Origin of the sequence: Bacillus sp. THAF10, from assembly GCF_009363695.1 — a bacterium.
GTDB lineage: Bacteria > Bacillota > Bacilli > Bacillales > Bacillaceae_I > Sutcliffiella_A.
In genome coordinates this window covers 780,954-838,624 of the sequence record NZ_CP045403.1, presented here as the reverse complement: position 1 = coordinate 838,624, position 57,671 = coordinate 780,954, and the positions used below count along the sequence as shown (strand labels likewise).

The following is a 57,671-nucleotide window of genomic DNA, read 5'->3' as shown; positions in this document are numbered from 1 at the left end:
TTTATGGCAGCTTTCATGTATGAAAAGGTGTCATAAGCTGTAACCATAATAAATTTTATCTTAGGATTTGCGTTACTTATTTTTTCTACTGCTTCAAGCCCATTCATCCCTGGCATCTTTATGTCCATTAATATTAGATCGGGAACAAATTCCGCTGCCAATTCCACTGCCATTTTACCGTTTTTTGCTTGTTGAAATTGAATATTTGAGAAGCTTTTTTCCAGGATTGCTTGCATTCCCCTTCGTTCAATTTGTTCATCATCCACTATGAGGAGTTTTATCAAGGTCACCGACTCCTTTTTTACATCCTTGGTTCATTATTTTATCGTTGTAAACAAGCAATTTTCTCGCTATTATTTAAGCACTTTCTACTTTGTTAAAACGTGGTTGTTCTTTAATCGATAGGATGATTTTTGTCCCCTTATCTTGCTTACTTTCTATTTCAAAAACCTCTTCATAGCCATAGAATAAACGCAATCTCTTCACAACATTACTGAAACCAATTCCTGTAGAATGACCTTCAGTGGTAGGTAAAGCTTCTTCTTTCAAAATCTGCACAATCTTTTCTTCCGGCATCCCCAAGCCATCATCTTCTATTTCAATGATAATAAAGTTTTCTTTCTTTTTTACGCGAAACCAAATGGTCCCGCCCTCCTCTTTCGGCTCCACTGCATGAATCACAGCATTCTCGATGATTGGCTGTAAAGTAAGCGCTGGAATCTTTAAGTCTAGGCAGGATTCGTCAATTTCAGAAACCAACGTAAGTCTATCCGTAAACCTAGCTTTTTGAATATCCATATATTGTTGAAGGACAATAATTTCATCCTGAAGGGTAACAGAACGATTCTGCCGCTTCAGGTTGTATCGTAAAATACCAGCTACACTCACAAGGAGATCACTCGTTTCCTCTGATCCTTCAAGATAGGCTTTTTTAGAAAGTGTATTAAGCGTATTAAAAAGAAAATGTGGGTTTATTTGACTCTGAAGACTACGAAACTGACTTTCTTGTAAAAGCAGCCTGCTTTCTTGAAGTTCTCTTTCTAGTGCAGCTTTACTTTTTATTTCAGAAATTAAGTTATTAATGTTAATGCGCATTCGATCAAATGTTTTTGCTAAAAAGGCGATTTCATCGTTCGTCTCGACTTTTACCTGTGCATCGAAATCCCCTTTTGATAAAGCATTAGCGGCTCTAGTTAGTTGAAAGATTGGTCTTGTAATACTTAGGGAAAACCAGTAGGAACCAACTAATAATAAACCCGTAATTAACAATAGGACCCAGATTCCTAGTTTAATAACCTCTGCAGATTGCTCAATAATTCCCCTGTAAAAACGATTATAGGTGTTAAGTTCCATGTCTATTAAGGTGAGGGTTGTCTCTGAAATATAGGTGGATATTCTGTTTGCCTCTGAGAATTCTTGAGTAGATAAATCGGTATCCTGATTTTCTTGAAATAATATAAGGCGGTCTGTTGTTTCTATGAGGCTATCAACCAAGTTTAGATAATTTGTTAGAGTAAAATCATTCTCTGTATTTCGAAGATGATAAACGTTGTATTTAGCTTGTAAAACCTTTTCCTTGCTTTCCTCAAGTTCGGCTAGGCTAGTTGGGGTTGGCTCGATCATATAGTTATTCAAGTCGGTGATTACCTGTTGACTTGCTTTTGTTACTTCATTCATACTCAGATATCGTTGAAGAATCTCATTGTATTGTTTATGAGTTTTATAGTTGTAGTATGTGAGCGCTAACCATATTGCCGACATAATAACTAAAACGACAGTAGTTAAGGTTAGGATTTTTTTTTGAATATTTGTCATGGACCTTTTGCCACTTTCCTAATGTTTATGTCGGTTAAATAGCCATCCTTATCTAGTGGAACGGTTTTGCCTTTAAGCCAATCAATCATTAACTGAACACTTAGCCTTCCCATCTCTTCAGGAGACTGTTCAATGACCCCATCCAGTTTTCCTTGTTCAAGCAACGTTAATGACTCCGGACCATCATCAAATGTATAAATATAGTATGGTTCAACTTGAGAGCGCTTACTTATTTCCCCAAGCATAGCCCCTGCCATATTCGCATTAACTGCAATAAAAGCATCTGTATCAGGATGGCGGTTAAAGACATCCTGTGTAGCCAACATTACCTGTTCTCGTGTATCCTGCGTTTCCACCTCAATAATTTGAAGATTATTGTAGTATTTAATGAGATCTTCCATTCCTTGTCTTCTCTGTCGTTGGTAGTATTCTTGGCTACTGTCATACATAAGTACAACTTTTCCATCCTGTCCCAAATCCTTTAGAAGCTCACGAGCAATCATTTTACCTGCTTCATACTGATTAGAACCAACATAGGTCCTCCTTAGACTTTCCTCCATTGGTACGTCATTTGCTACGGTAATGACTGGAATTCCATAAAAGGATGCCTTTACCTTCGTAAGTTCTTTGAACTCTGGTGAGTCTAAGCCTTGGATAATGATGCCATCTACCTTTGATTGAATGGCAAGTTCTATATTTTTTAGAAAATCTTCCTTGTTACTATTATAGCTCCCCCAAACCTCGAGGCTTACGTCTTCATTTTGGGCTGCGGCCATCGCACCCTGAGAAACTTTATCCCAAAAAGGAGTTTCCATATCCTGTGTAATCAGTACCAGCCGATACTGGTCTTGCCCAGCACCAAGTGCCTTCGGAAGCTGACCCTCTGCATCAATAATTTTCTTCGCTGATACAAACGTTAAATAACACAACACAACAAAAACAATACATACCCCCAAAACCCCTGCCTTGCGCAAACAACCTCCCCCTCCAAAACCATCAATCTATTCTCATCATAGCATAGTAAAGAAGCATGGGGACGTTTCTTCTGCTTCCATCTTTTGTATTTCAAATCCTTTATTGCTGCTTTACGAAAGGCCAGACTCCGAGGAATCTGGCCAACTTTCTTATCTTTTTTTACGGGTCATCACATCAAAGATTACTGCTCCAGCCAACACTCCGCCACGAATCATGTATTGATAGGAAATTCCCACTCCAAGAAGGTTCATCCCGTTACTTAAAGATGCCATAACGATGGCTCCAATGATGGCACCAGTTACTTTCCCTACTCCCCCTGCAGAAGATACCCCTCCAACGTAGGCAGCAGCAATAGCATCCAATTCAAATAGCGTTCCTGCTGTTGTAGTAGCTGATTGTAAACGTGCAGTGAACAAAATTCCAGAAAGCGCAGCAAGCATACCCATCGAACCAAAGACGATATAGGTAATTTTCTTTACATTAATGCCGCTTAAATGCGCTGCCTCAGGATTACTTCCCACCGCATAAATATGGCGGCCAAGAACGGTTCTCGTAGTAAGGAAATGATAAACAATAACCACTAGTAAAATAACGATAACTGTCCAAGAAAAGCCGTTATAGCCTGCTAAAATCCAGGTAACATATGCGATAATCGCAGAAACAAATGCAAGCTTCAGGATAAAAATCGGTTTGGATACGACTTCAAACTCATACTTAATCTTGTTATTTCTCGTAGAAATTTCACTATAGATATATAATAATATACCAACTAGCCCAACAAGCAAGGAAAGCAAGTGTAGACCATTTACCTCTACAAGAGACGGAATATAGCCATTCCCGATGGCGTTGAATTTATCATCCTGAATAATAATGGTGCCTGTTTTCTCTGTAACCTGAAGCAAGGCCCCGCGGAAAATCAACATACCTGCGAGCGTTGCGACAAAAGACGGAATGCCAATTTGCGCAATCAACACTCCATTGAAAAGCCCAACCACCGCTCCAAGAACGAGAATAATCGGAATGGTCAGCCATACTGATAAACCCGCTTGGGTAAGTAAAATGGCAGCTATTGCTCCAAGAAATCCAGCAGCATATCCAACAGATAAATCGATATGACGAATGACGATAACGAGTGTCATTCCGACAGCTAAAACGGCGATATATCCTGCAGAATCTAATAGATTACTAATATTTCTTGAAGACATAAATAAACCATTTGTCATAAATGTAAAGGTAAGAATAATAACAAATAAAGCAATATACATTCCGTAATCACGGATATTCTCATGAATTAATGACCTAGCTTCCTGTATAACATTCATGCCCCTAACCCCCTATTGCGTGGCAAGCTCCATAATTTTTTCCTGGTTTGCTGCTTCTATGTCCAGCTCTCCTTTTATTTCTCCTTGAGCCATCACATACACCCGATCGCTCATCCCAAGAACCTCTCCCAATTCAGAAGAAATCATGATAATGCTGAGACCAGCTTCGATTAATTTATTCATCACCGTGTAAATTTCGAATTTCGCACCTACATCAATCCCACGGGTCGGTTCATCCAAAATCAGCAACTTAGGTCCAACAAAGAGCCACTTTCCTATAGAGACCTTCTGTTGGTTTCCTCCACTAAGGTTACCTACAAGCTGCTCGAGAGAAGAAGCTTTTATATGAAGAGATTCTTTATACTGTTCCGCCATTTTTATCTCTTCATTTTCATTGATAACTCCTTTGTTAGAAATCCCTTTCAAATTCGCCGCTGAAATATTGCTTTTTATATCCTGTAAAAGAAACAAGCCGTCATCTTTACGGTCTTCCGTGACATAGGCAATACCTGCTTTAATCGCATCCTTAGTATGCTTAAGCGAAGTAAGACTGTCATTCCAAACCATGTCACCTTCTAGCTTATAAGACTTTGCATTCCCAAAAATACTAAGGGCAAGCTCTGTTCTACCTGATCCCATCAGACCAGCAATCCCAACAATTTCTCCCTTTTTCACGTGTAGATTTACATTTTTCACGACCTGTCTCCCCAGTTGTGGATCATAGGCTGACCAGTGATGAAGCTCTAGAATTTTTTCTCCATGCTTTTTATGCTCTCTCTTTGGATAAATATCTTCTATTTCACGACCCACCATATTCTTAATGATGACAGCTTCGGAAATTTCCTCATCAATTGCATTTAAGGTACAAATCGTTTTTCCATCGCGAATAACCGTTGCCTTGTCGGCGATTTTGATGACTTCCTTTAGCTTATGAGAAATCATAATGCAGGTAATGCCTTGCTTTTTTAAATCTTTTAATAGTGTTAGAAGGTTTTCACTGTCGTCTTCATTCAAGGCTGCTGTCGGTTCATCTAAAATGAGCAACTTTACCTCTTTGCTTAATGCTTTGGCAATTTCCACTAGCTGTCTTTTCCCAACACTTAAATCCTTCACAAGCGTGTCTGGATGAACATCAAGCTTAACTTTTGAGAGCAATTTTTTTGCTTCAACAATTGTCTTGTTCCAATCAATTAAACCGCCATGCTTTACTTCATTTCCTGCAAAAATATTCTCATAAACTGTAAGATCGGGAAATAAGGCAAGCTCTTGATAGATAATGGCAATCCCTGTATGAACACTGTCACTGATTTTGTTAAATTGCTGAACACTTCCCTCAAAAACAATATCTCCGGTATAAGTTCCATAAGGATATACGCCGCTCAGCACCTTCATAAGTGTAGATTTCCCTGCACCATTCTCCCCGATCAAGCAGTGAATTTCTCCTTCTTCCACTTTAAAGCTCACATCGCTTAGTGCCTTGACTCCAGTAAATTCCTTGGAGATTCCGTTCATCTCCAATATATATCTGCTCATCCTTTTACCCCCTTTAACAAAAGCAGTGACAATACGGAACGGTGGCCACATTCCTAGCCACCATTCCGCTCTATTCTACTTATAGACCAGTAAACTCGCTTGCTTCATAATACTCTGAGTCAATTAATTCCTGCTTCACGTTGTTCTCATCCACAACGATTACATTCGTTTGTTTTGCTTTCACTTCTTTTTTGCCATTATCGTAAGAGCCAGTTGTTTCAGGTGTTTTGCCGTCTAGAATTTCCACAGCAATACCCATCGCATCTTTTACAAGTGTGCGAACATCTTTAAACACTGTCATAGATTGTTTTCCATCAATCACATATTGAATGGATGCTTTTTCTGCATCTTGACCTGTTACAAGATAGCTGGATACTTCACCATCTGTTGCAAAAACGTCAGCAATTGATCTTGCAGTCCCATCATTTGGAGCAAGCACGGCAACATCACCCTTCATATCAGCTCCAACAGCTGTAAGATGTGTTTGTGCTTTATTTTTTGCTTCATTTGGATCCCAGTTAGTTGTAACCTGTCCTAGGATTTTACTCATCTGGTCACGAGTCAATTCTGCTGTATCTTTTAAAGCTTCTGCTTCACTAGAGTTTGCAATCTTAAACGTGCCATCTGCGATTTTCGGTTGTAACGTTTTCCAAGCACCTTCAAAGAACAAGAATGCATTGTTATCAGAAGCTGCCCCTGCGTATAAGTAAAGAGGGATTCCAGAACCTTCTGCATTATCAATTAAGTACTGACCTTGTGCAGCTCCAACAGCCACACTATCAAATGTTACATAATAATCTACTGCATCTGTATTTGTTATTAAACGGTCATAGGAAATGACTGTAATTCCTTCTTTTTTTGCAGCTTCCACTGCAGCAGCTGCAGCATCGCCATCCTGAGGAGTAATAATAAGCACATCAATTCCTTTATTAATCAGTGTTTCGACGTTTTCTTTTTCTTTTGCTGAAGAACCTTGACTAAAAAGAATTTCTGTAGTGTACTTGGAATCCTTTAAAGCATCTTTAAAGCGTTGCTCATCCTGTACCCATCTTGGTTCATCCTTTGTCGGTAAAACAATTCCTACACTGACATTTCCGCTTCCCCCTGTGCTGCTATTACATGCTGCAAGCACTGCGGTAAGTAGCATAACAACTAGTAATAATGAAGCACTTTTCATTACTTTTCTCATGCATTTCTCCCCCTTATTTGGCTGATATTGATGATTACAGCTTCATTATATTTCGTAATTCCACTAGTTTGTAAGCGTTATCACTAGCATTCTTTTGGTATTGTCTGGACTTTTTTGGTGTGCGGCATGGAAAAGTTTTTAATCGTAAACTATACTTCATGAATTTTAGAGGATTTTTGAAGGAGAGGTTTACATGGCAAAATCTTTGTAAGATGCCACATTGCCAGAGGTGGAGGAGGATTTTCCAAGGAGGTATGTCAGCCCAAGTCAGCCACCGATGGTTACAATCGTACCATTAAAAAGACGGTTTTCTAGCTTCCTCCGGTTAACGAAGGTATGCTAGAAAACCGTCTTTTTGTTTATAAGTATTTTGAAGCTACATCCAGCCGTCCACTTCTCGTTCAGCTTCTTCTTTTGTTTTGCCATGCCGCTCCTGAATTTTACCTACCAGCTTATCACGATCACCTTCAATTTGTTGCAAATCATCGTCTGTGAGATTTCCCCATTTCTTCTTAGCATCACCTTTCATTTGGTTCCACTTGCCCTTCATGGTAGTCTGATTCATAACGATCCAACTCCTCTCACTTTGATTTGTGACTGCTGATAGCTTGTCACTAGTTACTTCATTCCACCTGCACAATTTTTCGAAACCTGGCTTTTTTTCCGTTTTATGGATATCGCTCGTATTTTTGAATAATCGGTCATAAATTTCTGTTTTCGCTCGTAAAATTTTGTTTTCGCTCTTAAAAGGAAATTTTCGCTCTTAAATCTTGCTTTTCGCTCGTAAATGGAAATTTTCGCTCTTAAATCTTGCTTCTCGCTCGTAAATGGAAATTTTCGCTCTTAAATCTTGCTTTTCGCTCTTAAATGGAAATTTCCGCTCTTAAATCTTGCTTTTCGCTCGCAAAACTCTATTTTCGCTCTAAAGGTTTTATCGTCCGAAAAAGAATGCAGTTTGAACATCAGATAGTGCGTTTTAACCCAAGTGTTCCAACAAAAAAAAGCCCAAAAAGTCAGCTGATAGCGGCTTCTTGGGCTTTTTTTGTTTTATTTCTTTTCCACCGGGATCCATATCTCAAAATGCGGATCTTCTAAATCTCGATTATGCGGATATCTTTCATGCTTAATTGGTAATGGATCATGATACGTACGGCCTGACTCAACAAATGGCTTGTACTCACTTTCTGCCAACCATTGTGAAATAGATTGATAAGTGTTCCCGATATTTTCTCCCTTTAAATGACTCACTACCAGATAAGTCATTTCGGGAACACGGAGTTCTACCATTCCATCTGGTATCGCTTGTTCTTCGGTTACTTCGTAAACAGAATAATGGGTAAAGCCATCCTGTCGAGTATGGTAGGATAACCCTAATTGCATTGCGGAATCTACGGCTTGCTCTAGCTCCACTACACGCTCATTCATTGTTTGAATTGTGCTTTTCAGCTTACCAATTTCAGACCACGGTCCCTCCCACATTAGTCCAACAGCTCGGTATCCTGGCTTTTTTTGAATTTCATAGGTTTTTAGTTTCATACGCACTTACTCCTTCTCGGTTTCTTCACAAAACATTAATTTGTTTCCTTCCGAATCAAGAACCTCGAAGAATTTCACATCGCCGACATCTTGAATATTTGTCAGGACGTGTACACCTAATGCTTTCACAAATTCATAGGTTTGGTTGATATTATCCGTATCGAGCATAAAAAGATGGTTAGGGCTGGGTGTTAAATTGTCACGGTGCATGCTATCTAAGATGAGGTTGGTTTTCCCAAGTGGGATAGAGTAGATGGTTTGCATATCTGGGGTGGCAGAGCGCATGAAGGAAGCATCTTCTGGTAACCCAAGAATTTCTCTGTACCATTTCACAGCGCGGGGCATCTCGTTTACAACGACAAATATTCCTCCAATATGGAGCTTTACAGGACTAGAAGTTTTAGTCAACGGTCAAATCCTCCTCGTCATTTTTCGTTATCCCCTATATTTTACCTCACCATCTCGCTATTTCCAAAACATTTCCACTAGGATCCACCACATGAAATGCCTTCTTTCTAGATGCTGGTCGGACGCGGTAGTTATTAGCTTCTAGAATTCGATAATAAAAAAATAATTGCTTAGCGTTCGCCTCTTTAATAGCAGTAGAAATCCCAAGTAATATTTTGGGATGAGATAGTTCTGGTTGTTTTTCTGAAGGTGTGGACTTTAGGGCTTTTCGTGATCTGTGGAGGCTGGTTTTGATAGATTCATTGCTAACCCGAAGCATTGTGGCAATCTCTTTGGTAGTATAGCCGAACACATCCTTTAAGGTGAGGAGCATTGCCTGCTTCAAGGGAAGTGTAGTCAACAAAATTTCTATTAAACTATCATATTCCGTGAAATCTTCACTCCGAATTTCCTCTTCATGGAAATACTCTATCCTCCTTGCTTTTCTTTGTTCATCAAGAAAAAGGTTTTTCGCAATAGTGTAGAGAAAGGAATAAGTAAGAGGACGTTTAGGATCATCCTTTGATAGTTTGTATACTTTTAACATCGTTTCTTGAACTAGATCCTCTGCCCTCCAGGATGAACCTGATAGCTTGAGACAGTATTTATACAGCTTTTGAACGGTTTCTTCTAGATTTTCAAATACCAATTTCTTTCCTCCAGCAAAAAAAATTGAAAATTTATGTAACTTTCTCATTATTATAATCGTTATACCTATGATTTCAAGACGAGGAGTGAGTGTATGTTTAAGGTTGGAAGTATTTTTATCCCTGTAACGGATTTAAAAAAGTCTACAAAATGGTATGAAGCAAATTTAGGTGTAAAAAAAATTGATGAATGGGAAGACGGAGTTGGCTTTTATTTTCCTAACTGTCCTACTCAAATGGGGCTAGTCAAAGTGGAAACCCCTCAACCGTTAGAATTTACGGTAAAAGGGAAGATGAAGAATGGTTATTTTAACTTTCTAGTAGATGACATTCACGCTGCTTATCAGCATTTTCAGGATAACGGAGTGGTAACCTCAGAAATTGAAGATTTTAACGGGATGCAGTTTTTTGATTTCTTTGATCCAGATGGAAATCCATTTAGTGTCGTAAACGAAAACATGGAATCTCCATTCCATCGTGAGAATGTGAAGCAATTGCAGAAGAGTTAACAAGTAAAGCAAAGACTGGGTTTGGTTGTCTTTTGGAGCTTGTATGGGGACAACGAACGGGATTTTTTGGTGGGGTTGTCCTCATTGACCTTGTATGAGGACAACGAACGGGATTTTCTCGCGGGGGTTGTTCTCATTGACCTTGTATGGGGACAACGAGCGTGATTTTCTGGCGGGGGTTGTCTTCATTGACCTTGTATGGGGACAACGAGCGGGATTTTCTGGCGGGGGTTGTCCTCATTGAGCTTGTATGGGGACAACAAACATCATTTTCTCTCGGGGGTTGTCCTCATTGACCTTGTATGGGGACAACAAACATCATTTTCTGGCGGGGGTTGTCTTCATTGACCTTGTATGAAGACAACAAACGTGATTTTCTGGCGGGGGTTGTCTTCATTGACCTTGTATGGGGACAACGAACATGATTTTCTCGCGGGGGTTGTCCTCATTGACCTTGTATGGGGACAACGAACGTGATTTTCTGACGGGGGTTGTCCTCATTGACCTTGTATGGGGACAACGAACGTGATTTTCTGGCGGGGGTTGTCCTCATTGACCTTGTATGAAGACAACAAACATGATGTTATCGCGGAGGTTGTCCTCATTGTCCTTGTATGAAGACAACAAACATCATTTTCTCACCTAGGTTGTCTTCATTGACCTTGTATGAAGACAACAAACATCATTGTCTCACGGAGGTTGTCTTCATTGACCTTGTATGAAGACAACAAACATCATTTTCTCGCGGGGGTTGTCCTCATTGACCTTGTATGAAGACAACAAACATGTTTTTCTCGCGGGGGTTGTCCTCATTGACCTTGTATGGGGACAACAAACATGATGTTATCCCGGGGGTTGTCCTCATTGACCTTGTATGAGGACAACAAACATGATTTAATCACCGAGGTTGTCCTCATTGACCTTGTATGAGGACAACAAACATGATTTAATCACCGGGGTTGTCTTCATTGACCTTGTATCAGGACAACAAACATGATTTTATCACCGAGGTTGTCCTCATTGACCTTGTATGAAGACAACAAACATCATTTTCTCGCGGGGGTTGTCCTCATTGACCTTGTATGAAGACAACAAACATGTTTTTCTCGCGGAGGTTGTCCTCATTGACCTTGTATGAAGACAACAAACATGATTTTCTCACGGGGGTTGTCCTCATTGACCCTTTATGAGGACAACCTTCAAGTGAAATTGCGTTTCCGTATAATATTCGGGTCTCACTCCATTACACACCCATATCCTCAAACTCAACGTTTCTTACCTATGCCCATCCCTCCGCGCTTGAATATACCCATAATAAGCACAGGTACCATTTTGCGACAGGTCTTTCACTTCGAAACCACACGTTTCATAGAATGCGAAATTATTAGCGGAGGTGTGGGCAAACCAATCTCCGTGAGGAAGCTTTTGCACGCAAAGTTCAACAAGCTTTTTTCCAATGCCTTTTCCTCTGTACTCGGTTAATATAACTAGGTCCATGATATTGGCAGCCATGATTTTATCCGAAATGACTCTCACCATTCCAATCATTTTGTCCTCGTCCCATACTGTGAATGCCCAGGTGGAGTTTTGAAAGATTAACGAAAATTTCTCCTTCTGCCACTCAGGCGTATTTCTCACCCAGCCAGCATTCACGAAAAGTGCTTCTACTTGGCCAGCCGGAACACCCTCTGTCCCTTCCCTGATAACAAGGCCATGAAAGTATTGATACATTTATATAACCCCCTTTTTTAGGAACGAACTGGAGAAATAAGATGGAGTGTAGACGCTTTACTCAATGGTTGGATGAGGACTGGTCTCATTGAACCACTAATGCTTATTATCACCATCTCTTCCTTGATTACTTTAAGTGCATCCATTAAAAAACTTCCATCCATGTTGATAGAGAAATTCGGTTCTCCTTCTAAAGCGACGATAGCTTGATTTTCCTCTATTTTTCCCATTTCTGTTGATGCGGAAGAAATCATAATTTTATTCTCACTTGCGTTTGTTATCTGCACATTGTTATGCTGCCGTTCACTGGAAAACAGACGTGCGCGATCAATCCCTTTTAAAAGTGTGAGAGTTTCTAGAGTTATTGTAGTTTTTGCTTCTGTAGGAATTAACGAAGAGGTATTGGGATAATTGCCCTCTATTAGTCTAGAATAAAAGGTGGTATAGCCAGATTTGAAAACAATATTACTTTCTGAGACGAAAATATGGATAGGTTCTTCTTCATTATTCATCAGTTTCGCAAGCTCATTTAGACTCGAGCTCGGCACAATAAATGATCCTTTTACAGATGAATCCACAGGAATTTTTCTCCAAGCTAAACGATGAGAATCTGTAGCAACAATAGTGAGGTGATTTTCTTGGAAGGACAAATGAACACCTGTTAGTACAGGTCTGGATTGACTTTTTGATGTGGCAAAGGCCGTTTGTTTCATGGCTTCTACGAATAGATGATTCGTGATTTCTAAGTGTTTCTCATCATTCATTTGTGGGATGCTTGGAAATTCCTCGGCACGAAATCCATTTAGTTTGGTAACAATCTCCCCAGATTGAATGGTAACCACATGCTTTTCATTTACTTTAATACGAATGTTATCAGGTAATCTCCTTACTATTTCGCTTATGTATTTTGCAGAGACAACAACGCTACCAGTATTTATTACTTCTAAGCCTTGTTGTGTTGGAATAATTTTTTCAATTGTAATATCGGAATTACTACCCGTGAGGACTACACTATCTTTATTGGCGATAATTCTTATTCCAGTTAAAATTGGAAATGGTGTTCTTAACGATACCGCCCTACTAACATCTGCAATTGCTTTGGCAAACAACTCTGATTCCAAAATAAATTCCAATAGCTTCCACTCCTTCTGCGTACTTCATTCGACAAAAAAAGAGCGAAATCCTGTAATCCGTGAAAAATTATAAACAACCACATACATCAACTTGTTTACTAAAACAATTACCTAACAACCAACAAACCACTACAAAAGCCAATCAAAAAACAAACAATACTCCCGACAATCGACAACAAAATATATACAGCAGCTTTTCCAAACTTCTTGTGTCTGATTAAGTCCACGGCCTCTACACTAAACGTAGAAAAGGTCGTGAACGCTCCAAAAAAGCCGATACCGATTAGAAGGTAGAAAGGATCTTCATATGCATTCTGAGGGAGGGCAGCGTAGCGTATTGAAAAAAAGAAACCCAACCCAAAAGACCCGAGTAAGTTCACGGTTAACATAGCCACAGGGATGGCGGGTGTTGGATATTTCTTCATGATGCCTAATCCTATTAAATAGCGTAGGATGGCACCAACCCCACCGCCAAAAAGGAGATAAAGCATGTTCATTTAGACTCCACCTTCCCTTGTACCCTTCCCCATTTATCTCCTAATAAAAAGCCGATAAAAGCAAGTGAAATACCGCCAAAAAGGGAAAGGAGTAGATAAAGTAATGTGTTGAATAGGGAGGAATGAGTATGTAAAAACAAGCTGTCAGCAGCTAGAGTTGACATAGTAGTAAATCCCCCACAAAGCCCAACTCCTATGCCGAGTCGGAGCCATTCTGCCATCTTGTTGGTAAGCACCCAACCTGAAATAGCACCCAACAAAAAACTTCCCAATAAATTTTCCACAATCGTTCCTACTGGAAAGCCGACATGTAAAGTGTAGTTATTCAATAAAAAGCGGAAGAAGGTTCCCAAAGCACCGCCAATTCCAATAGATAATAAATTTACAAACATACCAGCTTCCTCCATTCCTTACTATCTTTCCACATAGCTCACATAAAAAAGGATTATTTAGATGAAAGTAGCACTTTTTAGTAGCTATAGAGCAAAAAAATGCGTGCTTCTATTTTTTATGATATTGTCTATACTATCAACTTTCCGTACTTATCGGAAGAAAGGTACTACATTTACATTATTGACTGGGTGTTAATAAGATTGGAGGAAACATGAAAGCACTTGTATTCGAATCGTTCGGGGGACCAGATGTTTTACACTATCAAGAAGTAGAAAATCCAAAGATTGGACCAGAAGAAATATTAGTGCAGACAAAAGCAATTGGTCTAAATTTCGCTGATATTTATCGTAGAAAAGGAAATTACCATCTCACAGGAAAACCTCCTTACATTTTAGGTTATGAAGGAGCTGGTGTGGTTGTGGAAGTTGGAGAAAACGTCACGGATTATAGCAATGGAGATCGCATCGCTTTTGCAGATGTTCCATTCGCGAATGCGGAATTAGTTGCCGTACCAGTAGAAAAAGCAATACCATTACCAGCTGGAATTTCCTTTGAAGAGGCCGCTTCGAGCTTACTTCAAGGATTGACCGCACACTACCTTGTGCAGGATAGCTACAAAATTAAAGAAGGCGACAACGTACTCATTCATGCAGCAGCTGGGGGAGTTGGACAGTTATTAGTTCAAATGGTTAAGCTACTCGGTGGAACGGCAATCGGACTTACTTCCTCTCAGGCGAAAGCTCACACAGCAATGGAAAACGGTGCTGATCATGTGTTCTTGTATCACGAAGATTGGGTAAATCAAACGATTGAGATAACAGATAGTAAAGGTGTGGATGTAGCTTACGAGTCTGTTGGCTCAACGCTATCTCAGAGCTTTTCGGCAACTAAAATCGGTGGAACGGTGGTCTTTTTTGGCATGGCAGGAGGGGACCCGGAACCAGTGGATCCTCGTATGTTAATGGATACATCAAAAACGTTAACCGGCGGAGACCTATGGAACGTCCTAACCTCTCAGCAAGAAAGGCTCGAGCGTTCAAAGCAGCTTTTCAACTGGATACAACAAAAAAACATCTCTTTACCTAGGCCCACCTGCTTTCCACTAAAAGATGGCCAGCAAGCACATCAACTACTCGAAAGCAGACAAAGCACAGGGAAAATATTACTGATTCCATAAAAAGCATGGGACGGTTCTTACGCTACTTTCACAAGATGAGGGTAGCAGGAGAACCCTCTCCATGCTTTTTATTTATTGATTTACGCTTGCACTACATCATGACAGCAGCTAAATAAATGTAAAGAAAGTAGCCCACTGGAATGAAAGTAATGAACAACCCTATCCATTTGTTTTTAAGCATAAATTGTGCGACTAGTCCAAGTCCCCAAACAAACAGCCAAATAAAAATAGTTACATCATTGGTAGAGCCTTCCCCAATTCCACTGAATCCGTAGCCAAGCAGACTTGATCCCACAACAAAAAGGCCCGTAATTACATGGAGAATAATGATAGATCTCCTCATCCCTTCTCCCCCTTTTATTCTGTCTAAGATAAATCTATTAAAATTATAACAACAACCTACTGATTATAGAATAATTTTCCAAAATGCAGGGGTGGTTCTCCTGTCTCCGTTTTTAAGCTCTTTTCAAACGATAGTAATACATCCATGTTCGAGTAATAAAGGAACCAAACAAGATGATAAGGATAAAAAACATAATCGTGTTTGTGTCATGTATGCTCCATACGTTTTCTTTTTGAAATATGGATGGAATGTTAAGAGTGGCAAAAAAGAGGTACATGAGCACCAGTGGCAAGAAAAGTGCAGTGTAGGAAAAGGCAATTTTTCTCGCATGCTTCAATTGATGAGTTTTATCGCTATACAATTGAGGTACCTCTTCCCCTTCCTCGTACTCTTTACTCCAAATTGTCCACTTTTGCATAGAAGAGAAAGAACGAAATTCATCCTGCCAGCCTGCCTCTCTATGAATCTCATAATAAGTATCGTTTGAAAGGTGTTGATAATCCGCACAAAACTTTACGTTTCTAGGCTCACCTTTTAAGAAGTAAAAGGACGTACCAGGCTTGCCTACCCGAATTAATTGATAGCCTTTTTTAGCCATTTCCTCTAACCAATTCTCCAGCTTATCAGGGGAATACATCCATCCGAATTTCCAACGTTTCATGATTTTTCCTTCACGCTTAAATTGCTTTTGCTCTGCCTTACTCAAGCTAATATTTTTCACCACAAATTCCTCAGAGTATGTTCCCTGGCTTTCTAACGACAAAGCCTTATTCGTTTTCCTTATCTTCAAGACAGAAAAGAGCATAAAAAGATAAAAAACAACTGCTAATCCTAATGCTATGTATGTGATAATCCAATAAGGACTTTCCACTTTTTCAACCGGAATGTCCGTAACATACGGTGTCAATAATAGAGCCACATTCATTAATGCCATCCATGTCAGGTAGATAAGCAAAACTAGAAAAAAATACATCAAAAACTTATTTCGTTTGAGGATAGCTTCGCGGCTAATAGAGGTTTTTACTTCCTCGGCTGGTTTAGCATTCGCAATCATATACCAACTTCCACTTTGCGCTACCATCTCCCAGCCATCATTTTTTAATGATGAAGAAAGGTTTCTGGTTTGATTTTTATCATGACCAATGCGATAGGTAACCGTCTTCGCTTCCTTTTTAGTAAAAATAAATCTTCGCTTAATACGATGAAACGATGTAAGCTGATAGCCCTGCTCAGCTTGATCTGTAAGCCATTTTTCTGTCTTTTGTACATTATAGCTCCATAACGGCCTAACACATGTTTTCATAAAAACTCCCCCTCGTACTTTAACGCATTTCCATGAAGCTCCTTTAGTCTCTCAATCTCAGATGTAATGAGCATCTTTCCGCTTTCCGTAATTTCATAAACCGTTTTCCGCTCCGCATCCGAAAACACCGTAATGACCCCGTCCTTTTGCATCTTCGTCAACGTCCCATAAATGGTACCCGAGCCAAGATTGATACGACCGTTTGAAATCTCTTCCACATGCTTGATAATTCCATAACCATGTCGCGGCTCAGTTAAAGACAGCAAAATATAATAAGCTGTTTCCGTCATGGGAATGTATTTTTTTAGTATCTTCTTAATTTCCAATATGTTCACCTCATTTTCCAGACTACATCACGGTGAGATATGTCATATCACGACTATATCACGATGTGACATAGTAAACAAGATAAATTTTACAATTAGGCTTTTCCAAAAAATTGTTGATTATAACCTAGTAAAAGTCAGCTTAAGACGTTTTTCAATCGTGATGCGAAGAAAAATTTCCACATGTTTACATCTTCTTCCACGAAAAGAGCACGACATCAACGTTGATTACGAGTGTCATATCTATCCGCGGTGCAACAAAATTTACAAAAACAGCCTACAAAATCGAACAAACATTCCCTTTTTCACCAAGTTCAGGTTATAATAAAAATATTCTAACAATGAAGGGGAGAAAGATGATGAACTCAATCAAGCAATATGAAAAAACAATAGATAGAATCATAGAGATAAAAGAAGCAACTCACGAAAAATGGAACAATGCCATTGCAGAAGGTAAGTGGTCCATCATGCAAATCGTAGGGCACATCTATTATTGGGATAAGTACATCCTGGAAATAGTCATTCCCCAATTGCAGGATGGCGCAGATCTTCCCCCATTCCCTGATCACGATCTTTATAATGAGGAAGCGATGAACTTTATACGAGACTTTTCAAATGAGCACTTGGTTAATGCCTTTGTGAAAACTCGGAAGGACTTAGTGGAAGAGCTTTCGAAGATCGACCAAGACGTACGCTTCACGATTAACGGAAGCAAAAGAAGATATTCGACAGATAGCTTTATCCGGATGTTTTTGGAACACGATGAGCACCACTTGAAGCAAATACAAGAATTTTCGCAAAAAAAATAGTGGGTAAGGAGGGGGAATATGACTTCGTTTTGGCAAAAGGATAATGATGAAGGCAAATTAGAGCCTTTAACAGATCAGATGGTTGAATTAGCAGAACAAAAACTGAATGTCGAATTGCCTATTTCATACATAAACATTCTAAAGCAACAAAATGGCGGGTTCCTTGCATTTAATGCCTATCCTTCCCACACACCTACCTCGTGGGCTAGAGACCATGTGCTTGTTGACCATCTATATGGAATAGGAATGGGAGAAGAAAAGGGCATCTTAGAAAGTGAATACTTAATTCAAGAATGGGATTTACCAAAGAATGTTGTATTAATTTCAGGGACTACAGAGACATGGATTGCCCTTGATTATCGAAATAGAAAATCAAATCCCCCTATTATTTTTTTAGATGCTGAGCAAAATCAAGAAATAAAGTTGGCAGAGAGTTTCGAAGAATTTACTAAAGGTCTTTTTTACCATGATGGAGAAGAGGATTTGGATGACAATGACGACGAAACGGACCTTTCAGAACAAGAAATAAATGAGCAATATTCTAAAATAGATGAAGTTATACTCAAAGGAACACCAAAAGAAATCGACCGAGTCTTTACTCGAATTCTATCTACTAATAATGAACTAATCCGCTATATGACAGAAAAAATGAGACAACACTCCAAAGCAAAAGTTCACTTCTACTTACTACTATTTTTATCATGCTGTGCGGAAGGTGATAACAAAGGAATTTTTGATGACCATTATTTAGCAGATATTCTACAAGAATTTACGAAAAGTAAAAATAAGGACGTTAAAGAGTTTGCCTTGTATTCCTTAAATCAATTAAAACAAAGACTTTCTAAATAGATAGACTGTATAGGTTAAATAAGCCTCGAAAATGCTAGGTTACCTTCGCATTCTCGAGGCTTATCTTGTAAATTATCCTTGTTCAATAAACCCTTCCTGCCATGCCTTTTGTAAAAATGGGCTCATTTCCCCTATACAATAAAGCTGCAGGTAGTGCATCGCTCTCGTACATGCCGTATAGAAAATCCTCCGTAGACTCTCTTCGCCATACACATCCTTTGACGCATTATAAATGATGACCGCATCAAACTCGATTCCCTTAGACAAATAAGATGGGACCACCACTACACCTTGCTCATATTCCAAGGAATTACTTTTTAACAGTTTTACATCATCTATTTCTTTTAAATCATCAAATGCTCGATAACTTTCCTCTGCAGATTTACAGATAATTGCAATGCTTTGATATCCCCTGCTTTGCAACTCGCCGACTTTACGGGCAATCGCTGCATTCAAACTGTCTTCATCCTCCACTTGTTGTATCATCGGAGGCTCTCCACTGCGTTCAAATGGGACGATATTTTCCCCGTTCGGCACAAGTCTGCGAGTAAATTCAATGATTGGTTTGGTGGAACGATAGCTTCTGGATATGTTAATGATCTCTGATTTGTCCTCACCATACAAGCTCTTTAACATGTCGAAATTAACCTCTCCTTGTGCATGGGTGAAAATTGCCTGATTAAAATCGCCTAGCACCGTCATTCTCGCGGCAGGAAACAGACGTTTTAAAAACTCAAACTGAAATGGCGAATAATCCTGCGCCTCATCCACCACGACATGCTTAATAGAACTATTTATTTGAAAGCCCAAAATTAGCTCCTTTAAAAACAAAAACGGAGTTGCATCCTCGTAGTACAGTTTATCTTCATCCAACGATTTTATTGTTTCTTGGCAAATTACTGGCCACGCCTCAGGAGTGTTTGTTCCTAAGTGTAGTTGATCCGTAAAAAGCTGTGCGTATAATCTTTTAAAGTTTATAAACTCAAAAGCTTGCACTCTCTTACGCAAATGCTTCATTTTTTTGCGAACAATTAAGCGCGCAAGATCTCTTGGATCCACTTCATAATCAGCAACTTCTTCACGTTTAAAGCCACGCTTTTTCGCTAAATATAGCCGTGCCTTTTGATACTCGTCATTGCTTAGTAGTTCCATTTCCTCCTGCACCCATGCTTTATGACTTTCTGTCTTTTGGATTTCATTTAATCTCTTCAGCAACCAGTCCTTCAATTTATCCAATCGATTATATATACGAAAAGACACTTCATTTTGATAAAACCACTCCGACATCTCTTGTTCTGTGATGATGGCTTTTCCTCTAAACTTTATATCCTGAAAAGCCATTCCCTTTTCTCCAAGTGCTTCCATATATATTTGCAGCATCTCAAAAAATGGATTGGATGCTTTAAAGCGCATTCCTTCAATCCTTGCTCGATACGATGAGGTATCCTTCGCAGTTAGAACATACTCCAGTTGTTCATAGGGATTTTCGATATGAAACGCCTTTGACAATCGATGGTCCAAATACTCCTGGAACGTAACTTGCTGCATGCTCTCTTCTCCAAGCTCAGGCAACACATTTGACACATAGCTATTAAACATCGAGTTAGGAGAAAACAAAATGATTTGGTCTGCATTCAAATTTTCTCGATACTTATAAATTAAATAAGCAATTCTTTGAAGAGCTGCTGATGTTTTCCCACTTCCCGCAGCACCATGAACAATCAACATCCTGCCACGATCATGACGAATAATCCGATTTTGCTCCTGTTGAATCGTGGCAACGATATTATGCATATATTTATCCTTCGTCCCGCTTCCAAGAACCTGCTGTAAAATTTCATCCCCAATCGTGATGCCTGTATCAAACATGGACTCCAGTTCACCTTTTCGAATTAGATATTGCCACTTCTTCTCTAGGGTACCATGAATTTCTCCACCAGGAGTTGAATAGCTAGCTGAACCAGGCTGATAATCATAGTAGACGCTTGAAACCGGTGCCCGCCAGTCATAGATAAGGAAATCCTCGCCCTTCTGATCCATAAGGGCAGAGATACCGATGTAGATTTCTTCCTCGTCAGGAGCTTCATTTTCCTTAAAATCAATCCGCCCAAAATAAGGGATTTCCTTCATTTTTTTCAATGCCGACAATCGTTTCGCACTTTGTTTGTGCGTGCTCTGGCTCACAGACAATGCTTGTGCCTCCTGCCTTAAGCCAATGATGGTCTCTAAAAAATCATCAAACGAATCTGTGTTGACTTTTACTTCCTCCCAAAAGTGTTTGCGAATATGAATTACTTCATCTTTGCGTCTGGAAGTCTCTTCTTCCAATCGCCTCATTTCCTCCGTAATGGTTTCCATTACATCCTTCACACGCTTTTGCTCCAGCTGAAATTCTCCACTCATAAGCAAACACTCCTTCAAAAAAAATGAAAACAGGGGGTTGACTTGAGATCGAATTGTATTATATAATTATAATAGGGATAAATTTAACTAAATATTATAAATACAATGCAATCTAACTAACTATATCATAAAGCATTTGCTTTTACAATAACGGTTTAATAAAAGAACAAGGCATCCAGCCTTGTTCTTTTTTGTTATATAGTTTTTTATTTTGCTATTCTTTCTTCTTTCCCATATTCGACCCAATTCCAACACCAAATGCAACACCAAAACATATTCCTAAAGCTAAATTATCAAAAAGGAGTCCAAACGCTGTTCCGAGTGCAACACCAATCGCTATTCCGCTTGCCGTTGTTTGCTTTAATTTTTTGTCATCACTCAATGTTTAATACCTCCTCGGTTTCTTTTAAAGCTGGTTTCCCAGCTTCAAGTAATACTCGGTTACGCCCAAGGAAAATGGCTAGGATGATAGTTAACACACCAGTTCCTAAAAGCAGCCATTCAATAGGAACAAAATCTGAAACAGGACCAAAAATTATCATTCCTAGCGGCATCATGGAGGTAGAAATCATCCCCATTACCCCGAACACTCTTCCCAAGTAATCTTCTTCCACCTTCTCTTGAAGCAATACGGTCGCTGGTGTATTGAAAATGGGCATGGTGACGCCGAATATAGCCATGACAGATGTATATACCCAAAAGTTAGGGATAATACCAAGGGCAAAGGTACACACTCCCATGATGACACTGGCAAACCCAAGCGTCTTGATCTTGTTGGAGAAGCCTCCCCAGGAAGCAATGACTCCTCCTCCTACCATCATACCAACGGAAAATGCAATTTCAATGGCGGTTAATCGCCAGACATCATCACCGAAACTTCGCGTCACCTGGAGCGGAGTCAAAAATGCCGCTGGCGCCATCAGAACAAAAAAGATGGCAAAGAAAAAAAAGAATTGCTTTAGAAATGGATGTTTACTCACATACTGTAATCCAAGTTTAAAGTCACTATAGTAGCTAGTTGTTTGTTTTACCTTCGCCTTTTCATGTACCGAAATCTTTAAAAAGAAAAGCAGAGTCACCATCGCAATCACGGCTGTGATTACATCAATAAAAAAGATAATCTCAATGGATGTCAGAGTAAGCAAAGCAGCACTTACCATCGGAGACACAAACATGATAATAGCCATAATACTTCCATTTGCACCGTTCACCTTTGTCAGCTTATCCTTTGGTACTATTTGCGGCAAAATTGCCCCAACTGCAGGCGTTTGAATACCCGTACCAAAAGCACGGACCGCTGCTATCACAAACAATAACCAAATTGCGTCAAATCCCATCATAAAAAGAATGGCAAGAATGAGCGTCGCAAAGGCGATTAACCCATCTGCAAGAATAATTAGCATCTTTCGGTTATACCGATCTGCCCAAACTCCTGCAACTGGAGAAAGCAAAAAGGTTGGGATAAAACCGCAAATGATAAACAATGTCATCATTAATCCGGACCCTGTTTCTAGCGTAATGTGCCACAAGATGGCATATTGAACCAGCGACGATCCAAAAAGCGAAATGGTTTGGCTACTAAAAAACAGGATAATATCCCTTAGCCAGTTTTCTTTTTGATGGTTATTGGTCACTGGGAACACCTCAATTCTATATAATTTTCATTTTTTTAAGCACAAGATTTACTCCATAAGTTCATGGAAGACACAAAAAAGAGGAGAAATTCATCCCCTCTTCTAAAAAGAACCGTAAATATTGGTTTCCTTAAAATAGACAGACTGATCCCGCGCTCTAGACTCAACAAGAGTCCTTAAACGTATTCAGTTATTTGGTGAGGACTGGGAATCGTAATCTAATGGATGCTGTCATAAGGAAAACCTCCATTTCCTAATATTTATATCATTATAGCAAATAAACATTGAGCTTATACTACCTTTTTCCGATAACTACCCTTTTTTCTTTTTATTCCATACGCTCCAATAAATCTCTGTCTCATCATCACAATAAAACCCATCAAGACTACAAGATTCAATTATTCTATCAAGTTTTTTCTTATCATTGGAACAAATCATCGAGAAGTGACTATCCCAATGGGTGGTAATGAGTAACGTATGATCGTGAGTAAAGAGATTATGTCTTTGTAAAGTATCTTGGGTAATTAAATCATCAATGTATTCCAACTTTCTTTCCGTACCGAATTCATCCCCTACCCATATCCAATCATGTTTTTCTTCTTTGATAGCAGATAGGAGTGTATTTATCAATATCTCTGGCAGACACCCCTCTGAAGGAGGAACAAGGTTATGCTTGTTAGTTGTCTTGACAATTGCTTTCTCATATTCTTTATTCGCATACTGCTTTTTTAAACCAAGAATTCTTGTCCTCAGTCCTATATCCAATTCCTCATAGCTCCTCAATCCACTAAGTGATAAAAAATCTGTCCACGTTACCGTCTCACAATTATTCACAATTTGGAATTTGTCTGGATACGTTTCTGGAATGAAAAGGTCATAATTTATGGTCCTTGGTTTAATAAAAGGATGAAAGAAGATATAGATTTCTTGGAATACATCCTTATAAAACTTTTTAATCGCTACATCCTCATATGCACAAACAGCAAATCTATGAGGTTCGGGGAGAACTCTATTTTCATCCATTGATACCATTCCTTTAATCTATTAATTACGTATATCATCGAAAGCTTTGCATTCATAACCTAATGGGTGGATCTATTCAAATTTTCTCTCTTATTTTTTGGATAACATCTTTATAAAATGAAAGTTGATGGGGAACAAATTTATCCTTACCAACGCTCTCGACATACCTGTGTCTATTACCTTCTTTATCTATCTTAAAGCCGCTAACTTCTATCGTCTTTTTTTCACCTAACCATAGTTCCCTAAAATCGTTAAGTTTGGCTATTGCCATACCCGAGACTTCATCTGATTGAACAATGAAATCGTTTAGGTTATGCTCACATTTATATAGAAAGACATGTGCTAATTCTTTGTCGATAAAATCTTCTTTTGTTACGCAATATTCCATTATGCCTAGCTGCTCTAAATCATGAAAAGGAACATCTATCCCTACTTCTTCTTTTATCTCTCTCACACCATCTTCGACCCGCTCATTAGCCGTCAAATGACCTGCAACAGTGATGTCTAAAAGATTCGGATAGTCTTCTTTTAAATCACTACGGAGCTGAAAATAGATACAATCTATTCCCCGATGTTTTGTAACAAACCAACAATGAAAAGTCTCATGCCAATAACCAAACTTATGTACATCGCTACGAGAAGCAACTCCTATCTCATTTCTGCCATCATCAAATATTTTAAAGAATTCATTTTCCATCTTTTTTCTCCTTAAACCCCTAATACTCTTCCTTGTTGAATCCCCTGTTCTTTTTATACATATCTTATTACACCATTTATTGATTATCAATAAATCTTTTAGAAAAGAGCCTTGTAAAAAAATAACGACTCTTCACATAAAGCGAAGAGCCGTTTTGCATTTTATTATTTCATTAAGCAGCTATTTTTACATTTTCTTTTTCCTTTTTAAACACTCCAAACGGTTTCCCCACTGGTAGGACTACCTGTCCAAAGTGAAGATTTAAAACAGCAGCTGCCGAACCATAAAAGGACAGTAATGCTATCAATAATTCAGAGATAGCCGCTAGCATATGTGAAAATTCATACATGATACCAAAGGAACTTAATGACAATCCAATAAATAAAAAATCAATTAGAACAAATATAGAAAATAGAACCTTGTGAGTTCCCATCGCCCCGACTGTCATAAACAAGCTGAAAATCAGGTAACCAATGAACGCCACACCTAACTGCTTAGGGTCTGCCATGGCTTGTAATCTTTCTCCAAAAGCTCCAGCTTGAATCAACCAGGTGGTCCCAACTCCAAACCAAAACAATCCAAATGCTCCAAAAGCTGTGGTACCAAATACGTTATTATGCTTAGAATCTAAGATAGCAGCAATTAATTGTGCCAATCCGCCAAGAAAGATAGCCCATGGCAAGATTAACGATGTTCCTTCTGTTAATCCTAATTTTTGCGATGACGCGACAAGCGTAACCATCGCTAACCCAAATAAACCTAACGCAGACGGATCTGCCGTTACCACTTTAACCGAACGAAAATTTTGTTGCTCATTCATAAGATGTGTAATTCCTCCTTGATTATATAACTTAACTAAGTTACATCAATTACACATCTTTGTCTATATGTGAAAACGGTAACAATAAAATATTTTTTCATCCAAATAATGGCGATAATTAATTACCAAAATTTATAATATTTCACTTCCATAAACTAGTATCCAAACAGTTTCTATTTACTATTGCCTACCTGAAGAAAATCACTGTCGGACAAGATAGTTAGTTTGTTTTTATAAGCGTTCACCTATTATTTCTATATTGTGGACAAATGTCTATCCTGTTTTTATCTGGATGAATACTATACATAGACAAGATACTCAGAGAAGGGAATGAATAGCTTGGGAGAACTCATAATGCCTTGGGATGATGCTGATGAAACCTTAGGTGAATTTTATGTACCGCCATATATAGAAGAAATGGCAGATGACGTAATTACGCAATATGATTTCACCGTGAGTAGTAGGAAAGTTATTACCACAAAGGCAGATAAAGGCGGACTTATCTGGAAAATCGAAACGAATAAAGGGCCAAAAAGCTTAAAGATACTCCATCGTAGACCGACACGGAGTTTGTTTAGTATAGGGGCACAGGAATATTTAGTGAATGAAAAAAAGGCTCGAGTACCTGCCATAGTTAAGACAAAAACAGGTAGCAATGTCGTGGAATTTGGAGGTAAAATTTGGTTTGTTGCAGAATGGATTGAACCTCTCGCTCCAGTATCTGCAGACATTGAAGGGGCAAAGTTATTGAGCAATGCCATTGGAGAATTCCATCAACTTTCAAAAGGATATGTTCCCCCTAAGGGAGCAGAAAATGCTTCAAGACTTTACCGTTGGCCAAAAACGTATCAAAAAGTAATAAAAAAAATGACCTGGTTTAAAGATATTGCCACATTATATTCGGAAATGCCTGCTAGTAAAACCATTTTGAATACAGTTGACATGTTTGATGAACAGGCTAAAAATGCTCTCGCAAAATTGATGGAATCACCTTATCAACAGCTAGCAGCAAAGGGAAATCAAGAATGGGGATTGGTTCACCAAGATTACGGATGGTCCAATGGCCAAATGGGACCGGGTGGAATGTGGATTATTGACCTTGATGGAGTGGCGTATGATATACCAATTCGAGATTTACGGAAATTAATCGGTGGATCAATGGATGATCTCGGTAAATGGGATTTAGATTGGATTGTTCCTATGCTTGATGCATACGATGAGGCAAACCCGATTACAGACGAATTATTCGAAGTTCTATTAGTCGATTTTTCACTTCCAAACCTTTTTTACAAAAATGTAAAAGATATATTATTTGATCCTACCACCGCTTTAAGTAGCGAATTGGATGGTGTAGTCAATAGAATTGTAGAAATCGAACAAACTAAGGGGCCCGTCCTTGAACAGCTACGCAAAGAATGGAGAGGGGGAAAAAGAAAATGAAAGTACTCATCGTTAGCACGGAAAAGCTCCCCGTTCCTCCAGTCAAAGGAGGCGCAATACAAACCTACATTTCAGGAGCTGTTCCAAGCTTAAAACAAAAGCATTCCATCACGATATTAGGACGGCAAGACGATACCTTACCTGATAAAGAAACAAAAGATGGTATACAGTATGTAAGAGTTCCAGGCGGATTATTAGAAACTTATCGGGACGGGGTGGTCCAATATATCAAGGAAAATACATTTGACCTGATTCATATTTTTAATCGCCCTCGTCTTGTGTTACCCATCCGGGAAGTAGCACCCCATTCAAGAATCATCTTAAGTATGCATAATGACATGTTTAAACGTGAAAAAATTTCGCCTGAGGAAGCCAAGGAAGCCATCGGACAATTAGATAAAATTATTACAATCAGCAATTATATTGGAGAGCAGATTGTTAAGCTATTCCCTGAGGCTGAAAATAAAGTAAAAACGATATATTCTGGTGTTGATTTAGATCGTTTCGTTCCTGTTTATTCAAGTAAAGGAAGAAGTATTAGAGCATCCATGCGTCAACAACACCAGCTAGGATCTAAAAAAGTGATTTTGTTTGCCGGGAGGCTTTCAGCAAACAAAGGGGCAGATGTACTCCTTAGGGCAATGGAAGAGTTGTCTAAAAAACACCCTGACATCGCTTTAGTTCTAATGGGTAGCAAAGGCTTTAGCGATAATCGAATGAGCGATTACATTGCCTATATCAAATCTATCGCTGAAAGGCTTTCTATACCTGTGGTCACTACTGGATTCGTTCCACCAGACCAAATTCAAGACTGGTTTGCAACAGCAGACATATTTGTATGTCCATCACAGTGGGAAGAACCACTAGCCCGAGTTCACTATGAAGCAATGGCAGCAGGGTTACCGATTCTAACAACCGCTCGAGGAGGAAACCCTGAAGTTATTGAAGTTGGGAAAAATGGATACATTGTTGAAACACCGGATGATTCAAAAGAATTTGTCACCCACCTCTCTAAGTTGCTATCGAATCCTTCCCTCTGTAAAGAAATGGGGCAATATGGCCGACAATTCGCTGAAAAGAATCACAATTGGAACCGAGTCATCAGCGATATTTCTGAGGTTTGGAGTGAAATTGAGTACAAAATTAAGAATAAGATTGCTATCAATGTAAACGACGAGGAGATAGTGGAGCTAGATGAGCTAGATGAGCTAGATAAACTAGAGATACCAGAATCAATTCCTTCTAATGAAAAAACGAAAAAAGATACAGTTGTCAAAGATGAGAACGAAAAGGTTGAAAAAGTACCGGAACAAAGACCACCTAGAACCGTTGCGGAATTATTTAATTTTATGTTTAGCATGAACAGAAGCTTTCTTTTATCGGACAACGAACCAACATTAGATGAAGATAAAGAAGCGGTTTTTGTGAAACATGAGAACGAAGACAAAGAAACGTTACCTACATCTGTATCTCCTGATAAAAAAGAAGAAAATCTCACTCCTATTGAAGAAACCAAGTCAGAACAGCCAAAGAAAAAAGTGAAAAAAGCACCTAAAGAGTCCAAACCTTGGATAAATAAAGAAACGCTTATAAAAAAAGAATTCGATCATAAGTAATAGCATGCAAAATTAAAAAAGAGGTTGAGAAAGGTGGATTGGCTACCTTTTTTCATCCTCTTTTTTATATTTACTGAAAGATATTCAATTGCCAAACATTCTATCAAATAGCAATAATTCTTTCTGTTCTGGGATTAGTTCATCGTATACATTCCTTAATCGATCGGCAACGTGCCGGAACTGAAAATTCGATTCCACTAATTGTCTAGCATTTTTCGTCCATCGTTCTGAAGCTTCATTATTATTTAAAGAATAATGAATCCCTTTTGCAAACTCCCTCACTTGATCATACTCATCAATAACATACCCCGTTTCTTGATGAGACACGACTTCTGCATTTCCTCCTCGATTGGTAGTAATGACAGGAATTCCAGCAGCAAATGCCTCATAATGAACCCGAGCTAACGGTTCTTGCCATTGTGAAGGACATACAAAAATATCACTCATTAAAAAAATGTTCGAAATTTCATTTGCTGGGATGAAATTCGTGAAGATTACTTTGTCTCCTAAAGGTTCAGCTAAATTTCTTAAGTAGCGAATATAATGATTAATCCCATTATCACTAAACCATTTTCCTCCTGCAATCACAAGGACTGCGTCAGGATGCCTTTTTGCTATAGCTTTAAAGGCGGTGATCAGAAAATGAGTTCCTTTATTTTTCGTTATCCTTCCTACAAATAAGATAACCTTCTTGTTCTCGATTTTGTATTTTTTTCGATATTCATCTCGGATTTTTTGGCCTTGCTTTGTCCACACTGGCGGATACTCATCTAAATTGACACCGGAATAAACAACTTTAAGTTTGGAATCAGCTTCAGGAAACCGCTCTAACACAGTTTGTTTAATATAGTTACTCACCGTCACAATTCGTTCCACAGAACTTACAATTTCCCGTCCCTGATCATGCGGTACTTTTATTTCAGAAAGCATATCATTATGAAGTCCTAAAATAAATTGGCTTGACGGAGAAGCTTCTTTATAGAGTGGGATATTGATTGGGCGATTAAACACATGAATCATGTCAAACCTTATTTTTCGAAGTTGTTCTGCAACATGTACTTCATAGTCCTCTTGGGGAACACGGATGTATTCCACATTATCACGGACCTCATAATTAGGAAGGGATTCATCGATTACAGAAAAAACGGTTAATTGATATTTTTCACTGAGAAATGGTACCACGCCATCAATCATCATCTGTATCGCCCCACCCCGCACAGCCGGCGAAGGGAGTTTTTCTGTACATATAAAGGCAAGCTTCATACTACACCTCCTTATACAAATCTAGTAAATCTTTTAACTCATATTGAAGTCCTTCTTTTAAGGTCACAGTTGGTGAATAATGTAATAGCTTTTCCGCTTTTGTAATATCAGCCCATGTGTGCCTTGGTTCTCCACGTGGTTTTCCAATAAAGTCTAGCTTCGTTTTTTGACCAGTAATCTCTTCTAGTAAATCAATCACTTCTAAAATAGATTTGCGTTCCTTGCCTCCAATGTTAATCGTTTCCCCAAGAACATGTTCGGAATGCAGGGTGGAAACCGTTCCTTCTACACAATCCCTGATATACGTGAAATCACGCGTTTGTTTTCCATCCCCGATTATTGGAATAGGTTTCTTTTTAATCATGCATTCAATAAAGCGGTGAAACGCCATATCAGAGCGCTGTCTTGGACCATACACAGTAAAATAGCGAAGAATGGTCAACGGTATTCCATCATTTTCACGATACACCTGACATAGATACTCTCCTGTAAGTTTCGTTACTCCATAAGGAGAGAGAGGGGATGGGGCAAGATTTTCTGAAACCTTCCCTACTTTCTCACCGTAAACAGAAGATGTGGAGGCATAAATTAACTTCTTGATCGGAATAGTCTTACACGCTTCAAGCAATCGTTGCGTGACAAGAATGTTATTTTCTACATACAAAGAAAAGTTGCTTCCCCAACTAGAACGAACTCCAGGAACAGCTGCTAAATGAAAGATTGAATCATCTTTACCTAAAACTTTACTCCAATCCAAATCTAGTAAATTTTCATTTAAAAATTGAAAACGTGGATGGTTCAAAAGTTCTTTTATATTTCTCAGCTTTATAGCTTTCAAAGCAGGGTCTATTAAGCCATCAATACCAATAACAACATTCTTTTCTTCTTTTAATAACCTTTCGCATAAATGAGAGCCGATAAAACCAGCGGCTCCAGTCACAATAATTCTCATTGTCTAGCCACCCTAATATTATGAAGTTGATAGCTTTCTACGATTAATTTTTCAAGATAAACATCACTTTAGAATCATTCATATATGGAACAGCCATTTACAAGCATCTTCACCGTTAACCATTTTCGTTCGAATGTAATGAGTAAAAATGATGTGTTTTTATATCCTATTTTGCTTAGTGGGAAACGTGAGAGTAGGATGAGTACCTAGAACAAAATGGGCTGACAAATCCTCCAAATAAAAACTCCCAACATTAGCTGCTAGGAGTGTAGGACAAAAATCTAAATCAGATCATGAAGATGATCACGAAGATATTGATTACGATCAAAAATAAAATTCCTAATGAAATTTGGTTCATTATCAAACAACTCGAGTGTATCTTTTTTATAGGGATCCTTTGCTAGGTAGGGACGAAGTTTGCTGTGGAGACTATTTATGAGTGGTTCTAATTCGGAAGTCGTAAAATGGGTTTTTAATATTTCTTCTAGAATGAATCGATATTGGTGACGGAACTCCTTTACATCAAGAACTCTTGCAGTGAGCGTATTAAAGCCTTCAATCGACACTTTATCATATCTCATCACCTTTCCGTTCCAATTCCGACCGAACGTGGCATCGTAATCCCACGGAATCATTTCATACAAACCTGTTTGGCCATTCCGATAAAAAGCATAATTTTGGATAAATCCATCATAATTCTGTGTACAAATTGCCCCGCTAAGCCAATGTAAATATTTATTCACATCTAAGTACTTTACAATTTCCTTCCCGAAATCAATGCGTGGAATGCTATTCACATTTGCTATAAACCTCTCTAAATCCAGATCATCTTCTTTGTTTCCTAATTTACGTAAATATCCTGAGATCAGAGAATCTTTAAGCTTACCCTTTGTGGTTAATAAAGAAAAATTAGTTTGGTGATTCGTTGCATAATAGATAGGACCCTCTGAAAGCTGTCTTTTTTTCAAAAATAAGTCATCAACAGATTCCAGCTGCAAATATATCCCTGCTGGCACCTCGTTCACCTCAATGAAAACATGCTTGCAGTCAGGTGCAATACTCCCCATTTTTTTAAAAAAATCAAAGGAAAGTTTATTTCGAATGAGGGATGGATCACAGTATTCAGCATTAAGATGAATTTCTCGCCCTTCAAATTCTTTATTTAATTCTGCAAAGTTGATTCTATACGATTTTTTGCTAAACTTCCTCGTGTGATTTCCACGATAAGTCAAACCTATGTCATAAGTATGATTGTTTACTATCATTTTGGAAGGAATGGGTTCTTCCTGCCAAATATTATTTTCTAAGGATTCTAGTAAATTAGGTTCTATCAAAAGTTTTATTGTAGGTATTCCATTTAATTGCATCTAAATCACTGCCTCCCAACATTTTCACCATATCATATGAAAAAATTGTGCGCTTGATAGTAATTTTATTGAGCAATATGTAGTACCAATAAAATTAGAACGACATAAAATATCATAACCTTATTTTTAAGGACTCAATTAAAAAGGAGGTAATATAGATGGGGAAAGAAGAAATCTCAAAGTTACACAAAGAAGCTAGGGGATCTGGACTTGATATATTCCTAGGTCGTAACCCAGGATCAAATGATAATCGTGAATCTGACTCTGGCTCTGGCTCTGGTTCTGGTTCCGGTTCTGGTTCTGGTTCTGGCTCTGGTTCCGGCTCTGGTTCTGGTTCTGGCTCTGGTTCCGGCTCTGGTTCTGGCTCTGGTTCTGGTTCTGGTTCTGGTTCTGGTTCTGGCTCTGGTTCTGGCTCTGGTTCTGGTTCTGGTTCTGGCTCTGGTTCTGGCTCTGGTTCTGGTTCTGGTTCAGGTTCTGATTCTGGTTCTGGCTCTGGCTCTGAATCATAATACTTTCATGAAATTGATACGAAAGCTCCTTTTTCTAGTCTTTAAAAGTATTACAGATGTTTTTGTCGAAAAACATGGTTTCACTTAAGACCATTCTTTAAAAGCAAAAAGACACGGAGAAAAATTCCGTGTCCTTTAGATGCAAATGGGGTTATTTGGACATGAGCATATATTGAAACAATTGGCTTCATGAGTCCATTCAATAGAAAGAATTCTATTAAGATGGCTCTATGTTGATACATTATAGTATCAACTACCTTAATGGGAAGGGTCAATATTTTCAAAGGGGCTTACAATCGAGCCCCTTTATGCTTGTTTGGCTCTACACGCTTCCTCATTCATGTAATTTCTGAAGCCAAGCGTCGATTTTCTCTTTCTCTTCTTCTATTTCTCCACGTTCTGATCCATGACCAGAACAATACTACAAATGGAATGGATGACAGGACGATAAATATGATCCCATCAAAAAATTCCATTGATATCAGAGGATAGTCGACCATTTTCACAATAGTAAGAGAGATAAATTTCAATAGTGTCGGAATGGTTATAATAAAGAAAATACTTATAGCCCAGAGGACACCTACTATATAAAAACCTATATACCACTTCATAATCTTCTTTTCCTTAGGGTTAATATTTTCAAGTTCAATTCTTTGTTCTTCCGAAATCTTACGGACCTTACTCCAAATAAACAACCTTGTATTGTGGATTAGGTTATTACATTTAAAGTACGTTGTGAAAACATAATACATATCCGTCTCTAGGTAGAATAAAAATTGAAAGGCTATACCTAAAATTGACACGAGGTTAATCATGCGAATAATTGCAATAAAAGTAGGGTCCATCATGAAAAAAAATTGATTAATAAATAACAGAATAACTCCTATTCCAAAAAGGGCTCCGTCCCATGCCATTCCTGCCAATAGGGCACGATATCTTCTTTTGTGGGGAAGAAGCACAATATTGGACATATCTGTCTCTGCAACAGGAAACACAAGGCGATGTCCAAGACCAATTCGGCTTTTTATTCCTATTGATTTTGCTGCTAACAGATGACCAAATTCATGTAAATATAACAAAAACCATCCAATGGCTGTAGTCGTAATTATAGATATTGTAACTGATGTAGATACAAAAACGTCTGTATGTCTAGGTATAAAGGAAGGATTCATTATACACAACAAAATACCGGCCAATAAGAAAAATGAGTATACAGCAGACATGTACTTATTAAAAAAAAGACTTGCTTGTTTTTGGGTAATCCAATGAAAGTGACCATTGTCTATTACTTCCTCATTCACAACTTTACCATTAACAGTATGAACAAATTCGAGATCATTCAATAATAGATGGGCAAAATCCATGACATCCACATCTATTTCTTTTTCCTTCATGATTCCTTCAATTTGTTCAATTGTTAAACCTTCATCAAAATAATCTATAATTTCAATGGCAATATTGGGAAGTACGACAAAATTACTGACATCTGTCCTTCCAATCATTGTCTCCTCAGAATTTTCCTTTCTTTTTCCTAAGTTGTGCATTTTTAATACACTATTTCTAGCAAGCTCCATGTTTCATCCTCTCCTATCTTGGAACCACATCACGTTTAATGTAATGCTCCTTTTGAAAAAGGTTGATTACTTCGTGTTCACTACTAAGTGAGCCGCAAGTTGGACAATCATCTTGAATTTCCCATTCCCTTATTTTCGTTGTTTCGTAGTTCATAAAATCAAACCTTAAAAGTTTTCCCAAAGACTGCGGTTTTTCAAGTTCAGTAAGAAATTTGAACACCTCTGAAGCTATAATTCCGGTTATCATCATTAAATTTGGGGAAGTTGCCGTATTTGGTGGGATAAAGTTTTCCTCCAAAACTCTGTGAACGATGACTGCGTAATCCTCCGTCTCCTTAAAATTATGAATATGCATACAATCTATGCACCCGGATTCTCCCGGTATAATTGTGTTAAATTGACCCATGGTGATATTGATTCCTCCAGCAATAAACGGAATACTCTTATTCACACAAGCTTCATTTACCCACCTTTGCAATAAAAGGAAAGGTTGATCTGCAGCTAAGATGACTAAATCCGATCCTTCAATCAATGGTTCAATAAGCGTGTACTGGTCAATTTTTTGATTGATTGTTTCAATTTTCATGGAGGAATAAAATGCACTCATAAAATCCTGGGCAGCATCAATTTTCAACCTTCCGATATCTTGCTCATTAAATAACATTTGTCTATTTAGATTGCTTAAATCCACTGTGTCAAAATCAATAATTCTTACATTCCTGACACCCAATCCAGCCAGATTAAAAAGGAGGCTGCAGCCGAATGCTCCCATTCCTATTATTGTTATTTTTGCATTTGAAATTTTCTTTTGAAAGTGCGAGGGATCCATATTAGGGGGACAAAAATGAGACATATAGTTAACGTTCCCTTTAAATCTCTCCTGCTCATTTGGTCCAAGTATGTGTTGATTTTGATCCGTATGTAAGAGAAATCCAAGGTTATTAAATTCCTCAACAGCTGCTTTAATTTCCGCTTCTGAAATATCAGGATAGTGTAAACAGACTTGATCTATAATCTGAGAAATTTCTCTATTTCCATCCATTAACGATAGGAGCATGTATATCGAACCGTTTTCGTCTTCAATTTCAACAACTTTATCAGGGCTATTACCTAATCTCAATAAATTTTTTGATATATAACGGAATGAATAAATAGGATTATATTTAGGTTTGTACATGGCTATTTTCTCTCTCCTTTATAAAAATAAAGAAGAGCTTATAAAAGCCCTTCTTCACTTTTCAAGCAATTAGCAGACAGGTGATCCCATACAAAGCTCCATATCTCTAGTTGCTTTAACCTTTTCAACTTTTTTAGCTACGATTTTCATGTATATCCCCCCCTTTAATTTTGGATAAGAAACTAATTCGACTTATGTAGTCATTTACCTTCTATATTTTTCATTTTTTTTTAAAAATAGTAATTTTTACCTAAATAAACCAAAAAAAGTGTCGACAGCTATGTTTTCAGTTGCCGCTGCTAATAGCTCTTAATACACTCCCTCAACGACAATTCAAATTTATTCCCATTTGTATGACTCAACCTATTCCGATACAAACAAATTAAGAAAGCAAACGATTCACGCTTTTTCCTTTAAACTAAAAAATCCCCGTCAACGGTTTGACGGGGGAGGAGATTACCAAAAATAAGCAGCGCGATTTGCTTTGTCTTTATTAACTGAGAACCCATAACCATGTATAGATTCAAGTGGACTTAGCTGCTGGCCTAAGAAAATAATTTCAGCACTACTTCCTGCAAAGCCGAACATTTACAGGCTATACAGGAAGTTGGGGTATAATTTTAATTCAACTGAAAAGAAATCTTCCAAGTAGTTAATATCTTTAATCATAATGTAAATACATCATAAATAACCCAATTTCTTAAGGTCCCTGTAAACAATCCAAGAATACATTTTTCTTCCCTTACTGTTTAAATGATCTGAATCGATAAAATAATCTTTGTTGTTTGCGAATCTTGCATCACTCATATAATTTAAAAATGGGACATCTAAATTAAGAGGCTCTAGGTACTGAAAAACAAGTCTATTCATGACATCTTCATTTAAAAACTCTTGATAAGATTGATGTACTGGCTCCATGGTTAATACTACCTGGTAGCCTTTTTCTTTACAATAATCTACAATCTCTTTTAACTGCTTCACATTTTGTTCAATGTATTTATTTTCAAGTGCTTCTTTGTATTGGTCTTCTACTTTTTCATACTTTCTTCTCGAATAGTTTTTACCGTTATTCGCCCAAGGTTGATGAGCATTCCATCTAAATTCTTTCAATTTACCCGCGAGCGCAGAATTAAAACTCCCACTATTTGCCCCAGGTAAGTACAAATAACTGTAATAATCGAGTAAATTAAAAGGTTCAATTTCGGTGCGATCCAAAATTTTATAATAATTTCCTACATTCTTGGTCTCAGAATTTGCGAATGTAATTTGAGATATGGAAACGATCACTACACCATCAGGTTTAAGATACTCACCATATTCTTTTAACAATTTAAAATCGTATTGAATCGTCTGAGCAGGAAGTGCTAAGTCCAGATGGGACAAACCTGTAGGCTTAAAATAATAACCGTACATGGAATGCGAAGCACCGAGATTGATGATATCGACTGGATATGGGTCTTTCTTAAAAGCCAGTATGGAATGGCTTATATTGTAATCATAAGAATCCTTTACGAATTTATTTACTGGCATAAACAGTACTATAACAACAGTAATGATTATTAATAATTTTATGAATAAACGTCCCATAGCAAATCCTTTCAAACATTATTTCTTTCCCATGGAATTTGTATTAAAATCTGCCATAAATAAACCCTTCACCAGAAACGCCGAAAACAAGGACTGATAGAATGATAAAAATATAAAATGCAAATCTAACAACTGTCGAGCGCTGCGATAGCAATTTCCATGTTGAAACATTTTTTCTTTCAATATACTGAAATAGTTGAAAAACAATAAAGAAAAAGATAAAAATAACCAAATCTAGGAGAGTGAATATTTCAAACGCTCTAAAAATCCCCAATGGATTCCAAGAGCTAATGGATAAGAAAAGTTTTGCATTTTCAAAAGCTTGTGTGACAGAATCTGAACGATAAAAAACTCTGGAAAAGCAAACCAGTAGGAAGGTTATTGTAATTTTCACCCATTTATGGAACACTGGATTTCTATCCAAATGAATAAAGGAAGCTACTTCTTCACGCAAATGTTTTGTATAATCTCCAAACACTCGATAAAACCCATGAATTAGACCCCATATAACAAAAGTCCAAGCAGCACCGTGCCAAATTCCGCTTACTAAAAAAGTAATCACGATTGCTACATAAATTTGACTTCTTTTCTTTTTACCCTTACATAATGGGAAAAAGATATAGTCCCTTAACCATGAAGAGAACGTAATATGCCATCTATTCCAAAAGTCCGCTATTGAAACTGCAAAGTGCGGTTGTTTAAAGTTTTCTGTCAATTTTATCCCAAGCATTCTAGCACAACCGATGGCAATGTCACTCAACGCTGAAAAATCAGCGAACAATTGAATCGAAAATAGAATAGTCGCTAGTACGATTTCTGAACCAGTTGGGTTAGGACTATCAAAAACACTAGCTACAATAGGAGCTAGTCGATCTGCAATCAATGTCTTCTTAAAAAAACCCCATGCAATTCGCTTCATCCCATAGCTTAAATTCTCATAATCTAAACTTTGTTCCGCTTTCAATTGTGGAAGGAGTTTCTTAGCACGTTCAATCGGCCCTGCAACCAATTGTGGAAAAAATGCAAAAAATATCGAAAAATAACCGTAATGCCTTTCTGCTTTTTGCTTTCCATGGTAGATATCCACAAGGTAACTTATTGCCTGAAGAGTATAAAATGAAATCGCTAATGGCAATACAATATCTTGGTATGGTACGGAATAATTCAAATGAAAATAGTCTGCAACCGCTCGAAGCGATTCATTTACAAAATTAACATATTTAAACCAACCGAGAAAAAGCAATAGCACAGAGATACCAACGAGCATGGTGTTTTTCTTCTGTTTTTTTGTCTTTTGTTTTTCAATTAAAATTCCAGAAAAATAAGTAGAAACTGTGCTTGCAAGTAGTAAAGGTATAAATTGGACACTTAAGATCGCGTAGAAAACGTAACTTGCAACTAATAAGAGGACCCATCTGAAACGATGAGGGATTAAATAATAAGTAAAAATGATTATTGCAAAAAATAAGAGAAACTCAATTGATATGAAAGACATCCAACCACCTGTAAAAAATAAACTTAAGATGTTTCGATTACTTATCCATGTTTAGGTAACTCAGAGTAGAGGATTTTTCCAAAATGATTACGTGGGATTTCCTCAATTCTTTTAATCTTAATGCCCTTTAAGTTTAATTTTTCCTTAATTATTTTTTTAATTTGAACACCATCATCTTTTAATGTGTATATATACATTTGGTCATCTGTTCCTGAGCAGATACAATGATGTTTATGTTCAGATAAAAACCCTTCAACCTCGTCAAGGCTGATACGGTTTCCATAGAGTTTAATCATTCTTTTGATTCGGCCACAAATATAAAAATACCCATCCTGATCAAAATAGGCCAGATCACCTGTACGCAAAATACCGTTATTCTCATCTTTTTTCGAAAGATCGAATACCGACTCTGCATACCCCAAAGAAACATTTGCTCCTTTATATATCAATTCACCCTTAACGTTAGGCTCTGTAATTTTTTTACCATTGTCATCTTGAAGAATTAGCTCTCCACCTGGAATGGCTATGCCAATACTTCCTGCTTTTTCAAGATTTTTTTCACATGGTAAATAAGCCATACGCGCCGTTGCTTCAGTTTGACCATACATAGAAAAAAATTGGATTTCTTTTTCATTGCAAACTTTAGCAAATTTAGAAGCTAGAGTTGGGCTTAGTTTTCCTCCTGCTTGAGTTAGTTTTTTTAAACTCGGAAGATGAATATTTTCAAACTTCAGCCTGTCAAGCATCTCGTACACGAAAGGAACTCCACCAAAGGTTGTTACTTGTTGCTCTCTACATAAGTCCCAAAATTCTTTTTTCATGATAGATGCATCCGTTACAATCAACGTCGCCCCGCAAATGAAATGACTATTGATGATAGAGAGGCCATAGGAGTAATTCATGGGAAGTGTTGTAATAGGTTTATCCTCTGAATTGATGTTAAGATACTCTGCTATCGATTCAGCATTTCTAAATATATTTTCATAACTTAAGCGAACAAATTTGGGGCTTCCAGTACTTCCAGAGGTTGTTAAAAGGAGCGCAAGACTTTCATGAAGAGCATGTTGGTAAACTGACGGAGATTTAAATAATGTGTAATCTCCAAATACAAATGTACTATCCATTTCATTTAATAGGTCTTGATGTTCGCTACTCGCCCAAATGTATGTAGGCTTATAAAGGGTAATCAATTTGCGCAACTGATCCATATGAATGGAAGCGTCCAAAAGTACAGGGACAACCCCACCTCTAATAAAGCCCACATATCCAAATAGAGATTCTATATTATTTGAACATAAGCAAAAAACGAGCGTTCTTTCCCCTACATTACTACAGATATCATCAGCAATTTCTAACATTTCAGAGTAAGAATATGTTCGATCAGCATATACAGCGGTGAGGTTTCCAAACTCCTCTAGTTTTTGGAAACTATTCATTAATAAAGTCCACTCCCAAACGTGTCAATAGCTCAATTCCTGACAGGTAAGAGTTGAACTCTGTAATCAATTCTGAATCTATGGAAACATCAAAAACATCCTCCATCTCAGAAATTAGTCCCATATGTCCAATGGAATCCCACTCTCTTGTCGCTCCAAGTTCTAAATCCTCACTTACCTCACTTTCTTCCAAGTCCAGCGCATCGATAAATGCATTTCTATATTTCTCTATATTCGTCATCCTTTTACATCCTTTCCATCATTCAAATCTGTGTGAAAATCTTGTTAGCTCAAACAGTTTCTATCTATCTGACAAACTATTATAATGTCCAGCCACTATATCTTGAAGATGCTACACTTGAAATGTAAAATAGCATCATCTCATTGATGCACCAAAAATTCTCACACTTATTGATAATAATAATCAATTTCATATAAAATTTTAGCATATCGCTTTTCAAATGGTCAATAACTCAAACAGCCATCAAATTCAAACATTTGAAGAATAAACCTATTAAATTTTACATCGACCGATTAACCGAGTCTATATAAAAATAATGGCACTCCGGTCATACATTACCTAAGTGCCCTCCAACAATTAAAAAGAAGCAGGTTTTCCCGGGTTATCGGGGACCTGCTTCTTCTTTTAAAATTAACTGGCATACTACTTCAACATGCGCAGTCTGCGGAAACATATCCACTGGCTGTAGCCACTCTACTTTATATTTTTTACTCATAAACTGGATATCCTTCGCCAGTGTAGATGGATTACAGGAAACATACACTAATCTTTTCGGTTGCACATCCAACACGGTTTTCATAAATGTCTCATCCAACCCTGTACGCGGTGGATCGACAACGATGGTATCTGGTCGCCAGCCTTCTTTTACCCAGCGCGGTAGCCATTTTTCAGCTTTGCCAGTGACATAGGTCATGTTGGTGTAGCCGTGATCGGCAGCGTTTTTCTTTGCATCTTCGATGGATTCAGGGATGGTGTCCATGCCCCGTACTTCTCCAGCTTTTTCTGCAAGCCATAGCCCAATGGTTCCCACTCCGCAGTAGGCATCCACGACTTTTTCTTTACCTGTCAGTGCCGCTGCTTCTTTTACGAGGTCATACAGCTTCACGGTTTGTACCGGGTTGAGCTGGAAGAATGCACGTGCGCTTAGCTCAAAGGAAATGTCGCCAAGGGTTTCCTGAATGACTTTTTCGCCACTGAGGTGAATGGTTTCATCTCCAAAAATTAACGAGGTCTTTTTACCGTTGATGTTTTGAAGAATACTCTTCACCTTTGGCAGGCGTTTTTGGATTTCTTCCACAATTAAGTCCTTGCGTGGCAGTTTTGCTTGGGACGTGATCAGCACGACCTGAATTTCACCTGTTGAAAAGCCTACACGCGTCATAATCGTCCGAACTACTCCGTTTCCACTTTTCTCGTTATAAATTGGGATATTGAAGTCCTGCAGGATTTGTTTGACGGTATTCGTCACTTCGGTAGTAGCTTGGTGCTGCACCATGCAATCATTGATATCAATGAGCTTGTGTGAGTTCGCACCGTATAAACCAGCGATGACTTTCTCTTTTTGTTTGCCCACTTGAAACTGACTTTTGTTTCGGTAATTCCAAGGGTTGTCCATACCGATCGTTGGACGAATGTTCAGTTTATCCACAGCGAGCTTCGTGTGGCGCTCCAAGGATTGCACCACAATATCTTTTTTAAGGACAAGTTGCTGTTCATATTTTAAGTGTTGTAGCTGGCAGCCTCCGCATTGCTCATAAATCGGACAAGGCGGGGTCGTTCGATGGGGGGATTTTTCACGAAACTTTTTAATTTTCGCTTCGGCGAATTTCGGTTTTACATCCGTTACCTCCGCTACTACGACTTCTTCCGGCAAAGCGCCTGGCACAAACACCACTTGCTTTTTAAAATAGCCCACTCCTTCTCCGTTGATTCCGAGTCTTTTTATCGTTAAGGGGAAGGTTTGGCCCTTTTTCATGGTGACAGTATTTTGTTGCTTAAATGGCTTCTTCGTTGATTTCATTTTACTAACTCCTCAGGTTGCGGTTCGATGCTTCTCCAGAGATAAAGAGAGGCATAGCTCAAGTATGGCTCCCAGTCTTTGGCCCATTCCTGCATTTGCATGGCAGTTGGCTTTTGGTCGAGTCCTTTTAGTTTTTTTAGGGCATTTTGAATGCCAATATCTGCAATTGGAAAAAGATTTGGACGGCCCAGCCCGAATAATAACAGATTTTGCACGGTCCAAGGTCCAATTCCTCTTATTTTTATGAGTTCTTTTAGAATTTCATCGTCTGTTTTTTCCTCTAGGCTATATAATGGTAGCTTTCCTGTAGCAATTAGCTTTGATGTATCAATAATGTATTCTGCTTTACGACGGCTCATTTTAAGATCCGTAATTTGTTCATAGTCGAGAGTTGCCACATCTTCTGGCTTCGGGTAAAACCAAACCCCTTCTTTTTCAAAACCAAATGTATGGACAAATCGTTGTGTCAGAGTGTGCGCAAACTTCAAGTTGACCTGCTGGTGGATGATGCATTTCATTAGGCAGTGGTAGAGGTCGAAATCAAGAACAAGTGGTGTGCCCTCATGTTCCTCAAATATGGTCGCAAGCTCTGTGTTCGCAAAATGATCGCTAATATCCTGAAGTGGCTTGTCCCATTGAAAAATGGTTTTTATATGGTTCTTTTCGTTTTCAGTCAAATCGGCTGTGCTTGTTAGGTCAAAAGCTGGCTCCTGCTTTGTTCCAATTGCTTTCACTTTCACGACGATTGGTGCGTTTTCTTTGTACATTGGAACCTTGACAGAGCGTTCTTTTTTATCCACCACCATCAGTGGGTCGATTGATAAGCGGTCCAGTACACGATCAAAATCATATGGCCCCTTCATGTTCATTATCCCCATTTTATCCACCGTCCTTTTTATTCTGTTCCAATTATAACGGCTTTTATGGTGTATGTAAAAAAACTCCTTTGCAGTGCAAAGAAGTTTTTATTGTAGGCTGTTTTCGTAAACTTTGTTGCTACTGCGAATAGATAAGACAAGCGTACTCAACGTTGCTGTCGTGCTCTTTTCGTGGAGGAAATTGAAACACGTGTCAATTTTTCTTAGCTCGAAGATTGGAAAAAGTCATAAAGCCGACTTTTTCTTAGGTTTTAGCAACAATCTTTTAGAAAAGAGCTTTTAGAAAAGAGCTTTATTGTATAAGCAAAATTGGATTGGGGATAGTATGTTGTGCAGTAATATTATCAAGACTTTTGAATTCGTAGCCTTGTTTTTGCAGGTCTTCAATGACTTTTTCCATTGCCTCAGCATTATCTTTAGAAACAGTATGAAGGAGCAGAATTGCTCCAGGATGAATTTGGGCCATGATGTTGTCATAGGAATAGCGCCAGCCTTTTTGCTGATCGGTGTACCAGTCCACATAAGCGAGCGACCAAAAAACATGCTGATAGCCCATTTGGTTGGCAAGGGCAAGCGTGCGGTCACTAAAAGTTCCGCGCGGTGGCCTTAAATAAATCATGTTATCTAGGCCAGTGATGTTTTTGTATTCTTCCTTGATCATATCGAGCTCTTTTTTGAAGCGGACATCATTAACCTTTGTCATGTCTGGGTGATGCCAGCTATGGTTTCCAACGATGTGACCCTCGTTGACCATTCGCTTAATGAGCTGTGGTTGATCCTTCAGGTAGTAGCCCGTTACGAAAAAAGCTGCGGGTATTTTTTTCTTTTTTAATACATCAAGAACATGTTCTGTGTAGCCATTTTCATAGCCATTATCAAAGGTTAGATAAATTTCTTTTTTATTGGTATCACCAAGATAAAATGCATTGTGCTTTTTGAGTAATTTTTTATAGGATTCACCAGCATCAGGAGGTTCGTGATTGCGACTTTTCTTGAAACCCCAATGCAGGGTGGTGGTTGAATAGTTATCCGCTTGGCTGAGCTGCGGAATTAGAAATAGTGCTAAAACAGTTATGAGTATGATATGAAATGTTTTTTTCATGTTCTTGCCTCCTCCTTTCCATGATTACTTATCCATATTTATGTTTCGACTTGAACGATGTTATGATACGGTGTATTGTTTTCCAGTTTAAAAGGAGGAAATTTCTGGGTTCGTGTTGAAAATGGTGGATGAGGAGCGTGATATTTGTGAAAAATAATAGCAAATTAGCACTGTATGTTTCATTGACTGTATTGATTGGGATTCCTATTGGCTTTTTAATTGCAACATTGGCAACCGGGGATTGGCGTTTCTTTATGTATGGAGCTTGGGGCGGTTTTATGGGTGGATTTCCTGGGTTGGTGTTTAGTATGGTTGCGATGAGGCGGGAGAAGGCTGGGGTTTGAGGGTTGGAGATGGGAATTTTGGTTTGGGTTGGGCGGTATTATACCGTTTTTTTACCAACCCAGACTTTCCGCTTCCGTTGGGCGGGATTCTGCCGGTTTTACGACCAAATAAATTTCCCTTTCCGTTGGGAGGAATTCGCTTCAACATCTGCAGCCACACCTCCCAAAAAAACAAAAAAACAGAAGAAAAGCCATCGCTTTCCTCCTGTTTTCATTACATTCTCTTACTTAAACACGCGATCCTTAAACTGTGCAAGCTTCTCAAGTGAGGACTTTTCCACATCCGCATGCAGGCTGTTGCCGTGGGAATCCATGGTGACGACCGCTGTAAACCCTTCTACACTCAGATGCCACATTGCCTCTGGGATACCAAATTCCATTAAGTCCACTCCGTCGACACCCTTGATACAGTCCGCATAGTACTGCGCCGCACCGCCGATTGCGTTCAAGTAAACGCCACCATGCTCTTCAAGTGCTTTCAACGTTTTCGCTCCCATTCCGCCTTTCCCCATGACCGCGCGGATACCGAATTTTTTCATGATATCTCCTTGGTATGGCTCCTCACGGATACTTGTCGTTGGACCAGCCGCTTTCACGTGCCAGTTACCCTCTTCATCCTTTAGCATAACGGGACCACAGTGGTAGATGATTTGTCCGTCTAAATCAACTGGTGCGTCATGTTCACTAAGGTGCTTATGGATAGCGTCACGACCAGTGTACATTCTGCCATTGATACGAACCACGTCGCCAACCTTCAATGAACGGATCTTTTCTTCTGTAATTGGCGCTTCTAAAACGATTTCAGCAGCTTCAGACGTTGCTGCTACTTCCTCCTGCTCGGCCAATTCCTTTGAGAAGTCAATCATTTCCCCTTCTTGGTACAACCACTCATTGATTTCACCATTTTCAGGATTAATCTTGACTCCTAAGCGGCGATACGCCCAGCAATTATAGGCAACAGATACGAAGAAACTTGCTGGAATGCGGTGGGCAAGCCCGACCTTACAGCCTAATAAGGTTGTTTCGCCGCCAAAGCCCATGGTTCCGATGCCTAGCTTGTTGGCATTTTCCATCACGTATTCCTCAAGTTCCTTCAGCTCAGGCACTGTATTTTCATCTTCAAGGCTGCGGAATAGCTGCTCTTTTGCAAGCTCGTATCCGGATGTGCGGTCGCCACCGATTCCAACACCAATGACACCGGCACTACAGCCTTGTCCTTGGGCTTGATAAACCGAATGCATCACACATTTTCGGATACCATCTAAATCACGACCCGCACGTCCAAGTCCTTCAAGCTCACAAGGCAGGCTGTACTGAATGTTTTTGTTCTCACAGCCGCCACCCTTTAGAATCAAACGTGCATCGATGTAGTCTTTTTCCCATTGCTCAAATTTGATAACGGGTACACCTTCTCCAAGGTTGTCCCCACTGTTTGCACCAGTTAAGGAATCAACTGAGTTCGGACGTAGCTTTCCGTCTTTTGTAGCTTGTACGATGGCTTCTTTGATTACTTTTTTAATTTCTAGCTGGTTTACACCAACGGGAGTTTTAATTTTAAATGTAGGCAGTCCTGTATCCTGACAGATTGGGGACACATTTTCGTCCGCCATGGTGATATTGTTAGTGATGGTTGCAAGTGACATTGCTGCACGCGTCCCAGCACTTTCACTTAGCTTTGCCTTTGCAATCGCACTGCGAACATCCTTTGGTAGCTTTGTGGAGGTCTCCACAATCAAGTCATACATGCTTTTATATAAATTGTTCATCGCTAAATTCCTCTCCTATCCCCTGTTGAAAAGTTCTCTACGTCTTTTTTTCACACTGTTTATTATACTTGTTCTAATTAGAAGGTTAAAGAATTTTGTAACCGATTCCAAGAAAAGGAGGTTCCATTTTGGATTTATATGGTAGGATAAACTGGTAGTTTGAATTTATGGGGGAACACAAAATGAACGACATTATACTTATAAAAGCACAAATAGAGGATGCAGAAAGCCTAACAGAGATTATGAAGAAAACTTTTGATGAAGAGGCTAAGCAATGGCTAGGAGAAAACAGCACGGTTAAAGATTTCAATATTCAACCACCTGGCTATGATTCCATTGCAACAAATGCGTATATGATTGAAGAATTGACCTATTTTAAAATATTGTATAAAGGGCAGCTTGTTGGTGGGGTCATCCTTACTTTAACCGGTAGGGAGTATGGTCGGATTGATCGCATTTATGTGGATCCTGCATTTCAAGGTAACGGAATAGGTTCCAAGGTTATGACACTTATTGAGGATACGTTTTCAACGATCACGACATGGGAGCTTGAGACATCCCCTAGACAAAAGGGCAATCTTCATTTTTATGAAAAAATGGGATACCGTCGTACCTTTGAGACCGAGGATGAGGTCTGTTATTTGAAAAAACTTACTGAAACAAACAATCCATATGATAGCTGTAATCTGGAAGGAAAAATATTTTATAATGCGAACCTGTCAAATACCGCCTTTGCTAATAGCACCCTTGCTGGTTCTCAATTCAATAATGTAAATTTGAGCAAATCTACGTTTCAAAACATTAATTTCTCCCAATCCCTTATTGCTGATTTAAACTTATCGGGTACACGCGTCAAACACGTGGATATGAGTGGAGTGAGCTTGCAAAACTGCAACCTTACTGGTGTAGAGATAACAGATTGTAATCTTACGGGTTTGAAAATAGATGGTATTAGTGTGGAGGAGCTCTTAAAAGTGTATAAAAACAAAGGCTGAGTATGGCAGTAATGTTTTTCTAACTGTCTTTTTAAGCTTTCCAATTATGCTTCTACTCAAAACAGCCATTAAAAAAAGGAGATTATTTATTAATAAGCTCCTTCGTAATATCCTCATTTTACACTTTCAATATCCCACGAAAACCTCTTGCTGCGTAGTAAGAATCCGCTCCATTGTGGTAGACAAACACTTGGTCATAGCGACGGTCGCAAAATAGTGCGCCGCCAAGCTTTCTGATGTTATCAGGTGTTTTTACCCAGCTTGAGGTTTTCAAATCAAATTCTCCAAGCTTCTGTAGCTCACGATATTGCTCTTCTGTTAAAGGATCGACTCCCATGTCATTTGCCACATCTATAACGCTGTTCTCTGGTTTATGTTTTTTTCTAGAATCTAGCGCTTTTCGGTCGTAGCAATAGCTTCTGCGACCTTTTGGACTTTCCTTGGAACAATCACAAAAAATGAATGCATCGTTCGCATCATCATAGCCGATAACATCAGGTTCTCCTTCTGTGTCCTCCATTTTATGTAGAGTCCAGAGCTTTTCAGGATTTGCTTCAAGCTTGGCTTGCACTTTCGCCCATTCCTGGCCTTCATGACGTAGCATGTTCTCTTCAAACCGTTCCTTCAACGAAGCTATAAGCTCTTCGCGTTGTTCTAGAGTGAGTTCCTTTGTGCTGGTAGACATGTAGAGATTCCCCCTTTAATAACAATTATACAAGTCAATCATAGCATGAAACCGTTATCTAAATCTCCACCGCACATATTTCTGGATAACTTTTTGTAACCGACCTTCAAACAGTGTTTTGCGCCAATAACTGTCAGCAGTTTGCTGTACAGCAGCACTATGATTAGGGTATGGGTGGATGACGTTAGAGATACTGCCAATTTTTTTCTTAAAGCTTTTAGCAAAAACAACCTCCTGCATCCAATCACCAGCATGTCTACCAATAGCATGTGCGCCAAGGATATACCCTTTCTTATCGGTGATGATTTTCACAAAGCCCTCCGTTTGATTGTCAGTAACAAAACGATCAACGTCAGCGAGAGATACCTTGAAAATCTTCATCTCATCACTTTTTTGTTTCGCTTCTTCCTCCGTGAATCCTAAATGAAAAATTTCGGGAGAGGTGTAGATAATCCATGGAACATTACCGTAGCTAATTTTCCTACGAAGTCCTAAGATTGCATTCTGAACTACCTGCTTTCCTTCCATTCCAGCTACATGAGTAAATGGCAGCGTACCGTTCACATCTCCTACGGCGTAAATGTGAGATTGAGACGATTGAAGTTGCTCATTCACGATAATATGTCCCCTAGAATCCGTTTTGACACCTGCCTTATCTAATTGAAGAGTAGATGTATTCGGAACACGACCAACAGCGACAAGTATAGCATCCGCCTCTATTATCTTTTGATGACCGTCTTGTTCAACGGTGATCTTTTTTCGGCCGGAAACACCTTCTACTTTTTTTAACGAGCTGTTTTGAAGAAGTGTCACCTCTTTTTCCAGCATCGTCAGGAATGTATCAGACACCTCTTTATCCTCGTTAGGGAGAAGCTTATCGGAACGGTCGATGAGGGTGACCTCACTGCCGAGTCTTGACATTGCTTGGCCAAGTTCAAGGCCGATAGCTCCTGCACCGACTACGACAAGTTTTTCCGGTAGCTTGTCCAGTTTAAAAATACTTTCGTTCGTTAAAAAACCAGCTTCCTTCAGCCCCTCAACTTCCGGAACAAAGGGACTAGAGCCTGTGGATATGACAATTTTCTTGCCGTAAATAGTGTGGGAATTCACCTTTACTTCATGAGGAGAGGCGAACGTTGGTGAACCAAATATCACTTCTATACCTAGCTTTTGAAAGCGTTCGGTGCTATCGTGATGCTGGATGGTATCAATCGCTTTTCTGACTCTCCCCATTACTGCTTTAATATCGGGATTTCCCGACACATTTACTCCCAAGGCTTCAAGTCTTCTTGCTTCATAGACCTGATTCGCTACCTCTATTAACGCTTTTGAAGGCACGCAGCCATAATGTAAACAATCGCCACCAAGCGAATCGTTTTTTTCAATCAACGCAACCTTTGCGCCAAGGGAGGCCGCTCCTGCTGCAACGGTCAAGCCCCCTGCACCACCGCCAATCACGATTACATCAAAGCTCTTCATTTATACCTCCTCCTTTTCTAGAATTTTCTTTGCCTCTAGCAAGCGCTGACATCCAGTAAAGGTCTCAACGAAGAAAAATAAGAGGGTAACCCACAAAACATATGCGGGTAGTAGCATCATTAGCGTAAGAAAAATAAAGCCTTCTGTCCGTTCTGCAAGTCCTGCTTGATAATAAAAGGACTTGATTCCCTTTTGCTCAGAAACGGCACCAACTGTTAGAAAAACGGTCATTGAAAAGATAATCGAAACACTCAAGAGTAGCAGAGCCCATTGAACATTTGGAATGGCAAAGGCAACACCTAAAATGACGCTTATTTCCACCAGCCTGTCAAAGGTCACATCCATTACGGTGCCAAAAGAAGAAGGCTTTGTCTTACGTGCCATCGTTCCGTCTACTGCATCTAGGTAGCCGGAGATCCACAATACACTAACGGCAATGATGGGAAAACCAAAGTAGAAAAACACCCCAGAGCTTACGCCGATGAAAAAGGAAATGACGGTTACCTGATTAGCGGTTAGTCCTATTTTCAACAATGCTCCTGCCGTTTTATCTATGCTCGGCTGCACAAATTTCCTGGCATGTGTATCAAGCATTTATTTTTCCTCCTTAGCTTTCATGCCCAGCTTTTCTCGAAGCTTAGGACTTACGAAGATTGGAATAATAGAAATGAGAATAAATAATAGAATGGCACCAACAACGACAATCATATTATTCCCAACAATACTAGAGCCTAAAAAGTTATAGGCAAATGTCCCTGGGATGATGCCAATAAAGGTAGCTAGCACAAACGCTGATAGCCTAACCTTCGACACACCAGCTAAATAACTGATAAGATCAAAGTTTAAAAGTGGAATTAACCGAAGTAGTAAGACATATAGAAAACCATTTTTTTCTAGCTGATTTTGAATTGCTACTATCTTTGGCCCTTTTGGTTTATTCTTTACTAGAGATGCTCCTAACTTCCTCGCTACAATGAAAGACAGGACTGCTCCTGAGGTGGCACCAATGATGGTATATACAGTTCCCCACAACGGACCAAATGCAAGGCCTGCCGCTAAAGACAGAATGGAAGCAGGAATAAACAGTAACGGCCTTATTGTATAGAATGCCATATAGACGATGGGTGCCCAAACGCCAAATGACAGAATCCATTCTCTTGCTGTTATTGGTTTTATTTGTAGATATCTATCGTTTAGCACAATCATGAAAATAATGAATGCTCCGATTATGATCAGTCTTATTAGATTTTTTTTTGACATACAAATCATCCTTTTTTAAAAACGAGGTGTTTACTATCACTACTGTTCTACTAATTGGCGGAGGCCATGCTCATCTGCAATGTATTAAACAACAGGGAAAAAACGCCCTTCCTGAGAGTCAGGTTTTATTAGTTTCAGCCAATCGTTATCAATATTACTCCGGGATGTTTTCCGGCTATGCTGAAGGGATTTATGATAAAAGCGACATCCGCATTGACCTGAAAGCATTTTGTGAAAAAAACAATACGGCATACTTAGAAGACTCCGTTGTCGCAATTCAGCCTGAGCAGAAAAAATTACTCTGTAAAAGTGGGCGAACATTATCGTATGACTTAGTCTCATTCAACATTGGATCTAGCACTCACGTACCTTTTCCAACAGAGGATAGTGCGTATACGGTAAAACCAAATTACACTTATACAGAAACCATTCAACAGCTGCGCGACACCCATTCTCCTGTCATTATTGGAGGCGGTTCTGCCGGTGTCGAGTTAAGCTTGTCCATTCTTGCAAGAAAGAAACGACTGCAACAAGAAGGCACCGTCACCCTAGTGAGCTCTACAGGATTGTTGTCTGAAGAACTTTCAAACAAACTTACAACTCTTTGCAGGAAGAAAGGGTTAAAAGTGTATACAGGTGAAAACGTGGAACATGTTTCTGAAACTAAGCTTCAAACCGACAAAAGAACACTTACACACTCAGGGGTTTTGCTGCTAACTGGACCTTCTTCTGCTTCCATGTTTAAAGAGAGCGGCCTACGTTGTTCAGAGGATGGATTTTTGCTAGTAAACAATCATCTGCAAAGCGAAAGTGATCCATCGATTTTTGGTGCTGGAGATTGTGTGACACTTTCCGCTCATCCGAACCTTCCAAAGAACGGTGTCTTCGCCGTTCGCCAAGGTCCTGTTTTATGGAAAAACCTCCAACAGGTTGTAGCAGGAAAAAGCCTTAAACCGTTTCAACCGCAAAAGCGTTTTCTCTCCATACTATCAACTGGAAACAAGGAAGCATTGCTCCTATATGATTCTGTCCACATCCACGGGACCATTCCCTGGAGGATAAAAAACAGAATTGATAGGGCGTTTATGGACAAATTCAGGTGAGCTGCACAATATCCTGCTGAGATGCTATGCCAATTTTTATTTTTTCATCCGCTTGATACACCCTGTCACTTTGCAGGGTGATTTTTTGTTTTAAAGCAGGTAAGGATACATCATAAAAGAGCTTGCCATGCTTTAGCCTAGTGTTCCTAATGCTTCCGTCAAAAGAAAGGAAGAAAATTTCTTCTGACTCCGCAGCTAACAATTGCAATCTGGTCGTATGTACAAATGAAGTATCGTCAAGCATGAGTCCATCACAATAGAACTTTGCGACAAACCTGCTATTTGGTTGGTGATAAACATCCATTGGAGCCCCAATCTGTTGGAGCTTGTTCTCCCCAAAAACAGCTACACGATCACCTAAAATCATGGCTTCTTCGATATCGTGTGTGACAAAAATGGCAGTTGAGTTTTGCTCTTTAAGCAGCCATTTTACCCAATCCCTTGTTTCTTGTCGGAGCTCATTATCAAGGCTACTAAACGGTTCATCTAACAGTAAAAGACTTGGTTGTGTTAACAATGCACGGACAAGGGCTACGCGCTGTTGTTGACCACCTGATAGTTCATGAGGCATAGCATTTGCAAATGGCGCCATATTGACTTTTTCTAAAAACGCCTGTGCCTTCTTTTGCCTTTCCTGCTTGCTTTTCATCTGAAATTTCAAGCCATACATCACATTTTCTAGAACCGTCAAATGGGGAAATAAGAGCGATTGCTGAAACATCATCACCACCGGCCGTTTATTTGCAGGAACCTTTGTGACGTCTTTGCCCTCAATAATCAAGCCACCTTCTGTGATATCCTCTAAACCTGCCAAGCACTTCAATAGAGTAGATTTCCCTGTACCAGAGGGGCCAACAATACTGATAATCTCCCCTTTTTCGACCGTAAAATCAACCGACTGGAAAATATAATGTTGTTGAAATGCTTTTCCTAATTGCTGAACCGAAATCATCTGTTGTCACATCCTGAACAATCTTTTGTTAGGGCGAAGAAGGAAGAATAACCCCTCCATTATTGCTATCACCCCTAAAGGTAACATCGCAAACACCAACGAAAAACTAGCAATCGTTGCGGTGTCCACACTATCAAGAAACGGAAAATAAAGTAAGGCGAGTGTCAACACATTCCCTCCACCAATAATCGCCGTTAAAGCAAACTGACTAAGTGAAATGACAAAAACAAGAAACACAACACTTCTGAAGCTCCCAAGCATCCTTGGAAAATAAACGGAATAATAGGCATAACCACGACTACCACCGAGGGTAACAACCTGTTCTTCCCACTTTTCCCCTAATCGCTCAAAGCCAGCTCGAAATATTTTTATAGAATAGGGGACAGTTGGAAGAAGGTGCACAAGGATAACACCGACTATGGAGTCACTCAAGCCTAATCGAATCATCGCAAGGTGAATGCCCATGACTACTGCAAGACTTGGAATCAAAATCGGCAAAATTAGCACCGTTTCTATCCAGGCCTTCCCCTTAAACGTATAAAATGCAAGCATTCTTGCTGCAGGAAGAGCAATGGCAAAATTTAAAAGGATCACAGCAATCCCAATGAAAATACTTGTAAGGATCGCGCGTATTAACTGTGGCTCAGAAAAAAGGACAGTCCAGCCTCTTAAACTGTACATGCTTGGTAATAATTCTCCCCATTTCCAGCCAAAAGCTACACTATTTAAGATTAGAAGGAGAACTGGGAGGATACAAAAAGCAATCAATCCCAGAAAGCAAAGTTTTTTGATGATATTCTTCATTACTCACTGCTTCCTCTCGATAAATAGTAGCGTTTTTTATTCATTAATGCTGACGCTGCCAATGCAAGCATAAGAATGATGAGTGTGATTAGAATCATGGCCACATAAGCTAATGGTCGTTTGCTCCAATCTCCTTGATAGAACCACTCATAAGCCAATACTGGAACCATTTGAGGATAAGTCGTTCCAAGTAAATACGGCAATTCAAATGCTGAAAACACAAAGGCAAAAACGATAATGCCCGCTTCCACTATGACTGGAAATACCCAAGGCCACTCGACTGTCCTAAAAACATTCCAGCTGTTGCCTCCAAGTGTTTTCACCACCATCGGCAGCTGCTTAGGCATGTTCAAATAGACAGGCAAAAGCAACAGCACGACAAAGGGGACCTCTTTCCAGATGTAAGTGAGGATAATTCCTATCCCTTTTTCATCAGTTATCAAAATAGGAAAGTCACTCGACTCCTGAATGAGTCCACCTGCAAGCAAAAGCGAAGAAAACCATCCTGTTTGTGAAAAAAGTAAAACCATCATATATCCCCACACAAAATGAGGAAAGAGCATCGGAATCCACACGAGCATGCGAGATTCTACATTTTTGAGATAATGATAAATTAGCTTTGTGACTACTAGACCAATAATTAGAGAGGCCAAGGTAGAAATTCCCGCAATATAGAGGCTGTAGCTCAAAGAATCAACAAATCTTTCTTCCTTAAAGATGCCAAGATAATGCTCTATAGTCCATCCGTATGCTCCTGAAATACTCTCTAAAAATGACATAAGCAACCCATACACTACAATTAAACCAATAAACAAAACTGCTGGTAGCAGGGCTAACATTCTTTTATTTTTTGCGTACCACTTCATCCACCCAGTTCTCCTTTATCCAGTTCACATACCCGCTATCCACTTCGGGAAGGATATTTTCTCCCAATTCCTCTGCAGATAAAACAGAAGCTCCCCGTTCGAACTCTTCCAATCTCGCCAAGTCCTCTTCGGACAATTTTTGTGGATCAAGCGAAATGCTCTCCCCCCAATATTCCGGATCATACTTCGCAATTTGTGCATCTGGCGATAAAAAGAAGTTAATGGCTGCCATCGCTCCTTCTTTGTTTGGGCTATTAAAAGGCACAGCCAAATAATGAGTGTTTCCAAGTGAACCAGATTCCATTTTGAACGACCTTGTACTTGAAGGAAAATTCCCTTCAGCAATCAAGCTTTCTGCTCTCGCCTCGTTGTAGCCAAGTGTCATCCAAACCTCTCCCTGACTATACAATCTGTCTAAAGCTGTCAGGTCAGAAGGATAGGTCTTCCCCTCCCGCCACAAATAAGGCTTCAAATCTTTTAAATAGCTCCAGAAGCTTTCTTGCTTCTCCTCTAGCAGCTTTTCGCTATACCCTTCCTCTAACAATTGATCTGGAGATGCCAGCTTTTCGTACATAACCTGACGCAAAAATGCATTCCCCGTAAAATCATTTGCCTCTGGATAAGTGAATTTTCCAGGGTTTTCTTTTACCCATGCCGCTAATTCATCAAAACTCTTTGGCGGGTTTGGCACCTTTTCTTCATCATAAAAATAAACAAACTGCACCTTACCCCAAGGCGCTTCCATTCCTTCCACCTCTGTACCAAAATCGTACTGTATATCTGGACTATCTAAGTCCACGTATTCTTGGGCATTCGGAAGCTTCTCTAAAATTGGGCCAAATAAAAGCTCATTCTCTTTGGCATTTTTAAAATTCTCTCCATTTATCCAGATTACATCGATTGTCCCCTCGTTTTTGCCAGCTCTCTTTTCGTTATATAGCTTTTGCAAAATTTCATTTGTGTCCATTGGCACTCTTTCAAGGGTAATATTATACGCTTCCTTTAATGCAGGGGCTGCCCATTCATCTATGTATCGATTGATTCCATCGTCTCCACCCCACATGAAGACCCTTACCGTCGATCCATCTGCCGTCTTTTCCACTTCACTCCAATCCTTTTGAAGGATCTCCTCTTCGTTTTGCTGACTATTACCTTGACATGCTGTTAACAGCAACATGCCCATTATTAACCACGCTAGCTTTTTCATCCGCATCTTCCCTCTCTTATTTTATGGGTTATGTAAATGCCTTTACTTATCTATAAGAAATACGCTCTATGTACATACAATATACCACTGTTACTAGTACTCCCCAACAAATGATGCTCCCGAAGTAAGCTGGATTACATTTTTGGATACCATACCTTTCAAGGAGATTTGCTGATGGAAAGTAAGGCATAATCTATCTTATGCTAAAATGGAATGAAAAAACGGGTAAGAGAAAGAATGAGTGGCACACAATGGTAGGAGGCCAACACCTGCTGGCACTGGTGACTTGTTAGGATAACAATAAAGGAGGTTCAATTATGACAGCAACCATCAAAGCCTATGTTTTTGATGTTTATGGAACACTTTTTGATGTTCATTCTGTAAAAGAAAAATGCGAAGAATTCTTCCCAAATCAGGGGGAAAGCATTAGCATAACTTGGCGTAAAAAACAGCTAGAGTATTTTTTCCTAAGGCAGATCATGGGGAATTATGAAGACTTTCAAAAGGTCACAGAGGCCGCCTTAAAATATGCATTATCGGAACACAATCAACAATGGACACCAGAAATCGAACATTCTCTAATGGACGCTTATCTGAACCTTTCTCTATATCCCGAAGTGCAACATGTTCTAGAGAAATTACAGAACAAAAAACTGGCCATTTTTTCAAACGGAACAGCTAATATGCTTACTCCATTAGCAGAAAACGCTGGGATTGCTCACTATTTCGATCACATTCTAAGTGTGGATGAGATTAAGCAGTATAAACCATCCCTAGCTTCCTACAATTACGCACTAAAAACGCTAGGCGTAAAAAGAGAAGAGGTATTGTTCCTGTCCTCAAACGGCTGGGACATTGCAGGTGCCAAAAATTTCGGCTTTCACACAGCCTGGATTAACCGCAATGAGTTACCAATGGAAACACTCAATCTAAAACCGGATAAGACGTATAAGAATTTAAACGATATAATGGAATGGTAATATTACCCTTGAAAGGATAAGCACATGAAAATTTGTAGCATGATTAATATCGGAGCAATTATCATCATCTCTTTTTCCGTAATAACCCTTATTATGAGTGTATTCACCGGTAATTTTGGAATCGAAGTAGTAATAGCCTTTCTTGCCCTGTTCAATGGGTTTGTCGGTCTTGGAGTCAGCAGTATTTTGGAACGAATGATAGTAAAAGATCGCGTTAAAACAGGGGCAGGAATGTAGCTTATCGCTTGTTCGCGACAACTTAGGTGAGTTCGAGGCTTAGTTGTCGCGATTCACCCCTTTTCGCGACAACCACCTTGGGATTTCCCTCCATGTTGTCGCAGTTCAACGCTCGGCGCCTCTATAGAACACTACATAAAAAAAACCGGGTAGCATTCACCCGGCATTACCAATCCTTCTTAAATTGATTGTATTTCCCTTCAAGGTCATCAAGCATTTCAATTAAGCGGTCAATATCCTCTACGTCCGTTGATTCTGGATCCAAAGAATCGACTACCTCTAAAAACATGTTCAATCTATTTTTCAAATAATCCATTTGGGAATCTTTATTGTCTGTAGCTTTGCCCATTTATATCGCACCTTTCTTAACTTACTCTAAGTTTGTCTTTATACTAACGCACGGAATCATTTTGAGCAACCATGTGTAAATTTACCGGTCTGTCTATTCTCGTTTCATGATACAATGAGGGGTAAGGTTTTTTTATAAAGGAGATTTACAATGAAAACAACAATCCTACCTCCAATTACACCTTCCTATGATCCATGGGAAGCTTATTTAGATGTGCAAGAATACGGTCAAACAGAATTGACGAATGTGGAATTTACGACAACCACTCTTTGTAATATGCGCTGCGAGCACTGTGCGGTTGGGTATACATTGCAACCAAAGGATCCGAAAGCTTTGCCGATGGACCTTTTGCAGAAGCGTTTGGAGGAAATTCCACGTCTACGTTCCATTAGCATTACCGGCGGCGAACCGATGATGAGCATGAAATCGGTAAACGAGTATGTTGTTCCTTTGTTAAAATATGCGCATGAACGTGGAGTGCGGACACAGATTAATTCTAACCTAACCTTAGATTTAGCAAGGTATGAAAAAATCATTCCTTATTTGGATGTTTTACATATTTCTCATAACTGGGGTACAATGGATGACTTTGTCGAGGGTGGATTTGCCATGATGGAGCGCAAACCAACCTATGAGCAGCGTGCAAAGTATTTTGAACGGATGATTGAGAATTCTAGAGCTTTGACTGCTGCTGGAGTGATTGTGTCGGCAGAGACTATGTTAAATACACGCACTCTTCCTCATATCGAGAACATTCATAAGCAAATTGTCGAGGAAATGCATTGTCAAAGGCATGAGGTGCACCCTATGTACCCAAGCGACTTTGCTAGTGGGATGGAAGTACTGTCGTTGGAAGAAATGCGCAGCGCTATACACCGCTTGCTTGATATGCGTGATGAAAATACGTGGATGCTGTTTGGCACTCTTCCTTTTTACCCTTGCAGCGATAATCCTGAAGATTTAGAGTTACTGAATCGTGTATATAAGGCAAAAAATGTTACGGTGAGAAATGACCCGGACGGCCGCTCACGTTTGAATGTGAATATTTTTAATGGCGATGTGATTGTCACGGACTTTGGTGATACTCCTCCGCTT

The 57,671-nt window shown here is 39.1% G+C and carries 57 protein-coding genes and 1 pseudogene (2 of these 58 cut by a window edge); 13 read left to right on the top strand and 45 right to left on the bottom strand.

Annotated elements, in window-relative coordinates; translation table 11 throughout:
• The 10 genes from FIU87_RS04455 to FIU87_RS04410 form a co-directional block, all read right to left on the bottom strand.
• Window positions 1-284, bottom strand: the 5' portion of a protein-coding gene (locus tag FIU87_RS04455) for a response regulator (RefSeq protein ID WP_152443480.1). Its footprint begins 1,255 nt before the window's first position; only the first 284 of its 1,539 coding nucleotides appear in the window; it begins with the start codon at window positions 282-284; its stop codon lies off the left edge, out of view.
• Window positions 285-357: 73 nt separating this feature from the next.
• Window positions 358-1,815, bottom strand: coding sequence for a sensor histidine kinase (locus FIU87_RS04450; protein WP_152443479.1), 1,458 nt, complete (start codon window positions 1,813-1,815; stop codon window positions 358-360).
• Window positions 1,812-2,789, bottom strand: a complete 978-nt coding sequence (locus FIU87_RS04445; protein ID WP_152443478.1) for a sugar ABC transporter substrate-binding protein — start codon at window positions 2,787-2,789, stop codon at window positions 1,812-1,814. The genes FIU87_RS04450 and FIU87_RS04445 overlap by 4 nt, the downstream gene beginning before the upstream one ends.
• Before the next feature lie 150 nt (window positions 2,790-2,939).
• Entirely contained in the window at window positions 2,940-4,112 is a 1,173-nt protein-coding gene (locus tag FIU87_RS04440; RefSeq protein ID WP_152443477.1) for a sugar ABC transporter permease, read from the bottom strand.
• Between the two features lie 12 nt (window positions 4,113-4,124).
• Complete coding sequence (locus tag FIU87_RS04435; RefSeq protein ID WP_152443476.1) at window positions 4,125-5,645, bottom strand: sugar ABC transporter ATP-binding protein; 1,521 nt, start codon at window positions 5,643-5,645, stop codon at window positions 4,125-4,127.
• 79 nt (window positions 5,646-5,724) lie between these two features.
• The gene (locus FIU87_RS04430; protein WP_152443475.1) at window positions 5,725-6,834 is read right to left on the bottom strand and encodes a sugar ABC transporter substrate-binding protein; all 1,110 of its coding nucleotides are present in this window, start codon (window positions 6,832-6,834) and stop codon (window positions 5,725-5,727) included.
• A 376-nt stretch (window positions 6,835-7,210) separates the two neighbouring features.
• Window positions 7,211-7,399, bottom strand: coding sequence for a CsbD family protein (locus FIU87_RS04425; protein ID WP_152443474.1), 189 nt, complete (start codon window positions 7,397-7,399; stop codon window positions 7,211-7,213).
• 482 nt (window positions 7,400-7,881) lie between these two features.
• On the bottom strand, window positions 7,882-8,370 hold the full coding sequence (locus FIU87_RS04420) for a GyrI-like domain-containing protein (RefSeq protein ID WP_152443473.1): 489 nt from the start codon (window positions 8,368-8,370) through the stop codon (window positions 7,882-7,884).
• A gap of 6 nt (window positions 8,371-8,376) precedes the next feature.
• Window positions 8,377-8,778, bottom strand: a complete 402-nt coding sequence (locus FIU87_RS04415) for a VOC family protein (RefSeq protein WP_152443472.1) — start codon at window positions 8,776-8,778, stop codon at window positions 8,377-8,379.
• Between the two features lie 46 nt (window positions 8,779-8,824).
• Window positions 8,825-9,466 (bottom strand): RNA polymerase sigma factor, encoded by a 642-nt coding sequence (locus FIU87_RS04410; protein WP_152443471.1) that lies wholly within the window; start codon window positions 9,464-9,466, stop codon window positions 8,825-8,827.
• A 93-nt stretch (window positions 9,467-9,559) separates the two neighbouring features.
• Between FIU87_RS04410 and FIU87_RS04405 the strand changes: the two genes are divergently transcribed.
• The gene (locus tag FIU87_RS04405; protein WP_152443470.1) at window positions 9,560-9,973 is read left to right on the top strand and encodes a VOC family protein; all 414 of its coding nucleotides are present in this window, start codon (window positions 9,560-9,562) and stop codon (window positions 9,971-9,973) included.
• Window positions 9,974-11,248: 1,275 nt separating this feature from the next.
• Here the strand turns inward: FIU87_RS04405 and FIU87_RS04400 are convergent.
• The 4 genes from FIU87_RS04400 to FIU87_RS04385 all read right to left on the bottom strand — a co-directional run bounded on the left by FIU87_RS04400 (window position 11,249) and on the right by FIU87_RS04385 (window position 13,726).
• Entirely contained in the window at window positions 11,249-11,704 is a 456-nt protein-coding gene (locus FIU87_RS04400; RefSeq protein ID WP_152443469.1) for a GNAT family N-acetyltransferase, read from the bottom strand.
• A gap of 17 nt (window positions 11,705-11,721) precedes the next feature.
• Entirely contained in the window at window positions 11,722-12,837 is a 1,116-nt protein-coding gene (gene dnaN, locus FIU87_RS04395) for a DNA polymerase III subunit beta (protein ID WP_152443468.1), read from the bottom strand.
• 107 nt (window positions 12,838-12,944) lie between these two features.
• The gene (gene crcB, locus FIU87_RS04390) at window positions 12,945-13,334 is read right to left on the bottom strand and encodes a fluoride efflux transporter CrcB (RefSeq protein ID WP_152443467.1); all 390 of its coding nucleotides are present in this window, start codon (window positions 13,332-13,334) and stop codon (window positions 12,945-12,947) included.
• A complete protein-coding gene (locus FIU87_RS04385; RefSeq protein WP_152443466.1) occupies window positions 13,331-13,726 on the bottom strand; it encodes a fluoride efflux transporter FluC in 396 nt (131 codons plus the stop codon). Before FIU87_RS04385 ends, crcB begins: the two co-directional genes overlap by 4 nt.
• A gap of 212 nt (window positions 13,727-13,938) precedes the next feature.
• Here FIU87_RS04385 and FIU87_RS04380 point away from each other — a divergent pair, with 212 nt between their 5' ends.
• A complete protein-coding gene (locus FIU87_RS04380; RefSeq protein WP_152443465.1) occupies window positions 13,939-14,904 on the top strand; it encodes a quinone oxidoreductase family protein in 966 nt (321 codons plus the stop codon).
• A 91-nt stretch (window positions 14,905-14,995) separates the two neighbouring features.
• On the opposite strand, the gene FIU87_RS04375 is transcribed toward FIU87_RS04380, so the two are convergent.
• The 3 genes from FIU87_RS04375 to FIU87_RS04365 form a co-directional block, all read right to left on the bottom strand.
• The gene (locus FIU87_RS04375) at window positions 14,996-15,247 is read right to left on the bottom strand and encodes a hypothetical protein (protein WP_152443464.1); all 252 of its coding nucleotides are present in this window, start codon (window positions 15,245-15,247) and stop codon (window positions 14,996-14,998) included.
• A 112-nt stretch (window positions 15,248-15,359) separates the two neighbouring features.
• The gene (locus FIU87_RS04370) at window positions 15,360-16,550 is read right to left on the bottom strand and encodes a DUF2812 domain-containing protein (protein ID WP_152443463.1); all 1,191 of its coding nucleotides are present in this window, start codon (window positions 16,548-16,550) and stop codon (window positions 15,360-15,362) included.
• Complete coding sequence (locus FIU87_RS04365; protein ID WP_172970949.1) at window positions 16,547-16,876, bottom strand: PadR family transcriptional regulator; 330 nt, start codon at window positions 16,874-16,876, stop codon at window positions 16,547-16,549. Before FIU87_RS04365 ends, FIU87_RS04370 begins: the two co-directional genes overlap by 4 nt.
• A gap of 356 nt (window positions 16,877-17,232) precedes the next feature.
• Here FIU87_RS04365 and FIU87_RS04360 point away from each other — a divergent pair, with 356 nt between their 5' ends.
• Together FIU87_RS04360 and FIU87_RS21660 are read left to right on the top strand one after the other, a co-directional pair.
• On the top strand, window positions 17,233-17,685 hold the full coding sequence (locus FIU87_RS04360) for a DinB family protein (protein ID WP_253905510.1): 453 nt from the start codon (window positions 17,233-17,235) through the stop codon (window positions 17,683-17,685).
• A gap of 18 nt (window positions 17,686-17,703) precedes the next feature.
• A pseudogene (locus FIU87_RS21660) lies at window positions 17,704-18,168 on the top strand (SMI1/KNR4 family protein); the annotation flags it as partial.
• A 438-nt stretch (window positions 18,169-18,606) separates the two neighbouring features.
• On the opposite strand, the gene helD reads toward FIU87_RS21660, so the two are convergent.
• From helD to FIU87_RS04330, 6 genes are all read right to left on the bottom strand, one after another.
• Window positions 18,607-20,937 (bottom strand): RNA polymerase recycling motor HelD, encoded by a 2,331-nt coding sequence (gene helD / locus FIU87_RS04350; RefSeq protein ID WP_152443460.1) that lies wholly within the window; start codon window positions 20,935-20,937, stop codon window positions 18,607-18,609.
• A gap of 214 nt (window positions 20,938-21,151) precedes the next feature.
• Window positions 21,152-21,319, bottom strand: coding sequence for a glycine zipper domain-containing protein (locus FIU87_RS20920; protein WP_172970948.1), 168 nt, complete (start codon window positions 21,317-21,319; stop codon window positions 21,152-21,154).
• Window positions 21,312-22,571, bottom strand: a complete 1,260-nt coding sequence (locus FIU87_RS04345; RefSeq protein WP_152443459.1) for an MFS transporter — start codon at window positions 22,569-22,571, stop codon at window positions 21,312-21,314. Before FIU87_RS04345 ends, FIU87_RS20920 begins: the two co-directional genes overlap by 8 nt.
• A gap of 312 nt (window positions 22,572-22,883) precedes the next feature.
• Window positions 22,884-23,594 carry a DUF2711 family protein gene (locus tag FIU87_RS04340; RefSeq protein WP_152443458.1) on the bottom strand — a complete coding sequence of 237 codons (711 nt, stop codon included), beginning with the start codon at window positions 23,592-23,594 and terminating at the stop codon, window positions 22,884-22,886.
• A 76-nt stretch (window positions 23,595-23,670) separates the two neighbouring features.
• Window positions 23,671-24,291, bottom strand: coding sequence for an NUDIX hydrolase (locus FIU87_RS04335; RefSeq protein ID WP_152443457.1), 621 nt, complete (start codon window positions 24,289-24,291; stop codon window positions 23,671-23,673).
• A gap of 172 nt (window positions 24,292-24,463) precedes the next feature.
• The gene (locus FIU87_RS04330) at window positions 24,464-25,111 is read right to left on the bottom strand and encodes an acetate uptake transporter (RefSeq protein WP_152443456.1); all 648 of its coding nucleotides are present in this window, start codon (window positions 25,109-25,111) and stop codon (window positions 24,464-24,466) included.
• Window positions 25,112-25,441: 330 nt separating this feature from the next.
• On the opposite strand from FIU87_RS04330, the gene FIU87_RS04325 reads away from it, so the two are divergent.
• Entirely contained in the window at window positions 25,442-26,551 is a 1,110-nt protein-coding gene (locus tag FIU87_RS04325) for a CotS family spore coat protein (protein WP_152443455.1), read from the top strand.
• Window positions 26,548-28,167: a glycosyltransferase family 4 protein gene (locus FIU87_RS04320; protein WP_172970947.1), complete on the top strand. Its 1,620-nt coding sequence runs from the start codon at window positions 26,548-26,550 to the stop codon at window positions 28,165-28,167. The genes FIU87_RS04325 and FIU87_RS04320 overlap by 4 nt, the downstream gene beginning before the upstream one ends.
• Before the next feature lie 84 nt (window positions 28,168-28,251).
• Here the strand turns inward: FIU87_RS04320 and FIU87_RS04315 are convergent, their stop codons facing one another.
• From FIU87_RS04315 to FIU87_RS04305, 3 genes are all read right to left on the bottom strand, one after another.
• Window positions 28,252-29,430 (bottom strand): glycosyltransferase family 4 protein, encoded by a 1,179-nt coding sequence (locus FIU87_RS04315; RefSeq protein WP_152443453.1) that lies wholly within the window; start codon window positions 29,428-29,430, stop codon window positions 28,252-28,254.
• A gap of 1 nt (window position 29,431) precedes the next feature.
• Entirely contained in the window at window positions 29,432-30,382 is a 951-nt protein-coding gene (locus FIU87_RS04310) for an NAD-dependent epimerase/dehydratase family protein (protein ID WP_152443452.1), read from the bottom strand.
• Between the two features lie 281 nt (window positions 30,383-30,663).
• Complete coding sequence (locus FIU87_RS04305; protein ID WP_152443451.1) at window positions 30,664-31,749, bottom strand: CotH kinase family protein; 1,086 nt, start codon at window positions 31,747-31,749, stop codon at window positions 30,664-30,666.
• Between the two features lie 158 nt (window positions 31,750-31,907).
• Here FIU87_RS04305 and FIU87_RS20915 point away from each other — a divergent pair, with 158 nt between their 5' ends.
• On the top strand, window positions 31,908-32,258 hold the full coding sequence (locus tag FIU87_RS20915; protein WP_172970946.1) for a hypothetical protein: 351 nt from the start codon (window positions 31,908-31,910) through the stop codon (window positions 32,256-32,258).
• Between the two features lie 338 nt (window positions 32,259-32,596).
• Here FIU87_RS20915 and FIU87_RS04295 read toward each other — a convergent pair whose 3' ends face one another.
• The 9 genes from FIU87_RS04295 to pdaA form a co-directional block, all read right to left on the bottom strand.
• Window positions 32,597-33,832, bottom strand: a complete 1,236-nt coding sequence (locus tag FIU87_RS04295; RefSeq protein WP_152443450.1) for a PqqD family protein — start codon at window positions 33,830-33,832, stop codon at window positions 32,597-32,599.
• 13 nt (window positions 33,833-33,845) lie between these two features.
• Complete coding sequence (locus FIU87_RS04290; protein ID WP_152443449.1) at window positions 33,846-35,009, bottom strand: ThiF family adenylyltransferase; 1,164 nt, start codon at window positions 35,007-35,009, stop codon at window positions 33,846-33,848.
• Window positions 35,010-35,690: 681 nt separating this feature from the next.
• A complete protein-coding gene (locus FIU87_RS04285) occupies window positions 35,691-36,611 on the bottom strand; it encodes a hypothetical protein (protein WP_253905509.1) in 921 nt (306 codons plus the stop codon).
• A gap of 28 nt (window positions 36,612-36,639) precedes the next feature.
• On the bottom strand, window positions 36,640-38,091 hold the full coding sequence (locus FIU87_RS04280) for an MBOAT family O-acyltransferase (RefSeq protein ID WP_152443448.1): 1,452 nt from the start codon (window positions 38,089-38,091) through the stop codon (window positions 36,640-36,642).
• A 41-nt stretch (window positions 38,092-38,132) separates the two neighbouring features.
• The gene (locus FIU87_RS04275) at window positions 38,133-39,527 is read right to left on the bottom strand and encodes an AMP-binding protein (RefSeq protein ID WP_152443447.1); all 1,395 of its coding nucleotides are present in this window, start codon (window positions 39,525-39,527) and stop codon (window positions 38,133-38,135) included.
• On the bottom strand, window positions 39,520-39,768 hold the full coding sequence (locus FIU87_RS04270) for an acyl carrier protein (RefSeq protein ID WP_152443446.1): 249 nt from the start codon (window positions 39,766-39,768) through the stop codon (window positions 39,520-39,522). Before FIU87_RS04270 ends, FIU87_RS04275 begins: the two co-directional genes overlap by 8 nt.
• A 382-nt stretch (window positions 39,769-40,150) precedes the next feature.
• Complete coding sequence (gene rlmD, locus FIU87_RS04265) at window positions 40,151-41,569, bottom strand: 23S rRNA (uracil(1939)-C(5))-methyltransferase RlmD (RefSeq protein ID WP_172970945.1); 1,419 nt, start codon at window positions 41,567-41,569, stop codon at window positions 40,151-40,153.
• The gene (locus FIU87_RS04260; protein ID WP_152443445.1) at window positions 41,566-42,447 is read right to left on the bottom strand and encodes a DNA-3-methyladenine glycosylase family protein; all 882 of its coding nucleotides are present in this window, start codon (window positions 42,445-42,447) and stop codon (window positions 41,566-41,568) included. The genes rlmD and FIU87_RS04260 overlap by 4 nt, the downstream gene beginning before the upstream one ends.
• 292 nt (window positions 42,448-42,739) lie before the next feature.
• Window positions 42,740-43,549, bottom strand: coding sequence for a delta-lactam-biosynthetic de-N-acetylase (gene pdaA, locus FIU87_RS04255; RefSeq protein WP_152443444.1), 810 nt, complete (start codon window positions 43,547-43,549; stop codon window positions 42,740-42,742).
• A gap of 146 nt (window positions 43,550-43,695) precedes the next feature.
• On the opposite strand from pdaA, the gene FIU87_RS04250 reads away from it, so the two are divergent.
• On the top strand, window positions 43,696-43,893 hold the full coding sequence (locus FIU87_RS04250; RefSeq protein ID WP_152443443.1) for a hypothetical protein: 198 nt from the start codon (window positions 43,696-43,698) through the stop codon (window positions 43,891-43,893).
• Between the two features lie 224 nt (window positions 43,894-44,117).
• Here FIU87_RS04250 and FIU87_RS04245 read toward each other — a convergent pair whose 3' ends face one another.
• Window positions 44,118-45,659, bottom strand: coding sequence for a fumarate hydratase (locus tag FIU87_RS04245; protein ID WP_152443442.1), 1,542 nt, complete (start codon window positions 45,657-45,659; stop codon window positions 44,118-44,120).
• A gap of 182 nt (window positions 45,660-45,841) precedes the next feature.
• Between FIU87_RS04245 and FIU87_RS04240 the strand changes: the two genes are divergently transcribed.
• Window positions 45,842-46,654: a GNAT family N-acetyltransferase gene (locus tag FIU87_RS04240; protein WP_152443441.1), complete on the top strand. Its 813-nt coding sequence runs from the start codon at window positions 45,842-45,844 to the stop codon at window positions 46,652-46,654.
• 118 nt (window positions 46,655-46,772) lie between these two features.
• Here FIU87_RS04240 and FIU87_RS04235 read toward each other — a convergent pair whose 3' ends face one another.
• Genes FIU87_RS04235 through FIU87_RS04220 form a run of 4 tightly spaced genes read right to left on the bottom strand, consistent with a single transcriptional unit; the run spans window position 46,773 to window position 50,078 of the window.
• Complete coding sequence (locus FIU87_RS04235; protein WP_152443440.1) at window positions 46,773-47,339, bottom strand: DUF4256 domain-containing protein; 567 nt, start codon at window positions 47,337-47,339, stop codon at window positions 46,773-46,775.
• A gap of 54 nt (window positions 47,340-47,393) precedes the next feature.
• A complete protein-coding gene (locus FIU87_RS04230) occupies window positions 47,394-48,818 on the bottom strand; it encodes a dihydrolipoyl dehydrogenase family protein (protein ID WP_152443439.1) in 1,425 nt (474 codons plus the stop codon).
• A complete protein-coding gene (locus tag FIU87_RS04225) occupies window positions 48,819-49,412 on the bottom strand; it encodes a CDP-alcohol phosphatidyltransferase family protein (RefSeq protein WP_152443438.1) in 594 nt (197 codons plus the stop codon).
• Complete coding sequence (locus tag FIU87_RS04220; protein WP_152443437.1) at window positions 49,413-50,078, bottom strand: TVP38/TMEM64 family protein; 666 nt, start codon at window positions 50,076-50,078, stop codon at window positions 49,413-49,415.
• Between FIU87_RS04220 and FIU87_RS04215 the strand changes: the two genes are divergently transcribed.
• Window positions 50,072-51,181, top strand: coding sequence for an FAD-dependent oxidoreductase (locus FIU87_RS04215; RefSeq protein WP_152443436.1), 1,110 nt, complete (start codon window positions 50,072-50,074; stop codon window positions 51,179-51,181). The two genes, FIU87_RS04220 and FIU87_RS04215, sit on opposite strands and share 7 nt — an antisense overlap.
• On the opposite strand, the gene FIU87_RS04210 is transcribed toward FIU87_RS04215, so the two are convergent.
• From FIU87_RS04210 to FIU87_RS04195, 4 genes are read right to left on the bottom strand one after another with little or no spacing between them, the layout of a single operon-like run.
• Entirely contained in the window at window positions 51,174-52,133 is a 960-nt protein-coding gene (locus FIU87_RS04210; protein WP_152443435.1) for an ABC transporter ATP-binding protein, read from the bottom strand. The two genes, FIU87_RS04215 and FIU87_RS04210, sit on opposite strands and share 8 nt — an antisense overlap.
• A 6-nt stretch (window positions 52,134-52,139) precedes the next feature.
• On the bottom strand, window positions 52,140-52,937 hold the full coding sequence (locus FIU87_RS04205; RefSeq protein WP_152443434.1) for an ABC transporter permease: 798 nt from the start codon (window positions 52,935-52,937) through the stop codon (window positions 52,140-52,142).
• Window positions 52,937-53,803: an ABC transporter permease gene (locus FIU87_RS04200; protein ID WP_152443433.1), complete on the bottom strand. Its 867-nt coding sequence runs from the start codon at window positions 53,801-53,803 to the stop codon at window positions 52,937-52,939. The genes FIU87_RS04205 and FIU87_RS04200 overlap by 1 nt, the downstream gene beginning before the upstream one ends.
• Window positions 53,781-55,010 carry an ABC transporter substrate-binding protein gene (locus tag FIU87_RS04195; RefSeq protein ID WP_253905508.1) on the bottom strand — a complete coding sequence of 410 codons (1,230 nt, stop codon included), beginning with the start codon at window positions 55,008-55,010 and terminating at the stop codon, window positions 53,781-53,783. Before FIU87_RS04195 ends, FIU87_RS04200 begins: the two co-directional genes overlap by 23 nt.
• A 317-nt stretch (window positions 55,011-55,327) precedes the next feature.
• On the opposite strand from FIU87_RS04195, the gene FIU87_RS04190 reads away from it, so the two are divergent.
• Window positions 55,328-55,990 (top strand): haloacid dehalogenase type II, encoded by a 663-nt coding sequence (locus FIU87_RS04190; protein ID WP_152443431.1) that lies wholly within the window; start codon window positions 55,328-55,330, stop codon window positions 55,988-55,990.
• 24 nt (window positions 55,991-56,014) lie between these two features.
• A complete protein-coding gene (locus FIU87_RS04185) occupies window positions 56,015-56,227 on the top strand; it encodes a hypothetical protein (RefSeq protein ID WP_152443430.1) in 213 nt (70 codons plus the stop codon).
• 166 nt (window positions 56,228-56,393) lie between these two features.
• Here FIU87_RS04185 and FIU87_RS04180 read toward each other — a convergent pair whose 3' ends face one another.
• Window positions 56,394-56,576 carry an SE1561 family protein gene (locus FIU87_RS04180; protein WP_152443429.1) on the bottom strand — a complete coding sequence of 61 codons (183 nt, stop codon included), beginning with the start codon at window positions 56,574-56,576 and terminating at the stop codon, window positions 56,394-56,396.
• Between the two features lie 150 nt (window positions 56,577-56,726).
• Here FIU87_RS04180 and yfkAB point away from each other — a divergent pair, with 150 nt between their 5' ends.
• Window positions 56,727-57,671, top strand: partial view of a radical SAM/CxCxxxxC motif protein YfkAB gene (gene yfkAB, locus FIU87_RS04175; RefSeq protein ID WP_152443428.1) — the 5' portion only. The gene runs 180 nt beyond the window's last position; only the first 945 of its 1,125 coding nucleotides appear in the window; it begins with the start codon at window positions 56,727-56,729; the stop codon falls past the right edge of the window.

What these genes read in the sequence shown, in the direction of transcription:
- FIU87_RS04320 (WP_172970947.1), top strand. Translation starts at nt 26,548, where the DNA reads ATGAAAGTACTCATCGTTAGCACGGAAAAGCTCCCCGTTCCTCCAGTC.
- FIU87_RS04200 (WP_152443433.1), bottom strand. Translation starts at nt 53,803, where the DNA reads ATGAAGTGGTACGCAAAAAATAAAAGAATGTTAGCCCTGCTACCAGCA.
- FIU87_RS04400 (WP_152443469.1), bottom strand. Translation starts at nt 11,704, where the DNA reads ATGTATCAATACTTTCATGGCCTTGTTATCAGGGAAGGGACAGAGGGT.
- FIU87_RS04405 (WP_152443470.1), top strand. Translation starts at nt 9,560, where the DNA reads ATGTTTAAGGTTGGAAGTATTTTTATCCCTGTAACGGATTTAAAAAAG.
- FIU87_RS04180 (WP_152443429.1), bottom strand. Translation starts at nt 56,576, where the DNA reads ATGGGCAAAGCTACAGACAATAAAGATTCCCAAATGGATTATTTGAAA.
- FIU87_RS04375 (WP_152443464.1), bottom strand. Translation starts at nt 15,247, where the DNA reads ATGAGGAGATCTATCATTATTCTCCATGTAATTACGGGCCTTTTTGTT.
- FIU87_RS04370 (WP_152443463.1), bottom strand. Translation starts at nt 16,550, where the DNA reads ATGAAAACATGTGTTAGGCCGTTATGGAGCTATAATGTACAAAAGACA.
- FIU87_RS04280 (WP_152443448.1), bottom strand. Translation starts at nt 38,091, where the DNA reads ATGTCTTTCATATCAATTGAGTTTCTCTTATTTTTTGCAATAATCATT.
- FIU87_RS04235 (WP_152443440.1), bottom strand. Translation starts at nt 47,339, where the DNA reads ATGTCTACCAGCACAAAGGAACTCACTCTAGAACAACGCGAAGAGCTT.
- FIU87_RS04260 (WP_152443445.1), bottom strand. Translation starts at nt 42,447, where the DNA reads ATGGGGATAATGAACATGAAGGGGCCATATGATTTTGATCGTGTACTG.
- helD (WP_152443460.1), bottom strand. Translation starts at nt 20,937, where the DNA reads ATGAGTGGAGAATTTCAGCTGGAGCAAAAGCGTGTGAAGGATGTAATG.
- FIU87_RS20915 (WP_172970946.1), top strand. Translation starts at nt 31,908, where the DNA reads ATGGGGAAAGAAGAAATCTCAAAGTTACACAAAGAAGCTAGGGGATCT.
- FIU87_RS04430 (WP_152443475.1), bottom strand. Translation starts at nt 6,834, where the DNA reads ATGAGAAAAGTAATGAAAAGTGCTTCATTATTACTAGTTGTTATGCTA.
- FIU87_RS04380 (WP_152443465.1), top strand. Translation starts at nt 13,939, where the DNA reads ATGAAAGCACTTGTATTCGAATCGTTCGGGGGACCAGATGTTTTACAC.
- FIU87_RS04360 (WP_253905510.1), top strand. Translation starts at nt 17,233, where the DNA reads ATGATGAACTCAATCAAGCAATATGAAAAAACAATAGATAGAATCATA.
- FIU87_RS04440 (WP_152443477.1), bottom strand. Translation starts at nt 4,112, where the DNA reads ATGAATGTTATACAGGAAGCTAGGTCATTAATTCATGAGAATATCCGT.
- FIU87_RS04325 (WP_152443455.1), top strand. Translation starts at nt 25,442, where the DNA reads ATGAATAGCTTGGGAGAACTCATAATGCCTTGGGATGATGCTGATGAA.
- FIU87_RS04245 (WP_152443442.1), bottom strand. Translation starts at nt 45,659, where the DNA reads ATGAACAATTTATATAAAAGCATGTATGACTTGATTGTGGAGACCTCC.
- FIU87_RS04305 (WP_152443451.1), bottom strand. Translation starts at nt 31,749, where the DNA reads ATGCAATTAAATGGAATACCTACAATAAAACTTTTGATAGAACCTAAT.
- FIU87_RS04450 (WP_152443479.1), bottom strand. Translation starts at nt 1,815, where the DNA reads ATGACAAATATTCAAAAAAAAATCCTAACCTTAACTACTGTCGTTTTA.
- FIU87_RS04435 (WP_152443476.1), bottom strand. Translation starts at nt 5,645, where the DNA reads ATGAGCAGATATATATTGGAGATGAACGGAATCTCCAAGGAATTTACT.
- FIU87_RS04185 (WP_152443430.1), top strand. Translation starts at nt 56,015, where the DNA reads ATGAAAATTTGTAGCATGATTAATATCGGAGCAATTATCATCATCTCT.
- FIU87_RS04230 (WP_152443439.1), bottom strand. Translation starts at nt 48,818, where the DNA reads ATGAAGAGCTTTGATGTAATCGTGATTGGCGGTGGTGCAGGGGGCTTG.
- FIU87_RS04330 (WP_152443456.1), bottom strand. Translation starts at nt 25,111, where the DNA reads ATGAATGAGCAACAAAATTTTCGTTCGGTTAAAGTGGTAACGGCAGAT.
- FIU87_RS04315 (WP_152443453.1), bottom strand. Translation starts at nt 29,430, where the DNA reads ATGAAGCTTGCCTTTATATGTACAGAAAAACTCCCTTCGCCGGCTGTG.
- FIU87_RS04310 (WP_152443452.1), bottom strand. Translation starts at nt 30,382, where the DNA reads ATGAGAATTATTGTGACTGGAGCCGCTGGTTTTATCGGCTCTCATTTA.
- FIU87_RS04290 (WP_152443449.1), bottom strand. Translation starts at nt 35,009, where the DNA reads ATGTACAAACCTAAATATAATCCTATTTATTCATTCCGTTATATATCA.
- FIU87_RS04195 (WP_253905508.1), bottom strand. Translation starts at nt 55,010, where the DNA reads ATGAAAAAGCTAGCGTGGTTAATAATGGGCATGTTGCTGTTAACAGCA.
- FIU87_RS04335 (WP_152443457.1), bottom strand. Translation starts at nt 24,291, where the DNA reads ATGGAAAATGAATTCTTTAAAATATTTGATGATGGCAGAAATGAGATA.
- FIU87_RS04270 (WP_152443446.1), bottom strand. Translation starts at nt 39,768, where the DNA reads ATGACGAATATAGAGAAATATAGAAATGCATTTATCGATGCGCTGGAC.
- FIU87_RS04340 (WP_152443458.1), bottom strand. Translation starts at nt 23,594, where the DNA reads ATGGATGAAAATAGAGTTCTCCCCGAACCTCATAGATTTGCTGTTTGT.
- FIU87_RS04190 (WP_152443431.1), top strand. Translation starts at nt 55,328, where the DNA reads ATGACAGCAACCATCAAAGCCTATGTTTTTGATGTTTATGGAACACTT.
- FIU87_RS04210 (WP_152443435.1), bottom strand. Translation starts at nt 52,133, where the DNA reads ATGATTTCGGTTCAGCAATTAGGAAAAGCATTTCAACAACATTATATT.
- FIU87_RS04295 (WP_152443450.1), bottom strand. Translation starts at nt 33,832, where the DNA reads ATGGAGCTTGCTAGAAATAGTGTATTAAAAATGCACAACTTAGGAAAA.
- FIU87_RS04385 (WP_152443466.1), bottom strand. Translation starts at nt 13,726, where the DNA reads ATGTTTGTAAATTTATTATCTATTGGAATTGGCGGTGCTTTGGGAACC.
- FIU87_RS04240 (WP_152443441.1), top strand. Translation starts at nt 45,842, where the DNA reads ATGAACGACATTATACTTATAAAAGCACAAATAGAGGATGCAGAAAGC.
- FIU87_RS04425 (WP_152443474.1), bottom strand. Translation starts at nt 7,399, where the DNA reads ATGAATCAGACTACCATGAAGGGCAAGTGGAACCAAATGAAAGGTGAT.
- crcB (WP_152443467.1), bottom strand. Translation starts at nt 13,334, where the DNA reads ATGAACATGCTTTATCTCCTTTTTGGCGGTGGGGTTGGTGCCATCCTA.
- FIU87_RS04275 (WP_152443447.1), bottom strand. Translation starts at nt 39,527, where the DNA reads ATGAATAGTTTCCAAAAACTAGAGGAGTTTGGAAACCTCACCGCTGTA.
- FIU87_RS04420 (WP_152443473.1), bottom strand. Translation starts at nt 8,370, where the DNA reads ATGAAACTAAAAACCTATGAAATTCAAAAAAAGCCAGGATACCGAGCT.
- FIU87_RS04225 (WP_152443438.1), bottom strand. Translation starts at nt 49,412, where the DNA reads ATGCTTGATACACATGCCAGGAAATTTGTGCAGCCGAGCATAGATAAA.
- FIU87_RS04220 (WP_152443437.1), bottom strand. Translation starts at nt 50,078, where the DNA reads ATGTCAAAAAAAAATCTAATAAGACTGATCATAATCGGAGCATTCATT.
- pdaA (WP_152443444.1), bottom strand. Translation starts at nt 43,549, where the DNA reads ATGAAAAAAACATTTCATATCATACTCATAACTGTTTTAGCACTATTT.
- FIU87_RS04205 (WP_152443434.1), bottom strand. Translation starts at nt 52,937, where the DNA reads ATGAAGAATATCATCAAAAAACTTTGCTTTCTGGGATTGATTGCTTTT.
- rlmD (WP_172970945.1), bottom strand. Translation starts at nt 41,569, where the DNA reads ATGAAATCAACGAAGAAGCCATTTAAGCAACAAAATACTGTCACCATG.